General features: G+C 28.5%; 53 protein-coding genes, 2 tRNA genes and 1 pseudogene (1 of these 56 running past the window's edge). 39 read left to right on the top strand and 17 right to left on the bottom strand.

All coding sequences use genetic code 11. The features are described 5' to 3' along the window. Positions 1-147: the 5' portion of an ABC transporter permease gene (locus EPJ72_RS04345; RefSeq protein ID WP_147731001.1), read on the bottom strand. It extends 894 nt beyond the left edge of the window; 147 of the gene's 1,041 nt are visible here — the first part of the coding sequence; it begins with the start codon at positions 145-147; its stop codon lies off the left edge, out of view. Positions 148-424: 277 nt separating this feature from the next. Between EPJ72_RS04345 and EPJ72_RS04340 the strand changes: the two genes are divergently transcribed. The 11 genes from EPJ72_RS04340 (at position 425) to EPJ72_RS04290 (ending at position 11,307) form a co-directional block, all read left to right on the top strand. Next, a complete protein-coding gene (locus EPJ72_RS04340) occupies positions 425-1,465 on the top strand; it encodes a hypothetical protein (protein ID WP_242004909.1) in 1,041 nt (346 codons plus the stop codon). 70 nt (positions 1,466-1,535) lie between these two features. After that, positions 1,536-2,891, top strand: a complete 1,356-nt coding sequence (dnaA, locus tag EPJ72_RS04335) for a chromosomal replication initiator protein DnaA (RefSeq protein ID WP_147731000.1) — start codon at positions 1,536-1,538, stop codon at positions 2,889-2,891. 517 nt (positions 2,892-3,408) lie between these two features. Next, positions 3,409-4,035, top strand: a complete 627-nt coding sequence (locus EPJ72_RS04330; protein WP_147730999.1) for a nucleotide exchange factor GrpE — start codon at positions 3,409-3,411, stop codon at positions 4,033-4,035. A 41-nt stretch (positions 4,036-4,076) separates the two neighbouring features. Beyond that, entirely contained in the window at positions 4,077-4,286 is a 210-nt protein-coding gene (locus tag EPJ72_RS04325; protein WP_013243548.1) for a hypothetical protein, read from the top strand. A gap of 63 nt (positions 4,287-4,349) precedes the next feature. Then, on the top strand, positions 4,350-6,278 hold the full coding sequence (dnaK, locus tag EPJ72_RS04320) for a molecular chaperone DnaK (protein ID WP_147730998.1): 1,929 nt from the start codon (positions 4,350-4,352) through the stop codon (positions 6,276-6,278). Positions 6,279-6,370: 92 nt separating this feature from the next. Then, a complete protein-coding gene (locus tag EPJ72_RS04315; protein WP_147730997.1) occupies positions 6,371-7,519 on the top strand; it encodes an ankyrin repeat domain-containing protein in 1,149 nt (382 codons plus the stop codon). 51 nt (positions 7,520-7,570) lie between these two features. Beyond that, positions 7,571-8,467, top strand: coding sequence for an Rpn family recombination-promoting nuclease/putative transposase (locus EPJ72_RS04310; RefSeq protein WP_147730996.1), 897 nt, complete (start codon positions 7,571-7,573; stop codon positions 8,465-8,467). 27 nt (positions 8,468-8,494) lie between these two features. Further along, positions 8,495-8,845 (top strand): tRNA-binding protein, encoded by a 351-nt coding sequence (locus EPJ72_RS04305; protein ID WP_147730995.1) that lies wholly within the window; start codon positions 8,495-8,497, stop codon positions 8,843-8,845. A gap of 95 nt (positions 8,846-8,940) precedes the next feature. Beyond that, complete coding sequence (locus EPJ72_RS04300) at positions 8,941-9,795, top strand: AAA family ATPase (RefSeq protein WP_147730994.1); 855 nt, start codon at positions 8,941-8,943, stop codon at positions 9,793-9,795. Beyond that, positions 9,788-10,477 carry a thiamine phosphate synthase gene (gene thiE / locus EPJ72_RS04295; RefSeq protein ID WP_147730993.1) on the top strand — a complete coding sequence of 230 codons (690 nt, stop codon included), beginning with the start codon at positions 9,788-9,790 and terminating at the stop codon, positions 10,475-10,477. Before EPJ72_RS04300 ends, thiE begins: the two co-directional genes overlap by 8 nt. Next, on the top strand, positions 10,444-11,307 hold the full coding sequence (locus EPJ72_RS04290) for a thermonuclease family protein (RefSeq protein ID WP_147730992.1): 864 nt from the start codon (positions 10,444-10,446) through the stop codon (positions 11,305-11,307). Before thiE ends, EPJ72_RS04290 begins: the two co-directional genes overlap by 34 nt. Positions 11,308-11,622: 315 nt before the next feature. Here the strand turns inward: EPJ72_RS04290 and EPJ72_RS04285 are convergent, their stop codons facing one another. Next, positions 11,623-13,782: a PTS transporter subunit IIABC gene (locus EPJ72_RS04285; RefSeq protein WP_147730991.1), complete on the bottom strand. Its 2,160-nt coding sequence runs from the start codon at positions 13,780-13,782 to the stop codon at positions 11,623-11,625. Between the two features lie 225 nt (positions 13,783-14,007). Between EPJ72_RS04285 and EPJ72_RS04280 the strand changes: the two genes are divergently transcribed. Both EPJ72_RS04280 and EPJ72_RS04275 read left to right on the top strand, forming a co-directional pair. After that, a complete protein-coding gene (locus tag EPJ72_RS04280) occupies positions 14,008-14,709 on the top strand; it encodes a tetratricopeptide repeat protein (protein WP_147730990.1) in 702 nt (233 codons plus the stop codon). 28 nt (positions 14,710-14,737) lie between these two features. Continuing rightward, complete coding sequence (locus EPJ72_RS04275) at positions 14,738-16,435, top strand: DNA repair helicase XPB (RefSeq protein WP_147730989.1); 1,698 nt, start codon at positions 14,738-14,740, stop codon at positions 16,433-16,435. Positions 16,436-16,766: 331 nt separating this feature from the next. Here the strand turns inward: EPJ72_RS04275 and EPJ72_RS04270 are convergent, their stop codons facing one another. From EPJ72_RS04270 to EPJ72_RS04260, 3 genes are all read right to left on the bottom strand, one after another. Next, on the bottom strand, positions 16,767-18,026 hold the full coding sequence (locus EPJ72_RS04270; RefSeq protein WP_242004908.1) for a hypothetical protein: 1,260 nt from the start codon (positions 18,024-18,026) through the stop codon (positions 16,767-16,769). Continuing rightward, positions 18,019-18,858, bottom strand: a complete 840-nt coding sequence (locus EPJ72_RS04265) for a glycosyltransferase (protein WP_147730988.1) — start codon at positions 18,856-18,858, stop codon at positions 18,019-18,021. The genes EPJ72_RS04270 and EPJ72_RS04265 overlap by 8 nt, the downstream gene beginning before the upstream one ends. A 419-nt stretch (positions 18,859-19,277) precedes the next feature. Further along, positions 19,278-19,835 (bottom strand): carboxymuconolactone decarboxylase family protein, encoded by a 558-nt coding sequence (locus tag EPJ72_RS04260; protein ID WP_147730987.1) that lies wholly within the window; start codon positions 19,833-19,835, stop codon positions 19,278-19,280. Between the two features lie 211 nt (positions 19,836-20,046). Between EPJ72_RS04260 and EPJ72_RS04255 the strand changes: the two genes are divergently transcribed. The 10 genes from EPJ72_RS04255 to EPJ72_RS04210 all read left to right on the top strand — a co-directional run bounded on the left by EPJ72_RS04255 (position 20,047) and on the right by EPJ72_RS04210 (position 30,737). Then, positions 20,047-21,792, top strand: a complete 1,746-nt coding sequence (locus tag EPJ72_RS04255; RefSeq protein WP_147730986.1) for a SpoIVB peptidase S55 domain-containing protein — start codon at positions 20,047-20,049, stop codon at positions 21,790-21,792. Next, the gene (locus EPJ72_RS04250) at positions 21,779-23,833 is read left to right on the top strand and encodes a sugar-binding protein (protein ID WP_147730985.1); all 2,055 of its coding nucleotides are present in this window, start codon (positions 21,779-21,781) and stop codon (positions 23,831-23,833) included. Before EPJ72_RS04255 ends, EPJ72_RS04250 begins: the two co-directional genes overlap by 14 nt. A 16-nt stretch (positions 23,834-23,849) precedes the next feature. Beyond that, complete coding sequence (locus EPJ72_RS04245; protein WP_101503786.1) at positions 23,850-24,131, top strand: hypothetical protein; 282 nt, start codon at positions 23,850-23,852, stop codon at positions 24,129-24,131. A 3-nt stretch (positions 24,132-24,134) separates the two neighbouring features. Beyond that, positions 24,135-24,452, top strand: coding sequence for a hypothetical protein (locus EPJ72_RS04240; protein WP_147730984.1), 318 nt, complete (start codon positions 24,135-24,137; stop codon positions 24,450-24,452). 114 nt (positions 24,453-24,566) lie between these two features. Continuing rightward, complete coding sequence (locus tag EPJ72_RS04235; protein WP_147730983.1) at positions 24,567-24,977, top strand: hypothetical protein; 411 nt, start codon at positions 24,567-24,569, stop codon at positions 24,975-24,977. Positions 24,978-25,061: 84 nt separating this feature from the next. Beyond that, entirely contained in the window at positions 25,062-25,475 is a 414-nt protein-coding gene (locus tag EPJ72_RS04230) for a hypothetical protein (RefSeq protein WP_147730982.1), read from the top strand. An 84-nt stretch (positions 25,476-25,559) separates the two neighbouring features. Continuing rightward, positions 25,560-25,970, top strand: a complete 411-nt coding sequence (locus tag EPJ72_RS04225) for a hypothetical protein (RefSeq protein ID WP_147730981.1) — start codon at positions 25,560-25,562, stop codon at positions 25,968-25,970. A 154-nt stretch (positions 25,971-26,124) separates the two neighbouring features. Next, a complete protein-coding gene (locus tag EPJ72_RS04220) occupies positions 26,125-27,495 on the top strand; it encodes an alpha-amylase family glycosyl hydrolase (RefSeq protein ID WP_147730980.1) in 1,371 nt (456 codons plus the stop codon). A gap of 6 nt (positions 27,496-27,501) precedes the next feature. After that, a complete protein-coding gene (locus EPJ72_RS04215) occupies positions 27,502-29,898 on the top strand; it encodes a GAF domain-containing sensor histidine kinase (protein ID WP_147730979.1) in 2,397 nt (798 codons plus the stop codon). A gap of 35 nt (positions 29,899-29,933) precedes the next feature. Then, complete coding sequence (locus EPJ72_RS04210; protein WP_147730978.1) at positions 29,934-30,737, top strand: hypothetical protein; 804 nt, start codon at positions 29,934-29,936, stop codon at positions 30,735-30,737. A 19-nt stretch (positions 30,738-30,756) separates the two neighbouring features. Here EPJ72_RS04210 and mtaB read toward each other — a convergent pair whose 3' ends face one another. Next, on the bottom strand, positions 30,757-32,004 hold the full coding sequence (gene mtaB / locus EPJ72_RS04205) for a tRNA (N(6)-L-threonylcarbamoyladenosine(37)-C(2))-methylthiotransferase MtaB (RefSeq protein WP_147730977.1): 1,248 nt from the start codon (positions 32,002-32,004) through the stop codon (positions 30,757-30,759). Between the two features lie 181 nt (positions 32,005-32,185). Here mtaB and ftsZ point away from each other — a divergent pair, with 181 nt between their 5' ends. The 4 genes from ftsZ to EPJ72_RS04185 are packed head-to-tail and all read left to right on the top strand — an operon-like array spanning position 32,186 to position 37,339. Continuing rightward, complete coding sequence (gene ftsZ / locus EPJ72_RS04200) at positions 32,186-33,985, top strand: cell division protein FtsZ (RefSeq protein ID WP_147730976.1); 1,800 nt, start codon at positions 32,186-32,188, stop codon at positions 33,983-33,985. Positions 33,986-33,996: 11 nt separating this feature from the next. Beyond that, positions 33,997-35,892, top strand: coding sequence for a tetratricopeptide repeat protein (locus EPJ72_RS04195; protein ID WP_147730975.1), 1,896 nt, complete (start codon positions 33,997-33,999; stop codon positions 35,890-35,892). A gap of 9 nt (positions 35,893-35,901) precedes the next feature. Beyond that, the gene (gene coaE, locus EPJ72_RS04190) at positions 35,902-36,519 is read left to right on the top strand and encodes a dephospho-CoA kinase (protein ID WP_147730974.1); all 618 of its coding nucleotides are present in this window, start codon (positions 35,902-35,904) and stop codon (positions 36,517-36,519) included. Further along, complete coding sequence (locus EPJ72_RS04185; RefSeq protein ID WP_147730973.1) at positions 36,470-37,339, top strand: SPOR domain-containing protein; 870 nt, start codon at positions 36,470-36,472, stop codon at positions 37,337-37,339. The genes coaE and EPJ72_RS04185 overlap by 50 nt, the downstream gene beginning before the upstream one ends. An 83-nt stretch (positions 37,340-37,422) precedes the next feature. On the opposite strand, the gene EPJ72_RS04180 is transcribed toward EPJ72_RS04185, so the two are convergent. Then, on the bottom strand, positions 37,423-38,310 hold the full coding sequence (locus EPJ72_RS04180; RefSeq protein WP_147730972.1) for an SPL family radical SAM protein: 888 nt from the start codon (positions 38,308-38,310) through the stop codon (positions 37,423-37,425). 146 nt (positions 38,311-38,456) lie between these two features. Between EPJ72_RS04180 and EPJ72_RS04175 the strand changes: the two genes are divergently transcribed. From EPJ72_RS04175 to rsmA, 8 genes are all read left to right on the top strand, one after another. Then, positions 38,457-40,610 carry an alpha-hydroxy-acid oxidizing protein gene (locus tag EPJ72_RS04175; protein ID WP_147730971.1) on the top strand — a complete coding sequence of 718 codons (2,154 nt, stop codon included), beginning with the start codon at positions 38,457-38,459 and terminating at the stop codon, positions 40,608-40,610. Positions 40,611-40,620: 10 nt separating this feature from the next. Further along, a complete protein-coding gene (locus EPJ72_RS04170; protein WP_147730970.1) occupies positions 40,621-41,646 on the top strand; it encodes a hypothetical protein in 1,026 nt (341 codons plus the stop codon). Between the two features lie 2 nt (positions 41,647-41,648). Beyond that, positions 41,649-43,010, top strand: a complete 1,362-nt coding sequence (locus tag EPJ72_RS04165) for a tetratricopeptide repeat protein (RefSeq protein WP_147730969.1) — start codon at positions 41,649-41,651, stop codon at positions 43,008-43,010. Between the two features lie 107 nt (positions 43,011-43,117). Next, positions 43,118-44,293 (top strand): DUF3298 domain-containing protein, encoded by a 1,176-nt coding sequence (locus EPJ72_RS04160; RefSeq protein ID WP_147730968.1) that lies wholly within the window; start codon positions 43,118-43,120, stop codon positions 44,291-44,293. Positions 44,294-44,397: 104 nt separating this feature from the next. After that, positions 44,398-44,706 (top strand): hypothetical protein, encoded by a 309-nt coding sequence (locus EPJ72_RS04155; RefSeq protein ID WP_147730967.1) that lies wholly within the window; start codon positions 44,398-44,400, stop codon positions 44,704-44,706. 12 nt (positions 44,707-44,718) lie between these two features. Beyond that, positions 44,719-45,150, top strand: a complete 432-nt coding sequence (locus EPJ72_RS04150; RefSeq protein WP_147730966.1) for a tetratricopeptide repeat protein — start codon at positions 44,719-44,721, stop codon at positions 45,148-45,150. Beyond that, positions 45,150-46,871 (top strand): tetratricopeptide repeat protein, encoded by a 1,722-nt coding sequence (locus EPJ72_RS04145; protein WP_147730965.1) that lies wholly within the window; start codon positions 45,150-45,152, stop codon positions 46,869-46,871. Before EPJ72_RS04150 ends, EPJ72_RS04145 begins: the two co-directional genes overlap by 1 nt. Further along, positions 46,861-47,712, top strand: coding sequence for a 16S rRNA (adenine(1518)-N(6)/adenine(1519)-N(6))-dimethyltransferase RsmA (gene rsmA, locus EPJ72_RS04140; RefSeq protein ID WP_147730964.1), 852 nt, complete (start codon positions 46,861-46,863; stop codon positions 47,710-47,712). The genes EPJ72_RS04145 and rsmA overlap by 11 nt, the downstream gene beginning before the upstream one ends. On the opposite strand, the gene EPJ72_RS04135 is transcribed toward rsmA, so the two are convergent. Further along, complete coding sequence (locus tag EPJ72_RS04135) at positions 47,709-48,233, bottom strand: hypothetical protein (RefSeq protein WP_147730963.1); 525 nt, start codon at positions 48,231-48,233, stop codon at positions 47,709-47,711. The two genes, rsmA and EPJ72_RS04135, sit on opposite strands and share 4 nt — an antisense overlap. Positions 48,234-48,354: 121 nt before the next feature. Between EPJ72_RS04135 and pyk the strand changes: the two genes are divergently transcribed. From pyk to fabF, 4 genes are all read left to right on the top strand, one after another. Further along, a complete protein-coding gene (gene pyk, locus EPJ72_RS04130; RefSeq protein WP_147730962.1) occupies positions 48,355-49,788 on the top strand; it encodes a pyruvate kinase in 1,434 nt (477 codons plus the stop codon). A 151-nt stretch (positions 49,789-49,939) separates the two neighbouring features. Next, positions 49,940-50,689, top strand: coding sequence for a 3-oxoacyl-[acyl-carrier-protein] reductase (fabG, locus tag EPJ72_RS04125; RefSeq protein ID WP_147730961.1), 750 nt, complete (start codon positions 49,940-49,942; stop codon positions 50,687-50,689). A 72-nt stretch (positions 50,690-50,761) separates the two neighbouring features. Next, positions 50,762-50,998, top strand: coding sequence for an acyl carrier protein (gene acpP / locus EPJ72_RS04120; protein ID WP_013243488.1), 237 nt, complete (start codon positions 50,762-50,764; stop codon positions 50,996-50,998). 71 nt (positions 50,999-51,069) lie between these two features. After that, positions 51,070-52,323, top strand: a complete 1,254-nt coding sequence (gene fabF, locus EPJ72_RS04115) for a beta-ketoacyl-ACP synthase II (RefSeq protein ID WP_147730960.1) — start codon at positions 51,070-51,072, stop codon at positions 52,321-52,323. A gap of 696 nt (positions 52,324-53,019) precedes the next feature. On the opposite strand, the gene EPJ72_RS04110 is transcribed toward fabF, so the two are convergent. The 9 genes and pseudogenes from EPJ72_RS04110 to EPJ72_RS04070 all read right to left on the bottom strand — a co-directional run. Then, a complete protein-coding gene (locus EPJ72_RS04110) occupies positions 53,020-53,505 on the bottom strand; it encodes a peptidylprolyl isomerase (RefSeq protein WP_147730959.1) in 486 nt (161 codons plus the stop codon). Between the two features lie 17 nt (positions 53,506-53,522). Further along, the gene (locus tag EPJ72_RS04105) at positions 53,523-54,089 is read right to left on the bottom strand and encodes a peptidylprolyl isomerase (RefSeq protein ID WP_147730958.1); all 567 of its coding nucleotides are present in this window, start codon (positions 54,087-54,089) and stop codon (positions 53,523-53,525) included. Between the two features lie 24 nt (positions 54,090-54,113). Further along, the gene (locus tag EPJ72_RS04100) at positions 54,114-55,253 is read right to left on the bottom strand and encodes a LysM peptidoglycan-binding domain-containing protein (RefSeq protein ID WP_147730957.1); all 1,140 of its coding nucleotides are present in this window, start codon (positions 55,251-55,253) and stop codon (positions 54,114-54,116) included. A 20-nt stretch (positions 55,254-55,273) separates the two neighbouring features. Then, on the bottom strand, positions 55,274-55,867 hold the full coding sequence (locus tag EPJ72_RS04095; RefSeq protein ID WP_147730956.1) for a hypothetical protein: 594 nt from the start codon (positions 55,865-55,867) through the stop codon (positions 55,274-55,276). A 158-nt stretch (positions 55,868-56,025) separates the two neighbouring features. Beyond that, the gene (gene rpsU, locus EPJ72_RS04090) at positions 56,026-56,235 is read right to left on the bottom strand and encodes a 30S ribosomal protein S21 (RefSeq protein WP_013243482.1); all 210 of its coding nucleotides are present in this window, start codon (positions 56,233-56,235) and stop codon (positions 56,026-56,028) included. A 30-nt stretch (positions 56,236-56,265) separates the two neighbouring features. After that, positions 56,266-56,339: transfer RNA gene (locus EPJ72_RS04085), tRNA-Met, on the bottom strand. A 36-nt stretch (positions 56,340-56,375) separates the two neighbouring features. Further along, a tRNA-Met gene (locus EPJ72_RS04080) sits at positions 56,376-56,448 on the bottom strand. A gap of 176 nt (positions 56,449-56,624) precedes the next feature. After that, positions 56,625-57,146, bottom strand: a complete 522-nt coding sequence (locus tag EPJ72_RS13715) for an integrase core domain-containing protein (RefSeq protein WP_439897258.1) — start codon at positions 57,144-57,146, stop codon at positions 56,625-56,627. Between the two features lie 370 nt (positions 57,147-57,516). Continuing rightward, positions 57,517-57,671 (bottom strand): annotated as a pseudogene (locus tag EPJ72_RS04070) (IS1595 family transposase); the annotation flags it as partial.

Genomic DNA, 57,671 nt, shown 5'->3' with positions numbered 1-57,671 from the left:
TCGTACTTCGGCATTAATATTTTCTTCTATCTGTGCTTTAAGAGTTTTTTCGCTCACAGTATTAAATATAGCAGAAGACATAAACATAAGTATGACAAACATGATTATGCCTTTTAGTATTCGTTTGATTACAAAATAAGTAAACATAATATTATCCTTGCTTATGATTATACTAAAAAGAGTTAAAATTGTAAAGTATTATAGCTTAAATTATTTTTTATAGTTTTTTATTTGTGATTTTTTTATAAAGTTATAAATATTTTGTAATATCTTCTATAATATTGTCTGTATAAATTATAATATAACCTTTATTTTACCGAAAATATTAATATACTATATAGTATTATACTTGAGTATTGGCTTATTAATGATATAATACTCTTTAAGGTATAAAATAAATACTACTATATATAAGCGGAGTATTATGTCAGAGAATAATTTAATGCCAGACAATAATTTAGTGTTGGATGAAACAGAAGTTCTTGCCGTAAGATTTATAGCAGAATATCCAGATTTAGAACAATATATATATTTTGTATTTTTTATAGATAAACTAACAATTAATCTTATTACCAAAACAGTATTAGTTTCAGATAATTATGAATTATTTAAAGTATTAAATAGCTATGATAATTATTTAGAGCTTTATAAATATATAGAAGTTTATAATAATCTAAATTATAAAGTAAATATAGCTTTAGATAAATTAAACAGCGATTTAGATTCTATTTTTTCTAATAGAACAAATGTTGTTCATACAACTATGGCTGCTATTAATAATGATATTATTTCTATAATAGATATATTTTCAGATACTTTAAATGTTTCTATGGATTATAATATAGGCATATATGATGTAATCTGTAAGGGGCTTGATATTGATGAAGTTAATACATTTATACAAGAGTTTAAAAAAGAATTTGAAGTAAATAACATAGATATGACTCAATACTCTTTAGATTCAAATAATAATGAAGATGATAATAGCGAAGATGGTATTACTTCAAAATATAAAATAGTAAACGGAGATTTTGTTGTAGCCCCTATTATGGGTAAATCTATAGCAGATATAAAGTTAGGTGATAAGATTATAGTAAAAGTAGATTATAGTTCTTTTTATCCAAGCATGACATATTTAGATGTGAATTCCAAAAAAAATAATAATAAATATTTGGTTGTAGGCGAGGTTATAGAAAAAACAGTTGATGAAACTTCCACTAAAATATCACTTGCTTTAAGTGATGAGCATTGTGCTATTATAGAAGAAACACAACCTATTAGAGTTAAAGTATTTAATCCTCAAAAAGATAATTATATAACACCAAACTCCTATCATGATAATACTAAAGAAGAACAGATATATAAGGTGCTATCACATTTTAATTTTGTTAAATTTTTATTATATGGATTAGGTTTTATTTCTTTATTTGTTTTGATTTATATTTTATTTGTTATAATACTATAATTTATTTGATTAAAGTTTATAATGATTTGATACCGATAAAAGAGCAATTAAATTTTTTAAAGATAGATAGATGGAAAAGATAAAAGAATATTTTAATGAGTTTCTAGAGATAATATCAGAAAATGGAGAGTATGCTGGGGTTGCTTTACTTAAGGGCAGTGTTTTTAGGGTTGATGATGAATATAATGTAAGTATTATTTGTTCTGGTGATTTTGCTGCTAATCATATAAAGAAAGATTTTTTAGAGCGTATAGAAATCTATTTAAAAGATAAGTGTTCGCATGATATCAATGTTCAAGTATTAGTTGATGTAAATATTGTCAATGATAATGAAGAAGAGAGTATTAGTGATAATGCTTCAGAAATAACTGTAGCAGAAGATAATACAAAAAATAAATATAAGTCTAATTTAAATGAATATTTCAAGTTTGATAATTTTATAGAGGGGAGTAATAATAAATTTGTTTTTGCTGCTGCGAAGTTAGTTGCTGAAAAACCCGGCAGAGAATACAATCCTCTTTATATATATGGAAGTGTAGGTATAGGTAAGACTCATTTGCTTCAGGCTATAGGCAATTATTATTTAGAGAATAATCCAGATGCAAAAGTAAATTATATAGACGGAAGCGGTTTTAGAGATGAATATATATACGGCCTTCAAACTAAAAAGTCTGACAACTTCAAAAAGAAATATAAATCTTTAGACATGTTTTTACTTGATGATTTGCAATTATTAGAAAGTGCTCAAGAAACTTCTAAAGAATTGTTTGAAATATTTCAGGCTTTAGATAATGGCTGTAAGCAGATGGTTTTTGTAAGTGATAAACCTCCTAAGGAACTTAGAAACATTGAGGCAAGATTAAAAAATAGATTTGAAAAGAGTTTGATATTATCCATTGAACCTCCACAGTATGAAACTAGGCTTGCCATAATAGAGAGAAAGTTGATTGATTTAAATACGACTATTGATGAAGAAGTAATAAAATATATGGCAGAAAATATTACAACCGATGTTCGTAAGATTGAAGGGGCTATTAGGGCTTATTTATCTGTAAGAGATTTAATGAAAATAACTCCTACTGTTGAAGAGTGCGATAAATTAAATATTTTTAAAGATTATTTTACTAATAAACCAAAATTAAAAAATGCTACTATCAAAGAAATAAAAAAAATAGTTGCAGATTATTACGGCATAGAGATGAGTGCATTTACAAGCAGTGAGAGGACAAAGTTTATAGCTAAAGTTCGACATGTTGCTGTGTACTTGGCGTGTGAATATTCTAAAAAATCTGTTACAGAAATAGGTTTGGAGTTTAATAGAGATCATGCTTCTATAATACATGCAAGAGAAAAAATAAAAGAAGAACTTAAATCAGATTCTCATGTAGCAAGAGAGATTAATGATATAATATCTTCTTTGTCTTAATTTATTAGAATTTATCTAAATTTAAGCAAATTTATATGAAATTACTATAAAAAATAAATGTATGATATTTTGATATTTTTTCTTGACATTTATATAAATTCTTATATAATATTAAATGTATTGTTAAATAATACAATTTTTCATAAACCTCCTTATCACCCTGCAGATCCTTTCTCGGGGTGATACTTTTTTAAACACACTTTTATAATTGACTGTATAATTATTAAACATGTGTTATTTGTATAAATGTGTTATTATTGAACATAATATTTATTTTATAATGATCTTTATTTTTTTATAATCATAAAACCATTGCTTCTATGTAATTGTGATAATTTATATTATATTTTTATAAATAAAACCAATAATACAGAGCTATATTAATATTTTATGTAATTATTTTTGATGTTTTTTTAATAAATATAATAATAAAAAGATAATATATTTGGCACGATTATTGCATATATTATAGTGTAACTTCTGTAAATAATTAAAAGGAAATTAAAAAGGAGATTAAATGCAAGAAGAAGAAATGAAAGAAGGCAATGAAGCTGCTAGTAAGGGTAGTGAAGATATTGCGGAAAACAATTCTAATGCAGAAGCTAGTAATGAAGAACAAAAAGAGTCTTGTGAATGTTGTGAAAATAATGATGAAGATGAAATTAGCATTTTAAAAAAGAGAATAGAAGAGTTAGAGAATGAAGTTTCTGATATGAAAGATAAATATATGCGTGCTATGGCAGAATCAGAAAATATTAGAAAGAGAACTGCCAAAGAAAAAATTGACGGTATAAAGAGGGCTAATAAAGGTTTATTATTATCTCTTATCAATTTTATGGATAATTTTGAGAGGGCATTAAAATCTTTTGATAATGATGAAACTATAAAGGGAAGCGAATATTACAAAGGCGTAGAATTAATACATAAACAGTTTATAGATTTTTTAACTGATAATGGCGTGAGTGAAATAGAAGCATTAGGAGAGGAGTTTGACCCTAACTTGCATGAGGCATTAACTATGTTAGAAGTTCCTGATATTGATAAAGAGCAGGTTGTAGAAGTTTATGCTAAGGGTTACAAATTAAATGATGAACTTTTGAGAACAGCTAAGGTTGTGGTTGGAAAACCAAAAAAAACTGAATAATAGATTTTTATTTACTTTATATTTATAAGGAGATTTTTTTTATGGCACATATTCAACTTTTTAGAGCTTATTTTGAACCTAAAGATTCAAAGAAAGAGAGCATAAATCATATTAATAAGGTTTTGCAAGATTTAACAGATGAGATTAACAGACATATAGAAAACAGAGAAGTTATAAATGTTGATCTTAATACATCACATTTAGGCAATGGGCATACTGAATATATTGTAAGCGTTCTAACGAAGAATTAGACTTACAGACTTTAAAAGTACAAAAACATATAATTTAATTAATATTTTAAGGAGAAATTTATAATGAGCAAAATTATTGGAATAGATTTAGGAACTACAAATTCATGTGTATCAGTAATGGAAGGCGGAAAACCTGTAGTAATAACAAACAGCGAAGGAAACAGAACAACACCTTCTATAGTAGCATTTACAAATAAAGGGGAAGTATTAGTAGGTCAGCCTGCTAAAAACCAAATGGTAACTAACCCAGAAAATACAATATTCTCTATAAAAAGATTTATGGGTAACACTTATTCTGAGGTATCAGAAGAGCGTTCAAGAATGCCTTATACAGTTATAGAGGAAGACGGAAAAGTAAAAATTAAAACACTTGAAGGAAACTTTACTCCTCAAGAGATAAGTGCTAGAACACTTCAAAAGATGAAACAAACAGCTGAAGAGTATTTAGGAGAAACTGTAACAGATGCAATCATTACAGTACCTGCATACTTTAATGATAGTCAAAGACAGGCAACAAAAGATGCTGGAAGAATTGCCGGACTTAATGTATTAAGAATAATAAACGAGCCTACAGCTGCTGCTTTAGCTTATGGTATGGAGAAAAAGAAAGATGAGAAAATAGCAGTTTATGACTTGGGCGGCGGTACATTTGATATATCTATACTTGAATTAGCTGACGGAGTATTTGAAGTAAAAAGTACAAACGGTGATACACACTTAGGCGGTGATGACTTTGACCAAGCTATAATTAACTGGCTAATAGAAGAGTTTAAGAAAGATACAGGCGTTGATTTAAATAGCGACAAAATGGCTTTACAGAGATTAAAAGAAGCTGCTGAAAAAGCTAAAAAAGAACTTTCAAGCTCACTTCAAACAGATATCAATTTGCCGTACTTGACAGCAGATGCATCAGGTCCTAAACATTTGAATGTATCTTTATCAAGAGCAAAATTTGAAGATTTAGTAAGAGACTTAGTAGAAAAAACTCGTATCCCATGTGAAAAAGCATTGAAAGATGCAGGACTTTCTACTAGCGATATAGATGAAGTTATACTTGTTGGAGGTTCTACAAGAATACCTTTAGTACAGGAAACAGTTAAAAACATATTTGGAAAAGAGCCAAACAAAAGCGTAAACCCAGACGAAGCAGTAGCAATGGGTGCTGCAGTACAGGGCGGTATTATTAAAGGTGATGTTAAAGATGTACTTCTTCTTGACGTTACTCCGCTTTCACTTGGTATTGAAACAGAAGGTTCAGTAATGACTGTTTTAATCAACAGAAACACTACTATACCTACAAACAAAAAACAAGTGTTCTCAACAGCAGCAGACAATCAATCATCTGTAACTATTAGAGTATTACAAGGTGAGAGAAAAATGGCTAATGACAACAGAGAGCTTGGAAGATTTGATTTAGTAGGCATACCGCCTGCACCAAGAGGCGTACCTCAAATTGAAGTTTCATTCGACATAGACGCTAACGGTATAGTACATGTTACAGCTAAAGATTTGGGTACTGGCAAAGAGCAGAAAATAACAATAGCTTCTTCAAGCGGACTTAGCGAGGAAGAAATAAACAAAATGGTTCAGGATGCTGAAAAACATGCTGAAGAAGATAAAAAGAAAAAAGAGGAAGTTGAGGCTAAAAACAATGCTGACCATATGATTTATCAAACAGAAAAATTGTTAAAAGAAAACGGCGATAAATTACAGCCTTCAGATAAATCAGAGATTGAGTCAAAAATGAGTGCTTTAAAATCAGCAGTAGAATCTAACAATACAGACAGTATAAAAAGAGCTACAGACGATTTACAAGCAGCATGGAGCAAAGCTTCAGAGGCTCTTTACAAACAAGCAGGAGCACAGCAAGGACAAGCTGATGCAGGACAACAGCAAGCACAGCAAAACACTAACCAAGATTCAGGCAGAAAAGATGACGGCGTAGTTGATGCTGACTATGAGGTTGTTGATGATAATAAAGATAAAAAGTAAAAGTTGAATATATAAAGTCTAGTAGACGGTTGGAGGTTAATTTTTAATAGTTGATTTTCAGCCGCCTATATTTTTTATTTGAGGGTAATATTATGACTTATAGAGAATTACAAAATATATATACATCAAAAAACATTTCTATAAAAAAATTAGACTTCTCTAAAATAAATGATTTTTATAAAATAAAAGAAGTAAAAAAAATTGCTATAGAATATATAAAAGATTTGTTTAATATAAAAGATAATAATTTTTCTATTGATTTTAAATCTTCTAAATCGTTATATAGATATAAAAAAAATAATTCTCAAAATATGAATAATATTTATTTTAAAGTAGATTGTACTTTAGATAAATTAAATGTGAAATTACAATTTGTTTGTACTGATTCTGTATGCAGTTTATATGGTAAGAATATAATAAGATTAACAAAAAATATTCTTGATAAAGAAGTGACATATGATAATACTATAACTATTTTATTATTAGATTTAATAAAAAAAGAAGATTTTAAAGCAGTAAAATTATTAATAGATATGGGTGCTGATGTAAATGCAAAAGATGAAAATGATAGAACAGCTTTAATATATGCTTCAAGAAATAGTAGTTCAGAAATATTAGAATATTTAATAGAAAAAGGAGCAGATATAAATGCTAAAGATATATTTGATAAAACAGCTTTAATGTATGCCGCATCTTTTAATACTTTAGAATTAATAAAATATTTAATAGAAAAAGGAGCAGATATAAATGCTAAAGATGATGAGAATAAAACAGCCTTGATAGATGCCGCATCTTTTAATAATTTAGAAGTAATAAAATATTTAATAGAAAAAGGAGCGGATATAAATGCTAAAGATAATGAGAATAAAACAGCTTTGATGAATGCTGCATCTTTTAATGATTTAGAAGTAGTAGAATATTTTATAGAAAAAGGATTGGATATAAACGCTAAAGATAATGAGAATAAAACAGTTTTAATGCATGCCGCATTTTTTGCTGATTTAGAAATAATAGAATATTTGGTATATAAAGGAGCAGATATAAATGCTAAAGATATATTTGATAAAACAGCTTTAATGTATGCCGCATCTTTTAATAATTTAGAAGTAGTAGAATATTTTATAGAAAAAGGATTGGATATAAATGCTAAAGATAATAAGAATAAAACAGCTTTATCTTATGCTTTAGAAAAAGGAAATACATATATGGTAAAATTATTAAAATTTCATGGTGCTGAATAATTAAGTACATCACTCTTTGACAATTTTCTGCAACATTAGTATAGTATATATATGAACAAGATTAATCTATTAAATGACTTTTTTATTAGGTATCTTTTAGCTTCTAAAGGTGATGAGGATATACTTGAAAATATAGTGAATGCTGTACTTACTAATATTGGTTTTGAGACTGTTCATAATTTAGAGATAATTAATCCTTATAATCTTAAAGATAATCAATATTTAAAAGAATCTATTTTAGATGTTAAAGCTAAAACTAATGATAATAAGAAAATCATAATAGAGTTTCAGCTCTTTGGAAATATAGATTTTTTAAAAAGGATTTATTATTACATATCAAAAAATATAGCTTTAGAATTAAAAACTAATGAGGCTTACAGAGATATAAGTCAAATAATTAGTATAAATTTTTTAGATTTTAATTTAAACTTTAATGATAGCGGAAAAGAACATAGATGTTTTAAGCTTATAGATACTGATAATCATAATATAAGTTTAGATATGATTCAAATACATTTAATAGAAATAAAAAGATTTAAGAAAATATTAAAAACTTCAACTATTGAGGATATAAAGAAAAATAAATTACTTTCTTGGATAGAGTTTTTTACATCAAATGATTTAAATAAAATTATAGATAAGCTAAAGGAGGAAAACATTATTATGAGTAAAGTTATAGAAAAATATAAAATATTTACTTCTGATGAAGAGAGTATGCAAGTTTATAATGCTCGTGAGGCTTTTCTATATGGACAGGAAGTGATGCTAAAGAGAGAAAGAGAAGAAGGTATAAAAGAAGGAATGGAGATTGGTATAGAGAAAGGCATAGAAAAAGGCATAGAAAAAGAAAAATATGCATTAGCTAAAAATATGAAAAATGAAAATATAGATATTAATTTAATAAGCAAAATAACAGGTTTAAGCAAAGAAGAAATTGATAATTTATAATTCAATTATTTGTAAATGGATTTATTTATGGAAAATAATATTAAAAACGAAACCACTTTTGATAATTTTCTTTCGCTCGATATTAGAGTAGGTACAATCATAGAGGCAGAGGATTTTCCAAAGGCTAAAAGACCAGCATACAAATTAAAAATTGATTTTGGAGAATTGGGCATAAAGGTATCATCTGCTCAAATTACAAAACTCTACAAAAAAGAAGATTTAATCGGAAGAAAAATCATTGCTATTGTAAATTTCCCAAAAAAACAAATTGCTAACTTTTTTTCTGAATGTCTTGTTCTTGGTGCTGTAAAAGAAAATAATGAAGTTGTTTTGCTTAGCATTAATGAAGAAGCAGAAAACGGCACTTCTATAGGATAATTTTTTAAGATACTAATTATAATTTGACTTTTTATATAATTGATTTATCATTATAGCCAAATACATTTATTAAATATTTTTTATTAGAGGAAAATATGGAAAAGATAAAAATAGAGAATGTAGAGCTTACATTATCTCACCCAGATAATTTAAATATAAAATGGACAGGACAAAATGATTTAGTAAGGCAGATAATGGCTTCTTGGCATATAATATCTGAAGATGATATACCATTAAACCCTAGAATTGTGGGAAAACCTGGTGCTGGAAAAACTACCCTTTCTTATTATGTAGCTAAAGAGCTTCTTAAAAGAGATGTTTATATATTTCAATGTACAGTGGATACTAGACCAGAGGATTTAATAATAATACCTGTAATATCAGAAAATAACACTATAAGCTATCATGCTTCAAGTTTGGTTACTGCTATGATTAAAGGCGGCGTTGCTATACTTGACGAAGGAAATAGAATGAGCGAGAAAACTTGGGCTTCACTTGCTCCGCTTCTTGATGACAGAAGATATGTTGAAAGTGTTATTGCCGGCATAAAAATAAAAGCTCACCCAGATTTTAGAGTTATAGTTACAATGAATGATGATGCGAGCACTTTTGAGCTTCCTGAATATATACATTCTCGTTTGCAGCCTACAATAGAGCTTCCTTTTCCAGATGTTAAAGAAGAGTATGATATATTAAAAATGAATCTTCCTTTTGCTGATGATGAAATATTAAAAATTACTGTTGGTTTTTTACAGAAGTCGCATATACATAATGCTTCTTTTTCTGTGAGAGATGGTATTAGTATGGCAAGATATGCTATGAAGCTTTATAACAGCAATATTGCTCATAGTAAAGATGCGGCTTTTTTAATAGCGTTAAAATCTGTGCTTGGAAGTGAAGGTATTAGAATATTATCGCTTAATATTGATGAGAATAACAAAGATGAATAATTTTAAAAATTTAAAAAACAAAAAAGATAAAAGAGATTATTTAAAAGAGAATTATTTTAATAAGTCTATATACTGCGTTACTGCTGAAGATTTTTCTAAGGGCAGAAACAATATTGAAGTAGTTGGTTCTATGCTTGAGGCGGGAATAAAGATTATTCAGTATAGAGAAAAAGAGAATCCTAAAAAGTATATGCGTGAGAAGTATGAAGAGTGCGTTAAGATAAGAGAGATGACAAAAAAGAGTAATGCATTATTTTTAGTAGATGATTATGCTGATTTAGCTTTGGCGGCGGATGCTGATGGGGTGCATATTGGTCAAAATGACATGCCAATAGAAGTGGTTAGAAAGATTGTTGGCGATGATATGATTATAGGGCTTTCTACAAAAAATATTAATGAAGCTAATGAGGCTTTAAATAGCAGTGCTGATTATATTGGTATTGGTCCTATATTTGATACTAATACTAAGATTGATGCTAATAATGCTGTTGGTATTGAGTATTTGGATTATATTATTAAAAATGTTGATATGCCTTTTGTTTGTATTGGTGGTATTAAACTTAATAATATGGATTTGCTTATAGAGCATAATGCAAAATGTTTATGTATGCTTACTGAGATTGTTGCTTCTGATGATATTAAAAATAAATGCGAAACTTTAATAAAAAAAATGCATTCTTAATAATAATTATTTCATTTATTTTTTTATTTGCTATAAGTAATTTTTTATTTAATGATAAAGAAACGTTATTTATAGATGATGCTTCTATTGAGGCATTCATTAAAAACTCTAACACTCAAATAATATATGATTATATAAAATTTAGAGAAGATGTTTTCGTTGTTGGATATAATAATAAAGATTATATAAAAAATATTTTTCCAAGTGCTAAGTTTATAAGCGAGTTTCGTTTTAGAATATATTCAAGATTAAGAAAAAATATATTATGTTTTTTTAGCGATGATAGTCTAATAGAATATGCTTACAAAAATAAGATATATTATTATAAAGTTGTATTAGATATCAATAGTATAAATAAAAATGAATATATTACATTGAGAGATTCTAATAATTCAAAAATATTTTTATCTATAACAAATACAAATTATTATAAATATGATATTGATAAAGATTTAATAAAAGTTTTGGATGGCGACACCATAACATATAATAATAATATTTACAGGTTTATAGGAATTGATGCACCAGAATTAGAACAAGTTTACGGAAAAGAGGCTAAAGACTATGTTTCTAATTTAATAAAAAACAGCGAAAAAGTGTCTATGCTTGTTTCTTCTTATGATATATTTGATAGAATATTATGTCATGTTTTAATTGATGATGTGCCTTTGGCTTATTATATGATAGAAGAAAAGCTAGCGAAAGAAACTATATTAAAATATGGGGATAATGGTTTTAGTGAGATTGCTAGCAACATAGTTTATTTATCGAAGTTTCAGGGAAGGCGAAAGTTTATAGACCCATCTAGATACAGAAGAGAAAACCGCTAATTTTGTTTAGCATTTTAATTATACTTAAAAAATTATAATTTGTTAGTTTATTTCATATATGCTTTACGAAAGGCTGCATTTTGGGTGAAAATTTAATTTTATGCTATATTTAATACATATTTCAAGAATATAAAACTAAAATATTTGCATTTTCGTGAAGCGTACCCGAAGGGCGAAAACTTTGACGAAGTCCACACCGTGTAAGGCGGGAAAAAGTTGAACAAAAAACTTGTATAACAAAATATATTTGTTTCAGTATAATAAAAAAAGGAGCTTAAAAAATTAAGCCCCTTTATAATTATTTTTTATTAATTATTATTTTTTAACATCAATGAGTTTGTCTAAAGTATTTACATTAGCAGATGATGTTGGCTCTATATTCTCATAATCATCAGAGTTAGTGATAATTATAGGAGTAACTGTAGAGTAACCTATAGTTTTTATTCCCTCAATGTTAAACTCTAATAATAAATCACCTTTCTTAATTTTTTGACCATCTTCAATATATGAAGTAAAATGCTCACCATTGAGTTTAACAGTGTCCATACCTATATGAATTAACAACTCAACACCTTTATCAGAAGTAAGCCCAATAGCATGTTTTGTAGGGAAAGCAGTTTCTATTATTCCATCAAAAGGAGCATATACTTTACCTTCTTGAGGGTCAATAGCAATACCTTTACCCATAGCACCAGAAGAAAATGCTTCGTCTTTAACATCTTCAAGGTTAACAATACTTCCTTTAATAGGAGCATAAACAGTGTCTACTAGTTCATTACTGCTAGCAGCTGCGGATTCTTTCTTTTGAGGTTCATTTGAAGTAGTGTTTTCGCTAGAAGCAGACATATTATCTTCATTGTCGCTTATAGGGTCATTTAAATACTCTTCAAGTCTTGATTTTATTACAGTAACTTTTGGTCCGTATATAACCTGTATACCATTACCTTTTTTGATTATACCAGCAGCACCGCTTGCTTTTAATGTAGCATCAACAACTTTTGAAGGGTCAAATACTGTTACACGAAGTCTTGTAGCACAGCAATCAACGTCGCTAATGTTTTTCTTACCGCCAAGTCCTGCAGTTATTAAAGGTGCCTCTTCATATTGGAATAAAGGATTTGTATCAACCTTCTCTCCGCTTGCAGCAGCCTTAGCAGCAACAACATCTGCTCTTCTATAAAGTTTAGGCTCTTCACTGTCTGGCTCTCTTCCCGGTGTTTTCCAATCAAATTTTCTTATTAATGTAGAGAATAAGAAATAATAAACAAAGAAATAAACAGCACCAACTACTACAATCCAAACCCAATTAGTTTTAGCATTTCCTTGTATTACACCAAATAAAAGCAAGTCAATTAAACCGCCTGAGAATGTCATACCAACTGTAACATGAAGTATATGCATAAGCATAAAAGATATACCAGCAAGTACACAGTGTATAGCATAAAATATTGGAGCTACAAAAAGGAATGTAAACTCTATAGGTTCAGTAATACCTGTAATCATAGCTGTTAGAGCAGCAGAGAAAAGCAAAGCACCTACAACTTGTTTTTTCTCTAGTCTAGAAGTTTTATACATTGCCAAAGCAGCACCCGGTAAACCAAATATCATGAATGGGAATTTACCTGTCATAAAACGAGTAGCTTCAACACTGAATGCAGTTGTAGTAGGAGATCCTAATTGAGCAAAGAATATGTTTTGTGCCCCTTCTACTAAATTTCCGTCTATCATCATAGTGCTGCCAAGTGAAGTTTGCCATAAAGGCGTATAGAATACATGGTGAAGTCCAAAAGGTATTAATGCTCGCTCTATGATACCATAGAATAAAGTACCTATATAACCAGAACCAGCTATTAAATCTCCGAGTTTATTCATTACAACCTGTATAGGAGGCCATACAAAATACATTAATATACCTACTACCAAAAAAGTAATAGCAGATATTATAGGCACAAATCTTGTACCGCCGAAGAATGATAATACTTGAGGAAGCTCTATAGTATAGAATTTATTATGCAAAGCAGCTACTCCAAGTCCTACTATTATACCGCCGAACACACCCATCTGAAGTGATAATATACCAACAACATTAGTAGTAGAACCAGCTAATAATTTATCAGCTCCTCCCATAACTGTTATCATCTTACCAATAGAAGCATGCATTACAAAAAATGCTATAGCTCCAGATAAAGCAGCTACTTCCTTTTCCTTCTTTGCCATACCAATAGCCACACTCATAGCAAATATTATAGGCAAGTTTCCAAATATAATATTACCAGCCTCGCTTAATACTGATAATATATTATAAGCAATAGTGCCAGGCCCTAAAATTCCCATAAGATTATAGGTTTCAAGCATAGTTGTGTTTGTAAGAGAGCTGCCTATACCCAAAAAGAGCCCTGCTACAGGAAGAACAGCTATAGGAAGCATGAATGACCTTCCAACCCTTTGCAATACTCCAAAAAGTTTATCCTTCATATGTAAAAACTCCAATTTTTTTGATATAATATAATATTATCAATATTTTTTTATATGTCAAATGCTATTTTGTTTTAACGATACTATCATCACAAAAAAGTTAAATAATAGGTAAAATATAGACTAATAACTATAATAATAAATATTCAAAATAAATGCTTGATTTTTTCGCTTTTACTATTATAATTAAATACTAAAAATAATTAAATTAATTAAGAGGATATTATGTCTGAAAATACTACCACTACTAATAAACTTCAAAAAAATGCGGAATTAATATTTACTTATGTATATAATAATAGAATAATATTTATATCTGGTTTTGTGTTGATAATAGCAATTATAGCTGGTATTTTAATTTATAATATGAATATAGAAAATGCTGATAAAGAAACAGCAGCAAATTTTGAAGAAGCTTTGGCATTATACGGCATGTATCAAACAGCAAATATCCCTCAGGAACAATTAAATAACCCTGCTTTAATAGTAGATATTACTACAAGAGTTCAAAAGGCTTATAACGATGCTAAAGGTAAAACTCTAAAACTTAGAGCAGCTTTTACTTTGGGCGGACTTTATTTTGATGTAGCTAATTATAACGAAGCTAAAAAATATTATCAGGAAGTAGCAAACTCTAGAGGTTTTTATTTACAAGCAGCAGCTTCATATAATTTGGCTAATGTATTAATAGAACAAACTAATTATACAGAAGCAGCTGCTGTTTTAGAAAACTTTACTAAAGCATATCCTAAAAATTATTTAACTCCTCAAGCAACTTTGACATTATCTGATGTATATAGAAAACAAAATGATAAAACTAAAGCTATTAATGTACTAAAAACTTGGGTAAATAACAATACTAATAATACAGAATATTTTAATATATTTAATGAAACTATTACTCTTATAGAAAACAATATATATTAATTTTTTATTAATTTTTAAGGAAAAAACATTGAATAATAATGCTCCCATCATAGTTCAGGGCGATGGCACTATTTTACTAGATGTAAGTACAGAGCATTTTGAAGAGATAAGAAATTTTTTGCTTGTATTTGCAGAGCTTGTAAAGAGTCCTGAATATATTCATACATATAGAATTACATTAGTATCATTATGGAATGCTGCTAGTTTGAATTATACAGATCAGTCTATAATAGATTTTTTAAAGAAATATTCTTCTTATGATATACCAAAAAACATTGTAAAACAAATAGAAAGCAGTATATCAAAATATGGAAGAATAAAGATTATTAAAGAAGACGATGATAAATATTATCTTATAAGCGATGATGAAAGCATTATAGAAGAAGTGCTGCATTATAAGGCAATGGTAAAATATATTAAAAGAGAAGTTAATGACAATAAAATAGAGATAGACCCAATTTATAGAGGTCATATAAAATTAGCTCTTATAAATATAGGGTACCCTGTAGAAGATTTAGCGGGTTATAAAACAGGTGAAGAGTATCATTTTAATTTAAGGAACAAGCTTTTATCTAATGGCGAAGATTTTTCTTTGAGAGAGTATCAATTAAATGCAATAGAAGCTTTTTATGCAAATGGACGCCCTGAGGGCGGGGCTGGTGTTATAGCTTTGCCTTGCGGTACTGGTAAGACTGTTGTCGGAATAGCTGCTATGAGTAAGATGCAAACCAAAACTCTTATAATAGTTACAGGGGTTACTGCTTGCAGACAGTGGAGAGATGAGATATTAGATAAAACTGATATACCAAAAGAAGATATAGGCGAATATAATGGACTTAACAAAGAAATAAAACCTATAACAATAGCTACATACAAAATACTTACATATAGAAAAGACAAAGAATCTCCTTTTGTGCATTTTGAATTATTTTTTAAGCATAATTGGGGGCTTATAATATATGATGAGGTTCATTTGCTTCCTGCTCCTATAATAAAGCTTACTAGTGAGATTCAGAGTATGAGAAGGCTTGGACTTACTGCTACATTGGTTCGTGAAGATGGACTTGAAAAAGATGTATTTTGTCTTATTGGACCTAAGAAGTTTGACATGCCTTGGAGAGAGCTTGAAGAGAAAAAGTTTATTGCTGAGGCTTATTGTTATGATTTGAGAATACCTTTGGATAATACTCAAAGGGCTGATTATGTTGTGTCAAGCGATAAGGTGAAGTTTAGAATTGCCAGCGAAAATATACTTAAATACGAAATAGTAAAGAAGATTATTAAAAAACTTGAAGGAAAAAACATACTTATTATAGGTCAGTATTTGAATCAGCTTAATGAGATGAAAAAACAAACAGGATATACTATTATTACAGGTAAAACTCCTCAGGCTGAAAGAGATGAGATTTATAAAAAGTTTAAATCCGGCGAGATAAAAATACTTATAGTAAGTAAAGTAGCTAATTTGGCGGTTGATTTGCCCGATGCTAATGTATTGATACAGATATCTGGTACTTTCGGTTCGAGGCAGGAAGAAGCTCAAAGATTAGGCCGTGTTCTTCGTCCGAAAAAGGGTGAAAATAAAAGCTATTTCTTTTCGGTTATTACAAGCGACACAAAAGAAGAAGATTTCTCTCATAAAAGACAATTATTTCTTACAGAGCAGGGGTATCATTATGAGCTTTTGGATATGGCTTCTTTTGAAGAGCTTACTTTTTCAAAATAAATTTTATATAAAAAAATCTTAATTAAAGATAAAAAAACACTCTATAGAGAACCTATAGAGTGAAAGTAATGGGTTTGTATATATATCTTAAGAGTGCAACAAATGACTTTTGTGCTATCTATATAAACATATTATAATAAAAATAGTAAAATATTATAAAAAAATACTGTAAAAAAATGTTATAAACGTTTGTAAAAAAATGGGGCCTGTGAGAAAATCACAAGCCCTTCATAATAGTGTTAGGAGTCTGATAATAATGAATAATTACTTATCTTTTAGTCATACTTATATAACCTAATAATTTATTTTAGGTAAAAAGTATAATATATTTTTAATAATTATATATAACTATTGCTATTATATTTAATATTGCATATAAGCAAAAATAATTAATATATTTAGGTTTTACATATGTAATATTTTCTATAAAATAAATAAAAGGAATAAAACCTAAAGTAAAAGATGAATAGAAGTAATGAGGTCTTCCTGCACCAATACTTGCTAACATATAAAATACTACAGATATTATTATATATAATATATAGAAAAATAATAAGTCTTTTAATGTATTAGTTTTTTTATCATCGTTTGTAATCATTTTTTTGGTGAAAAAATGTTTATAAGTATAAATCAATATAAATAGTGCTATTAAAATAGATAATATATAAAATATAAATGTGAAAATATATAATGGATTATTTCCAAAATATGAATTTATAATATCTTTTATTCCATTTACATATTTATGTCCTGCTTCATTTGTAGTGAATAAGAATATGGAATATATTTGTGGAGGCTGTATTATATAATGAGCATCAAGTTCAGATTTTCTAGATAGTATTTTTGATAAGCTTTCAAAGTTGTTTTGAAATTGATATATCAAATATGGTAAATATGTTAAAAAAGATATAAATACGCCAATAGATAATGGAAATATATTTTTTTTAGTATCTTTTTTCCATCTAATAATTAAAAAGACTATTAGAGATGGTATTATAGAAAAGAAATTAGAAAAGTGGCATTGTGCTGATAATGCTAATATAGGAAATAATAAAACAGCATATATAAATTTTTTATCATTATATAAATATTCATAAAGTACAGGTATAAAAATAAAAGATAGTATTAAGGGATTATGCGGATTATATATATTATTTCCTGCTTGTAAAAAATACACATTAACTGACATTAATGCTAGTGTTATAAAAAAAGTTGTAATATTAAATCTTTTATAAATCCAAATAAAGAATATAATACTTATGAGTATTGAAGTAATCAGATTAACAAGTCTTGCTCCTTCATAAGTGCCTCCGCCTATAAAATATTTTATTATATAAGAGATATAAAAATATCCGCCAGGTACTCTTGCCTCATCTTCACTATCATAGCTATCAGGACTATTAAGAAAAACTCCCTCTATTGGAAATCTTTTTTCTGCAATATGCTTTTTTAACTGATAAAATTGATATTCTCCGTCTAAACCTCTAGGATATCCTACTATAGATTTATTATATATATGTACTCTCAATGCTGCTGCAATTATTATTACTATTATTGAAAAGACTATAAATTTTTTTTTGTTACTAATCATTTTTATCCCTATAAACATTTTCTTTTTTTGATATATTAAATTTTGATAATATATAAACTATTCCAATTAGAAATCTCAAAAAATACATAGATATCGTATAAATAGGGTGAAATAGTAATTTTTTCCATTTGCCTTTTTCTATGTAAACGCCTACATAACGATAAAATAGTCCAAACTGTTTTTTAGTTGTTTCATCATATCCCCATTTATCAAAGTAATTATTAAAGTTTGAGGCGTAGTAGCTTTTTTTCACTATATATTGTTTGAGAGTATGATTTTCATGATGATATAGAGGAGATTTTATTATATCAACATTTCCTATTTGTTTTATGCGTCTGTCAATATCCCAATCTTCGGTGCCGTTTAAGTTTGAATCGAAACCTCCTATTTTTATGAATGCTTCTTTTCTAAAAAAACGAACAGCATCTATTACAGTGGCATCATAAAAAGAGCGTTCAAAGCTTCTCACTCTATTAAAAAAACTATTTCCAAATATTTTCTCTGGTATATATAAAGCCTGAATATTTTTATTGCTATTAAAAACTTCCAAGCATTCTGTGATAACATTTTCTGATAAAGTCATATCAACATCTAAAAAACCTATTATTTCACCAGATGACATTTCAGCTCCATAGTTTCTTTGAGCAGAGCGTTCCGGACCTTTAATAAAAGTTTTTGCCCCTAATTCTTTTGCTATTTCTACGGTTTTGTCGGTTGAATTATTGTCTACTAATATTATTTCTGTGTATTTATAATTAGAGTTTTTTACAGCATTTATGCAATCAGCAATAAAGTTTTCAGAGTTTCTTGTTGTGATGATTATGCTTACCATTTGTATTTCCAAAAGTATTTTTTTAAGTTTTTAAAAAAGTTATATATATAACTATATTTTGTTGTAAAGTTGTTTTCTTCAACTTTTTCCCGCCTTCGCACCACAGGCACTTCCTTCGGTCGCGGTGCGGACTTCGTCAAAGTTTTTGCCCTCCGGGCACGCTTCGCGAAAGTGCAAGTTTTTTAGCTTTGTATATTAGCAATATGTAAAATGTATTATAAAACCTAAATTTAAGCTAAAAATACAGTCTTTTTGCTTCTTTGGGTCATACCCACAGGCACTTCCTTCGGTCGCCAAAAGAAGTGGGGTGTTACCCTACGAGTACGCTTCGCAGGGGGCAAGCCCCACAAATAAAAAACTGAAAAATATTCTAAACATTATTAACAACTTTGAAACAAGTATAATATCAAAAAATAAAATTAATTGTTCTTAGCTCTCCAAGTTTCTTTTTCAAACTCACCTTTTATAGGTATTAAAGATTCATCTAAATCTATTTCAAGTGTAGAGTTAAAAATATTATAAGCTATCATCCAAGATACAAACCCTACTATAACAACTATTTCTTGGTCATTGAAATATTTTTTTAATTTAGCCATAAACTCATCAGTAATACCATTAGGGTCTTTTACCATTTGCTTTCCTAATTCTGATAATAACTCTTCTTTTTCAGTAAGTTTAAGATTTTTAGGGTCATCGCCTATAGCTTTCAAATCTCTTATAAAAAATAATGAACATAATATACAGCCGTTAGTAGTAGAAACCGAATGTGCTAATATCATAGCAGCTCTCTCGCCTACAACTTCAACGAGTCTGTCATAAGAAGTATACCAACCCATCATAGTATCATAAGTAACATAATCATTAAGAAGTGCTTTTTTCATGTTTGTAACACTTCCGCTTTTTTTGATATGATAATCAAAAGCCTCTTTTACTTTACCTTTTGCTTCTTCATATTCTATGAATTTTACTCTTGCCATAATTTTACTCCTAATATAAAAGCTTTATAAAAAATTATTGATTTTATATTAAAATATAATTTTTTAATGCTATAATCATAAACAACATTTATAATAAGTCAAGCAGTTTTATTATGTTTAAAAGTGTTTGTATAAAATAAAAAACTATTATATAATTTTTTATTATTATGTAAAATATAGGTTATTATTATTTATAAAATTCAAATTAGATATGGACATTATGAAAAAAATAGCAATTATAATTTTTATATTATCATTTAATTTATTATTCTCACAAGAAGAAGATAAGCTTCCTCCAATGCCTCCGAATAATCCAGAGGTAATACCTATGAGTGAAATAAAAGAGGGTATGGAAGGAGTAGGCTACACTGTAATACATGGTACAAATGTGGAGCCATTTAAAGTAAAAGTAATATCTGTATTAAGAAAGATGTGGAATGGAAGCGATGCTATACTTATACAATTAGAGGGGCTTAATTTAGAACATTCTGGAACGGTTGCAGGAATGAGCGGTTCGCCTATATATTTTGACGGTAAAATAGCTGGTGCTTTGGCTTTTGGCTGGAATTATTCTAAAGACCCTATTGCAGGTGTTACTCCTATAGAAGAGATGTATAAATTATATAATGACACTAATGTGAGACCTACAGGATTAAAGGGCGGAAATGCTTTACAGACTCCTTTAATGTTTTCTGGCTTTAATTCTGATTCTTTTAATGAATATTCTTCAAAGTTTAAAGAGATGGGTTTTTACCCTATGCAGGCTGGAGGAACTGTATCCGACACTAATCAAAGCAGTAAGTTTTTGTTTGGGGATTCTGTTGCTATAGTTTTAGTTGATGGGGATTTATCTATAGCGGGGGTTGGTACTGTTTCGCATACTGATGATGAGAAGTTTTTGCTTTTTGGGCACTCTATGTGGGGCAAGGGGCATTTGAGGGCTCCTGTTTCAAGAGCTTATATTAATCATATAGTGGCTTCTGTTGCTTCTTCTTTTAAGATTGGTGCTGCTTATTCTAATTATTTGGGTTATACTGTTTATGACGGTACTTTTGGGGTATCTGGTGTATATGGCGAAGTGCCTGAAGATACTATGATACCTGTTAGTCTTAAAGTTGAAGACCAAAACTTTTTAAACAGAGATTTTAATTTAAGAGTATTAAATGACCCTACATATTTCTCAGACCTTCTTTCTATGGCTATATATGAGGCTATTAGTTCTACTGCTGGAAGTGAAGAGGAAGGGGTGTTTAGCATAAGCTATGAGATTGAAACTGATTATTTTGATGAGCCTTATAAAATAGAAGAGAGAATACTCTCTTATTCTTCAAAAGATGCTTTTAGAGAGGCTATTAATCAGCTTGTAGCTCCTGTAGATTTCTTTATATACAATAATTTTAATAGAGTAGCAATAAAATCTATAAAACTATCTGTAAAAAGAAGCAATTTAGAATATGGTTTTATTAATGATATTACATTATTAGAGCCTAGAGCTGTTGCAGGGGAGACTATACATTTAAGAGTTGGTGTTACTCCTTACGGCAAAGAAAAAACTTATGTGGATATACCTGTAAAATTGCCTGTTAATCTTAATACAGATGTTTATTCTATATATGCTGCCAATGAATATATATATGCTTATGCACAAAAATTGTTTATGCCGAATAAATATAAAATTAGAAGTTTAGATGATGTAATGAAATATTATAGCAAGTCTTATGATGATAAGGCATTAAAGGTTTGGCTGTATTCATCATCGAGGGGAGTTCAGATAGGGGAGTATTCTTACCCAACGCTTCCTATGTCTAAATATGGTGTAATGGCAAAAGACGCTACATCAGACAAGGCTGCTGTTATTACAGATATAAATGGAAATTATGATATGCCATATTCTATACTTGGTTTAATGAAAATAGATATAATAATTGAAGGGGCTAAAAAATATGAAAATCGCTAAGATAATTTTTATACTGCAAACTATACTAATATTATCATCTTCCAATGTTTTTGCTGTTGTAACAAGAAATTATGCCAGCACAAAAAAGGGTTTTTATGATAATGGACTTTATAATGGAATAATGCTTACAGAGCAGGGTTCTTTGAGTTTAGCTCCTCTAATAGAGAAAGAAAGTTCTATAGACGGCAAATATATATGGAAAATCTATCCTGCTAAAGACGGAAGTATGTATGCTGCTATAAGCGGAAATGGTGCTGAGTTATATAAAAAAAGTGCTAATGAAACTAATTTCAGCCTTTTTGTAAAATCTGACAATGACAATGCTTTTACTGCTGTAATTAGTGATGATGCGGGTAATGTTTATGCGGCAGTTGGACCTTATGCTAAAATTATGAAATATGACAGTAGCGGTAAAGAGATTTGGTCTAAAGATGTTGATGATACTTATATATGGGACATGAAGTTTGATGCTAACGGCAACTTATATTTAGCTGCAGGCGGAAACAATGCAAGAGTATTAAAAGTATCTGCTGCTGACGGAAAGATTACTGAAATATTAAAAACAGAAGAACAGCATGCTATGTCATTATATTATGATAAAAAACAAAATAAATTATATGTAGGCACTGCCGGAAGGGGACTTGTATTATATATTGATTTATCTACAAATGTTGAAAACCCTTCATATAATGTGCTTTATGATACAGCACAAAACGAAGTATATGCCATCACTATGGATAATATAGGCAATTTATATTTTGGTACAGCTACAAGAGAGCCTTCATATTTAATACTTCCTTCTATAATAGACAGCGGCAAAACAGCAGAAGACAGCGATAAAGAGTTTAGAAACTCTCTATATAAAGCAGATACAAACGGCACAGTTCAAAGACTTTTCTTCTTAAATCAAACATTGGTATTTGCTTTAAGCAGCGACAGCAACAATAATATATATTTTGTTACAGGCGATTCTGCTGATGTTTATAGAATAAATGGAAATGACGGTTTATTATCATATATAGGCGGCTTAAGAAACAAGATATTATCAACTTTTGCTGCTACAGATAATGGACTCTATTTTGCAATATCAAAGACTGGTGAAATATACAAAATGGATAATCAATACCCAACAGAAGGCACTTTTACAAGCGATACTTTAGATTTGAGAGTGCTTAGCAAATTTGGAAGTTTAAATGCTGTAACTACTGCTCCAGAGGGTTCTAGCATTACTATAGAAATTAGAAGCGGAAATGTTGCTAGAGTTGATGAAACTTGGAGTGAGTTTAAGCCTGTTGCAAACAATAATGGCAAAATAGAAGCTCCTGACGGAAGATTTTTACAATATAAAGTTACAATGAAAACTACAAATCCAGAGATAAGCCCTTTATTAAGCTTTATGGATTTTACTTATGTAGAAAATAATTTAGCTCCTGATGTTATTAATGGAGGTTTAGCTACATATTACAGACAGCAAAATGATTCTGCTGAAAATAAAACTCCACAATTAGAAGAAAATGAGGCTATGGTATATTGGAAGGGAACTGACCCTAATGGAGATAAACTATCATATACTTTAGAATATAGATTAAAAGGTGAGCAAAATTATAAGCTCATTGCTGATAATATAGAAAATCAATATTATAAGTTTAAGTCTTATTTGCTTCCTTCTGGAGTTTATGACTTTAGAATAACTGCAAGCGATAAGTATGATAATCCTATTGGAGATATTAAAACAAAATCTCTTGAGGTATTTAATATAAAATATGATAATGAAGCCCCCGAGCTGCTTGATTTTAATTCTGTTTCTGAAAGAAATATAAGAAAAATTACATTTAAATTATCTGACAAATTATCATTCTTAAAAACAGTAAGATATTCTACTATTAGTAATGAGTGGTTATATATAGTTCCGGATGATGGAGTGTTGGATTCTATGAATGAAAGTTTTACTATTACTATAGAAGATGAAAATATATCATCTATTACTATAGAGGCTATGGACGTTGAGGGTAATATTAAGTATTATTCTTTTATAATATAATAGGAGTGTGTGTATAATGGCAGTTAATTGTGTATGGTGCGGCAAGAAAATAGATGATGTTGCAGGGCAGGCTACAATGGACACTTGTGATGAGTGCGAGGAGTTTTTTGAAGAGCATATTGATGATATAGCAAAGTCATTAAATGAGCTTCTTAAAAAAAATGAATCTTCCTCCTCTAAACCTGATGAAAAAAAGGCTTGGATTAGCTATTCGCTCATCACTGCTATACATATGCTAAGCTCAAAGCCTTGTATTGAGTTTAAGGATTCTAAATATAAAGATATTTTATCAGAATAATTTATGAACACAAAATTATTATTATTATTATTTTTATCTGTTTTTTTTATTTTATCTATGTCTAAAAATAAGCAGACTCTCTATTGTGAAAGATGCGGTTTAACTTTTAAAAATTTAAATGAACTATTATCACAAAGATGTGAAAAAGCTTTGGAAGGACCTTATTTAAATAGGCATAAGCTTTATGAAGGCACAGAAAAAGAGATGTATACTTGTAAATATTGCGGATATCAGTATAAAACGATAAGGCTTTTAACCTCATTAAAATGCACAAAACACCCAGACGGAGAATACAAGGGCGACCATGCTCCTGAATTGTGAAATAAACATTTCTTAAATATAATTTTTTTATATTTAAGTTTTGATTTTTAGTATTATATGTTATAATATAATCATAAGTTTGTAAATATTGAAAATTATAAGGAGAATTCAATTATGAGTAAAAAATTATTAACTATATTTTCACTATTATTAATCTTTTTTGCAATGTCTTGTAACAACAAATCTACAGACTCTACCCCTACAGGTCCTACAGGCACTACCCCTACAGAGACCCCAATACCGCCTTTAAAAAATTCTCAATATGTTGGTAAATGGGATAGAGAAAAATCAAATGCTCCTGTAATTGAAATAAAACAAGATGGCAGTATTGATTTGTTTGACAATAACCAAAAACTATTTGGATCTTCAAGCGGAACTGATGTTATAAAAGAAAAAGATACTGTATTTAAAGCTACTTTTTCAAAAGAAGGTCAAAAAGCTGAAATTGTTCTTACTTTTACTGATTCTAAAACTGGTTCTATGCTATTAAATAATGAGAATAATATTCCAATTGTGAAAAAATAATAATTGATTAGTTTATTAAAAAAAGTGTCTGATATTATATTTCAGGCACTTTTTTATATTTAAAATTATAAGGAGAATTCAATTATGAGTAAAAAATTATTAACTATCTTTTCACTATTATTAATCTTTTTTTGTGCAATGTCTTGTAACAACAAATCTACAGACTCTACAGGGCCCGACTATACAGACCCTATAGACCCAGCAAGCATACCTTTGAAAGATTCTCAATATGTAGGCAAATGGTATGAAGAAACTTCAAATGATATTGTATGTGAAATAAAACAAGATGGCAGTATTGATTTGTTCGACCAAACACAAGTACTTGTATCTGCAAGCGGAACTGATGTTACTATAAAAGAAGGAGATGCTGTATTTAAAGCTGTTTTTTCAGCAAATGGTCAAACAGCTGAAATTGTTTTTACTTTTACTAGTGCCGCAACTGGTTCTATGACATTCCAAGAAAAACCGCCTTATACTATTTCAGTTGTAAAAAAATAATAGTTAATTAGTTTATTAAAAAAAGTGTATGATATTATATTTCAGGCACTTTTTTATATTTAAAATTATAAGGAGAATTCAATTATGAGTAAAAAATTATTAACTATCTTTTCACTATTATTAATCTTTTTTGTAATGTCTTGTAACAACAAATCTACAGACACTACCCCTACAGGTCCTACAGGCACTACCACTACAGACCCAGTAGCACCTTTAAAAGATTCTCAATATGTTGGTGAATGGCATCAAAAAATTTCAAATGTTCGTGTAATTGAAATAAAACAAGATGGCAGTATTGATTTGTTTGACAAAACAGGAGCACCTGTATCTGCAAGCGGAACTAATGTTATAAAAGAAGGAGATGCTGTATTTAAAACTACTTTTTCAAAAGAAGGTCAACCAATTAAAATTGTTCTTACTTTTACTGATTCTAAAACTGGTTCTATGCTATTAGATATAGATAGTGATAATCCTATTCCAATTGTGAAAAAATAATAGTTAATTAGCTTATTAAAAAAAGTGTCTGATATTATATTTCAGGCACTTTTTTATATTTAAAATATAATTTCAAATAAATATTAAAATATATACTCCTAAACAAATAATTATTATTAGTTGTATTTTTGTATTAATTTTATATAATATATACATGAAGACTTGTATTTACAATCTATTTCCTCCTCTTTTGGGGCACATCTCCAACTGGTATAAGCATATTGATAGAATTAAAAACATGGGCTTTGAATGGATTTATATAAACCCTATTACTTATCCTGGCTTTAGCGGTAGTTTGTACGCTGCGAAAGATTATTACAAATATAATGAAAACTTCTTTTCAAGTGCTGAGGCTAATATTGCTGAAAAAGAATTAAAAGATTTTTTGAAATATTGTAAAAAAAATAATATTAAGGTTATGATAGATTTAGTTATCAATCATTCTTCGAAGGATAGTGTATTAGTTGATGAGCATTTAGATTGGTATTTATTAGATGATGAAGGCAAATTAAAATCTCCGGGTGCTTGGGATAATGGTGTGTGGATTGAATGGGGCGATTTGGCTAGCTTCAACAATGAAAAGCCTGAAGATGGTGATAATCCTATTTGGAACTATTGGAAAGAGTTAATACTTCATAATTTGAGTTTAGGTTTTGACGGATTTAGATGCGATGCTGCATACAAGGTTAGTAAAGACTTATGGATATATCTTATTGATATTGCTAAGACTAATAAAAAAGACACAGTATTTTTTGCTGAGAGTTTGGGCTGTTCTACAGAAGACACATTATCTTTGATTGAGGCTGGATTTGATTATGTGGCAAGCAGTGCAAAGTGGTGGGATTATGAGTCTGAATGGTTTATAGAGCAGTATGATTTGGCAAGAGAGAAGTCTAAACAAATAGCTTTCCCTAGTAATCATGATACTTTAAGACTTATTAATGAATATAATGGTAATATATGGGAAGTGATGCAGAGATTTTTGTTTACTGCCATGGTTTGCGATATGTGGATGATAACTTTAGGCGATGAATACGGTTTTTATAATAGATGCGATGTGGTTAAAGGAAATGAGTTAGAAAAAATTAGCTATGATTTAAGTGAGTTTATAAAAAATATTAGTGATTATATAAAAAGTAATGATATACTTGCTAATTGCGGTAAAATAGTTTCTATTGATTTGCAGGAGAAAAAGCTAATTGAAGAGCTTAAGAAAAAATTAGAAAACTCACAAGATGAAAACAATCAAAATAATAATGAGAATATAGAAGAGGCTAAAGAAGAGAAAAAAAATCCTCTAAAGCGTTTTTATAAATATAGTTTAGATGAAAAAGATGTTGTTTTAATAGTAATTAACACAAGTGAAGATAAAGAAACTTTAGAAATAGATAAATACAATATAATAGAAGATATATCATTTAATAATAGAGTAAATAATTTTGAAAGCGGCGTAGTGGAGTTTTTACCGTATCAGCTAAAGATATTTAAGGTGGTAAAGACTATTAGTTATAATTTAGAAGGTTAATTTTTTATGTCAGAAAATAAATCTATAGAAACTTTTTTTAGGGACTTATCTATGGGGCTCCTCTATATGGAGAACACATATGAGATAGATAGGGTTGTAGATTTTTTTTTAGAACAAGTTTGTACTTTTTATGGATTTGATTGCGGAGAAGTTTATTTTCCAAAAGGAGACTATTTAATACTTAGAGGAGTATATGGTATTGATAGATATTATGTTTGTAAGGTTGATTTTCCTATAGTAAAAAACAGAATAGAAGAACTTTTATATAAGCAAAAAAGATATGTTGGCAATAATATAAATATAAGTGAGTATGAGGTTTTTAATAATTATTCTTCACTTATGGTTTTGCCTATTTATTTGCATAATAACCCTATAGGTTTGATTGCTTTTAGAAATAAAGAGGATAAAAGAGAGTATTATAAAACTATATTAGAAGATTTACTTAATATAATAGGTCATTTTGCAGTATATGCCAATAATGTTTTACAGAATGTTACATATAAAGAGAAAGATAAACAATTAAAATTACTTAGAGAGCTTTATATAAAATTAAGCGATATAGACAAATTTGATTCTAATCTAAAAGGCATTTCAGAAGATATAGCAAATATATTCAGTTCCCGTAAGGCATTTATGATGTTTAGCTATGATAATACTAGATTTGAAACTATATCTAAATATGGTTTTGATGATAATTTTGATTGTACAGTTTTTGAGAAGGAAAATCATATATCTAATTGTATAAAAGACGGAAAAAGTTTTATTAATAATATAGCAAAGACAGAATGTGCTGAAAGGTTTGCAGGTATTATTAACAGGTCTGTACTATTTGATAAGGTTATGATTAGAGAGGGTTTTGATGTTTATATTGTAGTAATAGATAGAATTCCTGATGCAGTTAATCCATTGGGCGATTTTGACAATGAAGATGCAGGTTTATTAGAGCCGCTTTTGTTAAACATTTCAAGTAGGGTGTCAGAATATTTTAATATAGTGGAATTAAGTAAGGCTAATGAAAAAAATATGCGTCATATGTCTCGTTTAAACACTTTATATGATATGAGTAATATTTTGGTAGAACGTTCAAAGACAGATGATATATTGTTTTTATTATTAACTATTACAACAATAGGAGATGTTTTTGCTTTTAATAGGGCATTTGCTTTTCTTTATGATGAGGGGTTTAATGTATTTAGGGGTCGTATGTGTATAGCTCCTAAAGACGGCGAAGAGGCTGCTTATATATGGAATGATATGAAAAATATAGATAAGTATGCTTTGAGAGAAAAAATAATGCTTTCTTTTAATATGAATAGTATTAAGGCTTCTTGGGATTTGAACCAGCAATTTATTAATACAGTTATACCTAATAATGAAAATTGTGAGTTATTTTTTGAGGTTTTTAATACGCATGACACTATTAATATTACTAATATAGATGAAGATTACAGAGTTGAACAATTAAGGCAATATACGGATTTATTTGGCAATTATCCTTTTGCTATTATACCAATAATGAATGCTACTAGATGTATAGGTATGATATTAGTTGATAATCCTTTTAATAATAAACCTATACCTAATGACGATTTAGATTATTTAAAGATGTTTGGAAGGCAGGCTGCTGTTGCTTTGGGGTATTCATCACTTTATAGTGAACTAGAAAAGAATAATAATGCATTAAAAACTGCACAAAAGACTTTACTTGATATGAAGAGTTTAGCTATTATAGGAGAGATGAGTTCTTCTATGGCACATAATTTGAGAAATTTTATTGTACCTATTGCGGGGTTTGCTAATAGACTTGTTAAAGTTAGCAGTGATGAGAATGTTAAGAAGTATGCTCAGATTATAGCTGATGAGGTTGAAAATTTAGAAAATTATATTAGAAAGAACTTATCATTTGCTAAAAGTATTAATCTAGAAACAGAAAAAATCAAAATAGAAGATATCATTAAATATATTACTATCATATCTAAAGAGTACATAAAAAAAAGCAATAAAGATATTAAATTTTATGCTTTTAATTTTAGTAAAAAAGATATTGTATATTGGGATTATGATAGAATGAATGAGGTTATATTTAATTTGGTTGTTAATGCAATAGATGCTATATCAGATGAAAAATATGCTATTATAAGTGTTTTATTCAGCAATAATTTATATAATGATTCAATGATGGATATAATAGTAGAAAACACTAATTCTTATATTACAGAAGAGATAATGGAAAATATTTTCAAGCTGTTTTTCACTACAAAAAGTCATGGGGTTGGTATTGGCTTAGCTATATCGAAGAGAATAGTAGAGGCACATGGAGGAAGTATGAATGTAAAAAGTATTAATACTCCATTTGAAACTACAGCTTTTACTATTACAGTTCCTAATGTTTTAAATAATTGATAAATATATTCCGATAATAGTATCGGAGTAATTTTATGGCAAAAATAAGTGAAGTAGCTAAGGCTGAATGTCTCAGAAGACAAAATAAATATAAAGATTTGCTTTCTGTTGTAGAATCTAAATTAAGCAAGTTAGAAAAAGAAATATCTACTATAGATGATGAATTATTGGCAGCATATAAAAAGATAGATTTAGCAGTTTTATATATTAATGCTTCTTCATTAATAGCAACTTCTTGTTATGTGGCAATAGATTCTATAGATGTAAGGTCAGAAAATCAGCTTAATGACGGAAGAAGATATATTAACAAGGCCATTATTTTACTTGAAGAGGCTTTGGGAAATCATTCTGATGATTCGCTTTCATTGAATGAGGATATACATGAATATTTAAAAGATAAACTTAATGATGAATGGAGATATAAGTTTATATGTTCATTTGGTTATGTTATAGACTTTTTTAAGTATTGTTATGGTGAAAACTCAAAATGGCTTCAAAATTTTTATGAGATAGAATGGCGTTTTGCTTTAATATCAAAAAATATAATAGATTTCAAAAATTATATAAAAGAGTTAAGCCCTGATGTGGAAGGATATATTTATAGGGTGAAACTTATGAGATTATCCAAATCTTTACTATCAGCAGCAGCAGAACAGCATAGAACAAAATATGAATTAAAAGAAAGAAGATTAGACGATATGAAAATAGCTCTAAATTTAATAGCTGCTTTAAGAAGAATAAATATATATCTTAATGAAACAGAAGAAGCAGAATCACAGAAAAAGATTTATGACCTTTGGAAAAAGAAAATGGACGATGACATCAAAAAAATGTCTTGATAAGTTTTTTTATATTATTTTACTCTGCTATTATAATATCATCTTCATATTTTAAAGATTTTACTGTTATTAGCTCTTTTTTATTTAAGAGTTTATCACTCTTGAACTTTACTTTTAAATATTCGCCGCTTGTGCCTATGTAATAGTTGTTTTCTAAAACCTCTTCAACTATAACATCTAATTTTTTACCCAAAGCATTATTATAATAATTATCTTTCATTTTGTTGTTTAATTCATTTAAAAGTTTTGCTCTTTTTAATTTTTTTCTATATCCTATTTTATTCGGCATTTTTGATGAAGGGGTATTTTCTCTGTCTGAATATCTAAACACATGCATTTTTATAAACTTTGACTTTTCGCATAAATTGTATGTATCATTAAAATCATCATTTTCTTCTTCTGGAAAACCCACCATTACATCTGTGCTTATTGCCATATTGGGATTAACTTTATATAGTTTTTCTATAGAAGTTAAATATTCTTCTCTTGTATATCTTCTGTTCATTAGTTTTAATATTTTACTACTTCCAGATTGCAGAGGTATATGTGCATGAGGACATAATACATCTTTATTTTTAAAAAGGTTTATAAGCTCATCATCAAAATAAATCGGTTCAACAGATGAAAGTCTTATTCTAATGCCGTATTTAGAAGAATGCTCTAATATATTTTTTAGTATATCAGCAAATTTTATTTTCTGGTTAAAGTTATAAGAGCCTAAATTAAGCCCTGTTAATACTATTTCTTTATAATTATAATCATTAGCAATTTTTATAGCCTCATATATCTTATTTGGTTCAAGGCTTTTATGTTTGCCCCTAACTCTCGAAACTATACAATAACTGCAAAACACTTCGCATCCATCTTGTATTTTTAAATATGCTCTGCTTTGCTCCTGCGGGAAAAATATAGGAGATTTTATTTCTTTGTTTGTATCTTTTTGTATAGTATTAAATATAATTTGTGCCGCTTCTTCTTTATGGTCATTATTAATTGTGATAATATTTTTATTTTCTGTGCTAAAGCCTTTTTTTGAAACATAGCATCCTATTAAAAATATTTTTTTTTGATTTATGTCTTCCAATTTTTCTAAGTATGACACTAATTTTTTATCGCTGTCATTTGTTACTGTGCATGTATTAATTGCTATAGCATCTGCTTCTTTTAGGGTTGTGATATTTGCTCCCATGTTTTTTAATTCGTATGCTATTTTTTCGCTTTCGTATTGATTAAGTCTGCAGCCGAATGTATGTATATGTATATTCATTTATTTCTCTCTTTATTAATATTAAAACTATATTTTTTTTGTTTATAAATAAAAACAAATGATATAATAACATATTTTTTTATTTTTACTACTTGCAGAAAATTTTAATTATGTTAATATAATTATGTTTAGTAAAATGCCGATAATATCTTTATATTAAATTATATTCAGTGGAGTATATATGGATAGCAAGTATCGAATAGAATTAGATGAAAATTCCAAAGGGAGCATATCAATGAATTCTTACAATAACCTCTCATCATTAGACACAGTAATAAAAGTTATAGGTGTCGGTAACGGCGGATGTAACGCCATAAACAGAATGATAGCTGAAGGCTTAGAAAACGTTGATTTTATAGCTATGAATACTGATGCTCAGGCACTATCTCGTTCTAATGCTCCTACTAGAATAGTTTTAGGCGATAGAGTTACACAAGGTTTGGGTGCTGGTACAGACCCAGAGAAGGGTGCTGAGGCTGCTAGAGAAGATGTTGCTAAAATAGAAGAGATTGTAAGCGGTGCTAATTTGGTATTTATTGCAAGCAGTTTTGGAGGCGGTACTGGTACTGGTGCTAGTCCTGTTGTGGCAGAGGCGGCTAAAAAGGCTGGTGCTTTAACTATTGGTGTTGTTACTAAGCCTTTTGAGTATGAAGGCAGACTTAAAATGGAACGTGCTGAGGCTGGTATAGAAAAAATGCTTACAGTAGTAGATTCGCTTATCATTATACCTAATGAAAACCTTTATGATATGGTTGATATGGATAATTATAAATATGAAGAGGCTTTGGCGGTTGTTGATGATATACTTCGTCAGGGTGTTCAGGGTATTTCTGATATAATTACTCAGGTTGGATTTATAAATGTGGACTTTGCCGATGTAAAAACTATGATTTCTCTTTCTAATGGAAGGGCTCATTTGGGTATTGGTGTTGGTAAGGGTGATGACAGACTTCACAAGGCTATTACTAGTGCATTTGAAAATCCGCTTTTAGATGTGGCTAGTATTAAAAATGCTAGAGGAATACTTGCCAATATAGTTTGTCCTAAAGATTTTGGTATGAAAGAGTATAGAGAGGCTAGCAAGATTATCAATAACTATGCTAATGAAAATGCTAATATAAAAATTGGTGTTTGTACTAAAGAAGAGATTAAAGATGAGATTATTGTTACAATAGTTGCTACTGGTTTTGATAATAACTCAAATAATACTGAAGAAAAAAAAATAGAAGATAAAGAATTTAATACTATAAAAGATGATAAAGTAAATGATGTTTCTAATAATAATGGAGTAAAAAATAATATAGAAAATAATTCTAATGATGTTAAAGAAACACAAAAAAATGATTTGGTTATAGATGTTGCAGTTAATGCTGATAATTCTAATACAGAAAATTCAAATGATATAGAAAACAAAAAAAATGAAACTTTCATAGAAAATCACATGAAGAGCATAAATAATATAGAAGATATAGAAAATGCAGAGAATATAGAGAACAAAACAATAGAAGAAAAAATAGAAAATAATGATGATATTTCAAATAATAAATATGTTATTAATTTTAAAAATAAAATAGAAGAGATGAAAAAACCTGTAATAACTAAAAGCACTTTCAGCAGATTAAATCTTGAAAATGAATTAAAATCAAATAATTTTGATATTAATTTATCTAATGATAATGCATTGAGTGATGATGATGTTGCTAAGGAGTATGAAGAAGAATTAGAAAACAGCAAAATAAATCCTAATCAAGAAAGTTTTATTAAAAAAGAATACATAGCAGAACTTAATAGTGCTTTAGAAGAAGAAGTTAATACAGAGAAAAGAAGTATAGCTCCTTTTGAGATTATGCCTGAAGAAGAGATGCAAAAGCATAATAATTTAGGAGCTAAATTACCGTTTACTGATGAGAGCGTGGATACTGATTATGAAAAACCAGCATTTCTTAGAAGACAATTGCAGGTGAGAAATATTAATAGATAAGGGTTATAGCTTTGAATATATATAAAATTTTTTGTTTATTTGTTTTAACAGTATGCAGTGTTTTGGCACAGAGTTATGATGATGCTTTGAATCTCTATAATAATAGAAATTATGAAGCATCAATCTCTGTGCTAAACTCACTAAATATTAAACCAAGTAACATCAATGAATATCTATTACTTATAGACAATTATATTAAACTTCAAAATTACACTATGGCTCAAACTCTTATAGATGATGCCTATAGATATCATTCTAAAAATTATAGAGTTTTGGAAAGAAAACTAACTATAGAGCTTCTAAACAATAAAAATAATGAAGCAAGAGCTACAATTAATCAAATTAAAGCATTAGATAGTAAAAATTATTTTGCAAGCTATGCTGAAGGATTATTAAGTGAGAGAGTAGGCTATTATAAAACAGCTATGAGCTTGTATGAAAGGGCTATGATAATAGACAGAACTAGAAGTGAAGCTCCTATAGCACTTGCATATTTAAAGCTTGCTAATGGTGATAGAAAATCTGCTTTAGATTTATTTAACCTCAATATAAAAAATAATCCTAAAATGGCTGAATCTTATTATAATTTAGCTAATTATTATTATATAACAGGAAATTATAATGCTTCTTTAAATGAAATTAAAAATGCTTATTATTATTACACAAATTACAATGATGCTAAAATATTAGAGGCAAATGTTTATATGGCTTTAGATAGATATAATGATGCTATAGCTATATTGGAATATTTGCCGGAATCAAGTTTTAGAGATGATACTAAAAATTATTATATAGGCAATGTTTATGAGAAGGCTAATAATTTTCCTAGTGCTAAAAATGCTTATATAAATTATTTAAGACTAAAACCAGAAGATGAGCTTGGAAGATTAGCTTATGAGAGAGTTTTATTAAATACTAATCCTCAAGCTGATTATGAAAGAGACAGAGCTGCTTTATATTATGCTAATAAGGCTTCTTACTATACAAGGCTTGCTGATAAAATTCGCTCTCAAGCATATTTAAAGCATATGTTAAAATTAAACCCTGCTAATACTTATGCAAGACTCATGCTTTCTGATGTTTATAAGAGAATGGGTTTAGAAGAGAAGGCTTTAGAAGAATTAGAGATTGCTAAAAATGTTAATCCTACTAATAAATCTATTGTTTATAAATATGATAGTTATAAAAGACAATTAGATAAAAATATAATTTCTAGAACTTGGGGAATAGATAATCAATATAATGTAGAAAGACCAGGTTTTACAGTTGCTATAGCTGATACTATTGATATACAAAAAGACAGCCCAATGTTTTTGAATACCGCATTATATCAAACATTATCCTATGTGCTTCCTCAATATGCTAGATTTAATGTTGTAGATATTTATAATACTTATTATTCTGAGAGAGATTTATATCAAGAATTAAAAAGAAAAAATGCTGATTATTATTTAAGAGGCTCTACATTTAGCGGATATGATAATATTACTTTAATGCTTGATTTGGTAGATGTTAATACAGAGAGAGTAGTAACTAACTTTACAATCACTACTAGAGGCAGAGATAAGATGATGACTGCTGCTGTTATGGCTGGAAATGTTATTAATAATACAGTGCCTTTTTATTCTAAAATAATTAAAATACATAATGATAATATATATATTAATGCAGGCAAACTTCAAGGTTTAAGCAATAATATGAATATGATGATATATAATACAACTAAAGCACAGTTAAATATGACTAATGAAGAAAGTATTGGTATTGCTAAAGTAATAACGGTTGATGAGAATGTATCTTTAATTAAACTTATAGATAGTAGAGCTTTAAGCAAAATTAATATAAATCAAATAACAGTTCCTTATGTTACTAATACAATAAATACAAATGTTGCTGCTGTTAATTAATAATTATTTATGAGAAACATTATAGGGGTATATGGTCTTATCTGTTCTGGTAAGAGTTCTTTTTCTAAGCTGCTTGCAAAAGAATTAGATGCTTTTTATATAGATGCTGATAAACTTGGTCATGAGGCTTTAGAAAATAAAAAAGACATTATTGTAAAAGAGTTTTCTGAGAGTATATTAGATTCAAATAATAATATAGACAGAAAAAAACTTGGAAGTATTGTATTTTCTAATAAAAAAAGACTTAAAAAACTTCAGGATATTACTTATTCTTATATAGAAAAAAAAACAGAAGATTTAGTAAACTCTACTGATAAAGATGTTGTTATAGAAGCTGCTTTAATTATGAGAAGCAATATTTATAAACTTTGTAATAGTTTAGTTTTTGTTAATGCTAAAACTTCTAATATATTAAAAAGAATGCAAAAAACTAGAAATATATCAGAACATCATGCAAGAAAAATATTAAAAATGCAAAGAGATGTAAAAAATAAGAAATTTGATGCCGATATTATTGTTAACAATATGAGAGATTATAATCATTTAGTAATTATATCTCAAAAATTAGGAAGGCATTATGGAAATGAATCAAAAAGAAAACATCGAAGAAAGAGATTATTCTACTAAGCTCAACAGTCATCAAAAAAATAAAAGAACATTGTATATAGTTAATTTTACACCTATAAGACTATTGGTATTTTCTGTAAGTGCAGCTAGTTTAATATTGTTTATATTTGTTATAGGTTTTCATTTGGGCTCTTCTAAGGTTAGTTATGCTTCTAATAATAGTGCAGAGGTTTCAAGCGATATACTTATGAGAGAAAATACTCAGGTTATTAATAATTTAGATACTACTGATGCTTTGGCTATGGCTAATGGTTTAAATACTCAAGAAAACGCTATGCAAGAATCTAGTATTGTTGATTCAAATATAGAAAATATTGAGCCTTTAAATAATAATGCTTCAAGCGTAAGCAGCAGCAGTATTATTAGAGAAGGTGTATCTTCAGAAGATAGATATAATGAATACACTAAAAATCTAGCTTCAGAACTTGATGCTATTAACGCAAACATTAAAGGAGAACAAACTCCAAATTCAACATATACCCCTCCCGAGCAAATGATAGCTAGTGTAAAACCTATAGAGAAAAAAGAAGTAACTACAACTGTACCATATACTAGAAGCTCTTCTCAAGACTCTATTTATTTTATACAAGTAGCAGTTGGTTTTGATAAAGATAATACATATTCTGTAAGAGATACATTAAAAGCAAAATACCCAAAAACTTTTATAAAAGAAGAAGTAGGCTCTGATGGAAAAACTATGTATAAAATTAAAATAGGAAGATATGAAAATAGGGAAGATGCTCAGAAAGTTTTGGCTGAGATTAAAAAGATTCCTGTTTATAAAGATAGTTATATTTATTCCGATAAGAAAGTAAGTTAATATTTTAAAGATATCCTAAAAGTTATTGTTAGTCCCCTTTTGAAGTTAATGCTTTGAGAGGGGATTAATTTTTTAAAAATTTTTTAAAATAAAAGCATTTCTTCTTCTTGTATATTAATTTTTTCTTTATGCAATTCTTCTCTTGTTTTGTATGATATATTATATTTTTCTTCTAATGCTTTTATTTTTTTATACATCTTTTCTTTATAATCATCTTTAAGAATGCCGCTGCTTCCATAAATATATAAATATTTTTTATAATAATTTGGAAAGTTTTCTCTAACGAAGTTTAAAAATATCTTTCTGCATTCTCCACAGAGTTTTAATGTGTCAGCGGCACAGTAATCTATATCGCATTCTTTTGCTGTTTTAAAAATATTTTCTAATTCATCTTCTGTGATAAAAGGCATTACAGGCATTGTATGAATTGCAACCGTTGCTTTTGTTTTTTTGAACTCTTTTAATATTTCTAATCTTCTTAATGGGCTTATTACATTAGGCTCTATTAATGATGAGAGTTTTTCATTTAATGTTGTTATAGTGGTAGCTATTCTAACTGACACTATATTTGAAAGCTCATCTATTAAATCAAAATCTCTTAATATTAAATCGCTTTTTGTTGATATACACATTGGAGTTTTATATCTTATAAGGAGTTTCAATATATCTCTCATAAGTTTATAGTCTTTTTCACATTCTTGATAATTGTCTGTAACGCTTCCTAAGTTAATAATATCTCTTTTCCAATTTCTTGATGATAATTCTTTTTCTAATACTTCTGCAATATTCTTCTTTACGAATATCTCTCCAAAAAAATCTCTTGAATTAATATATTTATGAGAATACACAGCAAAGCAGTAGTAGCACTTATGAATGCAGCCTCTATAAATATTTAAATCATAACAGAATCCGTATTTATTATTTATTTTATTTAATGCTGATTTACATTTAATTTCTCTATATTTAATCATAAACACCCTTATATTTATACAGTATATTAATATATATTATATATTTTTGCAAGTGAGTTTTAATAAAATTCTTTAGTAAGTTTAATATATTTCGATATAGTTAATGGATTATTTTAAATTAGATAAAGAAAGGCAATTTTTTAATTATGAAAGGTAAGAGAATTATCATAATAGGAGCTGGACTATTACAAGTACCAGCGATACAAATAGCCAAAGATATGGGATTATATACAATAGTATTAGATTATAATAAAGATGCTCCGGGAATGAAGATAGCAGATTATCCTATAATAGCATCTACAAGAGATGTTGATGGAAGTGTGAGGGTTGCCAGGGCTTTAAGCAAAGAGATTGAAATAGATGGGGTTATTACGGTTGGAACAGATGCTTCGAGTACTGTTGCTGCTGTTGCTAATGCTTTAGGGTTACCGGGTAATAGGTTTGAAGATGCTTATGCTGCTTCAAACAAGATAAGAATGCGTGAGAGATTTAAGAAAAATAATGTGCCTCAGCCTAATTTTTTTCCTGTGTGGAATTATGATGAGGCGGTTGAGGCTTATAAAAATTTGACTAAGCCTGTTGTAATAAAGCCTGCTGACAATATGGGGGCTCGCGGTGTAATGAAGGTGTCTGATGAAAAAGATGTACTTAACGCTTTTAATAGGGCTAAGAGTGCTTCTCCTTCGGGTGAGGTGATAATAGAAGAGTTTATGGAGGGTCCTGAACTTTCTATAGACATGCTTATTTATAATGATGAGATATATGTTACAGGGGTTGCTGACAGAATAATAGAGTATCCTCCGTTTTTTATAGAAACTGGTCATATACTTCCTTCTGCTTTAGAGCAGGAAAAGATAGATGATGCTATTAATGTAATGAAGGCGGGTATAAAGGCTTTGAATTTAAAAATTGGTGCTGCTAAGGGAGATATAAAAGTAACAAAAAACGGTGCTATGGTAGGGGAGATTGCTGCAAGACTTTCTGGCGGATTTATGAGTGCTTATACTTATCCTTTTGCCACTGGTGTAAACTTAATTAAAAATGCAATAGAGATAGCTTTAGGTAATCCGCCAAGTGATTTAAAGCCTAAATGGGATAGGGTTTCTGTTGAAAAAGCATTTTTACCGGGTACGGGAATTATTGAATCTATAGAAGGTTTGGAGAATGCTAAAAATATAGATGGTGTAAAAGAGATATTTATTAAAACAAAAGTTGGAGATATATTAGTTTCTCCTACGAGCAATCTTGATAAGGCTGGTAATGTTATAGCTGTGGCAGATACTAGAGATAAGGCTATAGAAATTGCTAACAAGGCTATAGATGCTGTTCATTTTAAGCTAACCGATGAAAAATCTCTTACAATAGAAGAAATTAAAAAAGTATCTAAAGAAAAATTATCTTCAAAACATAATGTTGATTATTTGTTTGATGAAAACAAAGATACAGGTTTGGAAAATTATTCTTTTTCTCCAAGTATAATACATAATGATGATAAAGATATTAGCTTGCAAACTAGTATATTTAATATGCATCTATCTCAGCCTATTATAATAGAAACAATTCATAATCTTCCAGAAGCTTTAGATGGTATAATGGATATAAAAGAATATTATAACATCACTATGGATATAGCTTCAAATTCTGAGATACTTGCTATACTTAATGATTTTAATAATGATGAAATATTTAATTTAGCTATTCAATCTATAAAAGAACATAAGAGAGGAATTATTATGATTAGCGGTAATAATTCTCAAGATGTTATAATGAAAAAACTTAAAGAAGCTCAAAAAAGCGGAGCTTGTGCTGTTGGAATAGATTTGTCTTATTATTATAATGGTAATGAAAATAATATTCATCTAAAAACTCATAAAGAAATAAATTATATTCAAAAACATTTAGATATTCCTCTAATAATAAAAGGAATCTCTAATGAAAAGGATATAATTAAAAATAATTTAAACAATGTATATTTTTCTAATAATAATAAGTATTCATTAAAAGGTATGAAAAAAGTTTCCGATACTGTTAGTAGCATAGCTTTAAACTTGCAAAAGAGTAAAATGCAAATTAATATACTTGCAGAATCACCTAAATATGGCGGAGAGTTGTTTAAGTATTATGCTTTAGGTGCTAATGCTGTTTGCGTAACGGAAGAGAGTTTTATTTCTATTGTAAGTAAAGGCAGGAAAGGTCTTGAATATATGATTTATTCTACTAAAGAAGAATTAGAAAGAATGATGAAAATATTCGGATTCAATAAATTAAAATATGATAATACCGTATGGTGCAAAAATTAGGTAGTTATTTATGGAAGTAAAAGAAATTAGCTTATCAAAATCATACCTCTATGGTTTTTTTGCTGCTATGATAAGCACTCTAATATACAGTGCTATAGCAATACCTATTTATATATTACTTATATCTTCAAACCCTAATAACTTTTTAGTTTATTTACTTTATACTTTAGATATTTGGGTTTGGATATGGATATCTATATCTATATTATATGCTTTTATAGTGGTGTTTATATTTTCTGCAAAAGAGCATGAGGCTAATTTAAGAAAAAGTATAGGAAATATTTTGTTTTTTGTTGTAACCTCTATAGTAATGCTACTTTCTTTAAGCTATATACCAGAAGTACAAAAAATATTATACAGACAAGAATATACTTTTTATAGCACAATACTATCTTTATGCTTATTTTTTATGGCTATATTTTTATCTTATAACATAAGAAATATTATATTCTTTATGTACAATTTAATATTATTTAATTTGGGATATGAAACTAATAATTCTTCTAATAATTTATCTGGTGAAACAGAAAAAACTAATACTTTAGAATATGAAATATTTAATGATACATTAAAAACAGTAATATCATTTTCGCAGAGACATAATTATGCTATAGGTATAATGGCATTTAATATTTCTAATGCTAATGATATAATAGAGCATTATGATAGATTTGCTTATTATAAAATAAGAAAAGATTTAGTAGCTTTTATTAAGAGAGAAGCGAGAGCAGGCGAGAGTCAATGTTTGATAGATGATGATGTTATATATATAATAGTATATGCTAATGAAGAAGAGGCAGTGAAGATTACAAAGAGATATTTAAAGATGCTTCAAAATTATAATTTTAGCTATAATGGCGATAATGTAGATGTAAAAGTGTCTATGGCAGTTAGCGGATTTGATTTTGCTGATAATAAGGCTAATAAAATATCAATTTTTACAGTTAAAGATAATTTAACTGATAAAATAAAAGAAGCTTTAAGGGAATCTAAAGAAACAGAAAGCCCTGTTATAGTTTATCAAAAAGGAATATAATAGTGGAAGTTTCAATAATACTTATAATGATGCTAATAGTTGTATTGGGAGTTGCAACTAATTTTATTGTAAAGAGCGGTTCTTATCCTGCTAAATTAAAACGCATTACGCAGTATTATGAAGAGGGTAATGCAGAACTTGCAATGAAAGAAATTAATGAACTTGACCCAAAATTTAAAAAAGATCCGCTTATATTATGGTATAGTGCTAATTTATATTATAAACAAAATCAATATATATTGGCTATGGCATCATTACAGTCTATGTTAGATGGGGCATATTTTACTAAAGATGTTACCGAATTAAAAGTACGTGAGTTTTTAGCTAACATTTATGAAGAGACTGGAAACGCTAAAAAGGCTTTAGATGAATATGATTATATAATAAAAATAAAAAATCAAGATTATGATTCTTTGTATAAGGCAGGTCTTATATCTTATCAAAGCGGTGAGTGGATATTGGCTCAAAAATATTTATCATTGGCTGCTACTCGCAATGACAGTAATCCTGAATTATTATATATGCTTGCTTATTCTTATTATAAAATGAGAACCTATAATGCAGCTCAGCAGAATATTGAAAAAGCTATAGCTTTAGATTCTTCTAATTATAATTATCATTTACTTTACGGAAAAATATTATCTGCTTCTAGAGATTTCCAAAATGCTGTAAAAGAATTAGAAATATCTTATGACAGCAGTTTTATAGATAATAAAGACAGCATATCATTAGATTTGGCTAATTCTTATTATGAACTTGGAGATTATGATAAGGCTAATAAATATTATAGAGAAGTACTTACTAAAGATAATGTTGCAAATGAAAAAGTTGTAGATGAAAGATACAGATATGCTGAAACTTTAGTTAAACAAAAACATTTTGAAGAGGCTGTTAAACAGTGGGAGATAATAAAATCTGTAAGAAATATATACTTAGATGTTGATCAAAAATTAAAAACTTACAGTTCTATTATAGCCAATAATGCATTTAGAACAGCATTGGAAATGGATGTTATTGATTATTTAGAAAAACATTTCTATAGAATATTAACTTTAAATGGATATATTGTAACTGACCATACTAAAAAGTCTGATAGTTTGGTTTTCTTTGTAACTATTAAAAAATTTGGTTCTGAAGGTCAGTCATATAAAAGCACTTTTGCTTTGGATACTTCTGGATATCCTATGCGACAAAATACTGTAGATGAGTTTATGGATTATGCTAGGGCATATAAGAGTGCTCACTCATTCTTAATAAGTATAGGTGATTTTGCTCCTAATTTGAAAGTTGATGATACTGTTATGATTATAGAGCCTGAAAGATTCGAAGCTATTATTGAAGGCGTTATATCATTTAGCGACTAATTATTTTTTATAAGACTCTATATTGCAAAAAAAAAATTATAAAAACTCTCACTTGCAAAAAAAATAAAAATATATTATTCTTTTTTTAAAAAATACTTGGAGTTTTTATGATTAAGAAGGTATTATTATTAGTTTTATTTTTATTTGTTGCTTGCAATAATAAAGATAATTTGGATAAAAATCAAGAAGATACTGAAAATATAGAAAATAATTATATAGATACTAATCAAAACATTTTACCTGAAATAACAACAACAACTGTTAAGAGTGATGGTGATTATAATGAATGGTTTTCACCTTATACTTTTATGAAAAATAATAATGGCTCTATGGCTCAATTAGCTTTGAATGATATGGTGTTGCCAGAATATAATATTGCTCAATTTAGATTTACTTATATAGATGAAAATTTAATAAAGACTTATTTTTATTCTAATGCCGCTATTGATAATGATGGAGCTGATATGTATGCTCAGTCTGATACAGGTGATACAATAAGAGGCAATTATTATAATAAAAACTTTACCATTACAACAAAAATAGGTGAGGTAGAGGTTAGTGCTTCAGATTTTATTTCTGCTGTATCATACAATTATTTATGTACGAACTCATCTCAAAATGATTCTCTCGGCAATGGTTCTACTTTCTTTTATAAAGATTCTATATTCGTGCTTATTCCAAACGATACAAATAATTTAGAAGTTTATGATAAAATAACTTTGGATATTAATGATAATATTGACAACATTACAAGAGATGAAACATTATGGCTAAAAAATGAAACACTTCCTTTATTTAAAAAATCTATGAGCGATTTTTATAATGACTGGTATACAAATTTATATTACAATTATGAGTATATAGCAGGTAAAGATATATTATATTTTAATGATACAACAATATCAATAAATAGCTTTTCTTCCATCTATATGGGCGGAGCTCATGGCGTTTATAATAATACATCTTTAGTTTATTCTCTTAAAGATGGAGAGAAAATTTCAATTACAAATTTAATAAAAGACTTTAATGATAAACAGCTTCGTATTAGTATAAAATCTAAACTTCTTTCTATAAGCGATAGGTCAGAAGAAGATTATTTAGTTCCTCTTGATGAAATAACTTTAGAAGATACTAGTTTTTATGTATATAAAGACGGTATTCATTTTGTATGGCCTATTTACACTATTACAGCTTATGTGCAAGGCGAAACAGAAATAGTTTATTCTTTTGATGAGATAAGACCTTTTGTAAAAGAAGAGTATTTATATATATTAGAAGAATGATGGTTTTGTATGTAGTATATGTGAGGCATATAAACTTGACTTTTAATAGTAAATTTGCTATACTGTATTTATAAAACAATATAATTAATTTATGGTAAGTATTTATGAGTGAAGAACAAAATGAACAATCTGCAGAATGCGGAGGTATTTATTGTGCTAATTGCAGATATTGTGTTTTATTTAGAAAAGCTAGCGGAATAGACGGCTCACAATATTTGCTAAGAGTAAAATGTACTCAGGAACAATGGCGTAAAAAACTTGGTGAAGAAAAAATGTACAAGTATTTTACAGTTGCAAGAAGAACTGTAGAGAAGTGTGATGATTATAAGGATATGGGAGATTTAAGAAATTTCCTAAAAATCCTACGCAAAAGTTTGCCAGTACGCGATGAAGTCTATTCTATAAAAAAATAGCGGATTTTGTTGGTGAAAAAAACTTATTATTTATTGCTTATTTTTGCTTTATTTACAATCTCTTGTGCTACAACTATACAGGTGGATGCTGAAGAAAGATATCCTAAAATCATAGCAGAAAAAGCTTATACTGAATTTAATAATAAAAGATATAAAACTGCTATAGCATATTATCAGTATATCATAGATAATTTTGATAGAAATAATTTTGCTAAAGATGTTTCTTGGGCTTATTATGAAATTGGTTTCTGTTATTATTATCAAAATAAGTATGAAGAGGCTATAGATTACTTTAATATTGTTATCAATGATTTTGCCGTTTTGCCGCCTAAAATATTAGCTCAAAAAGTTATGCAGGATATTTATGCTAAAAAACCTAAATTAAGACCTATTGAAACAGTAGAAGAAGTAATAGAAGATGTTGAGCAAGTAGTGGAAGAATAATGAAAAGAATTGGCATAATTCTAAGATTGATACTAAGCTTCTCTATTATTAGTATTATTTCAATATTTTTTATATTTCTACTCTATAATATATATACTAGAGGTGCGGGTAAAGTATATGATTTGCCAGTATATATTCTTGTTTCGCTTCTTATATATAAAAACTTCATTCCTTTTATAATTGCTTTAAGTGTATATTCTGCATTTTTTAAAGGTTATTATTTACCAGGATTATCAATATCTAGAATTATTGCTATACCTATCGCTTTAATAGTTGTATTAACTACATTTTTTGCTTTTTATGATTATTTTATAATTGACAGATTGGTGTATGCATTAAAAGAATACAATACAAATAAAGATTATAGACATTTTAATCAATACAAATTATCACTTAAAGAAAATGAATATCAAATGGCAAAATATGAATTTGATAATGGAAATTTGAATGAGGCAGAAAAATTAGCTAGAAATGCTTTAATATATGATAGAAATGATGGTAATGTTTTATTATTGTTAAAAGATATTGAAAATAAAAAGAATGAATTAGAAGAGCTTGCAAATACAGATAGGGTTACTTATGTAAATAATTTACTTTCTCAAGGTTCTAGGGCTTTTAGTCTTTCTAATTACACTCTTGCTAATAGGTATTATACTGATGTGCTTAAAATTGATAGACATAACCCAATAGCTATTTATTATCTTAATAAAATTGGCATTATGCAAAATGACAAACCTGTTTATATAGGTCAAAACTTTTATGAATCTTTAGCATATGGTAAACTTGCAGATACTATAGAATTATATAGAAAAGGAAGTTTTTGGAAGGCGTATAGCAGTATATCAAATTTGTTTGTTAATTATCCTGATATTAATGAAATTAGTACTTATTATTCTTTAATAGTTGATAGTATTGACAGATATGATTTTTTTATAGATAGAGCACAAGAGATGAGAAAATTCTTTATTGAGGATTATTATTCTATAACAAATACAACTATGTTAGAAAATAATGGTATTACTTTGATGCTTAATAATAATACTATGCTTTGTGCACTTTATAGTATTTTCTTTAGAGAGTCATTGTATTTATATGATGTATCTATTATTAATTTGGATAATGAATTAAAAGCTACAAATAAAGTAATATATAAATATGGTAAAATAACAGGTTCATTTAATAATCCAGATATGAAGAATATTATTTTAAAATCAAAGTTTAATGATTTAAATAATACTTATGATAATAATGATATAAATGAAAATGTTATTCCTATTAATATGTCTGATAGTGCTATAAAAAACATTAAATATTATACCTATATAGTATTAACTTACACAGGATTAAAAGATATTATGAGTTTAAAAAATGAGCTTCCTTTATTTGGTTATTCTAATGATCTTGTTGTTAATGTTTTATTTAAAAAGATTTTATCACCAATTTATTATTTACTATTATTTATAATAATAGCATATTTCTCATTTAGATATAATATTTATATTAAAAAAGATATTTCTTTTGGTATTATCCATAATTTAATAGGTATTATTGGTACTATATTGTTTGTATTTCTTTATATTATAGCTATTGATTATATATCATCACATATATTAATGGTTTTAGGTATTAATGTGAGTATTATAGCAATGTTAGCTTTTGCTACTATCATGATATTATTGTTTTTATTACAGATGTCAAGAATAAATAAATATGTTAAATAATGTATATTCAAAATCAGAAATTAGTGAATATTTAAAGAGTAAGTCTATATTTCCAAATAAAAACAGAGGTCAGAATTTTTTATGCGACAGAAATATTGCTTATAATATAGCAAACACTGTGCCAAAAGATATTTTGAGGGGAAATTATGCTATAGAGATAGGAGGGGGCTTAGGTTCTTTAAGTAAGGTACTTGTTGATGTATATAAAAATAATCTAACAATAGTTGAATATGACAATGCTTTGTATAATCATTTGAAAGAGAGTTATAGAGATATAAATATTATTCATAGTGATATATTAAAAGTTAATATTAACGACATAGATAAAAATAAAAACTTTGATGTATACGGAAATATACCATACAATATAGCAAGTCCTATAATAGAGTGGCTTTTTTGTGATTGCTATAATAGATGGAATTATGCTGTTTTTATGGTTCAAAGTGATTTTGCTAATAGATTAATTGCTAAAGAAGGCAGTGAGGATTATTCTGCTTTAACATTGTTTGCAAGTTTTATGTCTGATATTAAATTAGAGTACAATGTATCAAAAGAAGTGTTTTATCCGATTCCTAAAGTAACATCATCTATTATAAGCATTAAGCCTAAAGAAGTTGATTTAAGTATGCTTAATATTTTTAAATCTGTCTCAAAAACTTTATTTCACAACAGAAGAAAAACTATAAAAAATAATTTTCTAAAATCTCCATACATTGATATTGATAAAGATAAAATAGATGAAATATTAGAAAAAGCAAATATTGATAAAGAGATTAGAGGGGAATATTTAAGTATAGAAAAAGTAAAAGAGCTTTCTTTAATAATAAAAGATTATATTTAATTATTAGGTTTTTCTTTTATCGAGTCTATTATACCATTTATAGTTTTGTCATCTTTTTTACTATTAGCATTATATATAGCAGTTATTTGAATTATGTTGTTGCCGTTTAGCATTATAAAGCTTCTTTGATATGTTTTGTTTGGTCCATAATAATAGCTAATTAACATATCGTAGGCGTCAGTTTGTTCTTTGTAATATCCTTCTTTTTCTACTTTTACTTCTTTTAATACTTTATTATTTATAACACCATTTATTATGCCTTCTTTTGAGGCTAAAATATCTATGGGATAATTAGATTTTGTATATGAAACATTATATATAGAAGTTTTTGTTTCTATGCCGTATGAATCTACTATTTTTAAATTTGGATTATATTCTATCATATTGTTGATATAATTTTGCTCAAAGTTTTCTGGTATATCTACTGTTACATCATCAAATATAACTGTGATATTTTCTATTTTTTTACAAGAGTGTAGAATTATAGTGATAAGTAAAATATATAATAATTTTTTATTCATAATGATTTATTATACATTAATAGTGTTTTTAAAGCAAAAAAATATTATTTTTTAATATAAAAAGTTGTAAAAATATTTCTATGTTTTATAATATTTTCTATATAAGAGGTGGTAAAATATTATGAGAAAAACAAAAATAATTGCAACTTTAGGTCCTAGATGGTCTAATGAAGAAATGGTAAAAAAGATAATAGAGAATGGTGCAAATGTATGCAGGCTTAATTTTTCATTTGGAAGCTATGATGAACATTTAGAGAGAATAAAAATAATAAGAAAGGTTTCTGATGAGTTAGGTAAACCTGTAGCAATATTAGCAGATTTACAGGGTCCTAAGATAAGAATAGGTAAGCTAAAAGAGAATATTACTGTAAAAGAGGGAGATATTGTAAAATTAAGCGGATATAAAGAAACTAATGATGAAAGCATAATACCTACTACGCATGAGAATATTGCTCATGATGTAAAGAGCGGTTCTTTGCTTTTGATAGCTGACGGCACTATACAGCTTATAGTAGAATCTAGTGATGAAGCTTCAAAGCTTGTGGTATGTAAGGTTATAACTGGAGGCACTATATTAAGCAGTAAAGGTATTAATTTACCAGGTGCTCATGTAACAACAGAAGTTTTAACAGAGAAAGATGTTAATGATGCTTTATTTGCTGCTAAAAATGGTGCTAATTATTTGGGTATGAGTTTTGTAAGAAGAGCAGAGGACGTTATAAGGCTTAGAAAGATATTAGATGATAATAATTTCCAGCATGTTGGAATAGTGTCAAAAATAGAGAATACAGAGTCTTTAGAGAATTTAGAGAGTATAATAAAAGAGTCTGACGGAGTAATGGTGGCAAGAGGAGACTTAGGTGTAGAAATACCATTTGGAGAGGTTCCTGTTTGGCAGAAGAAGATACTAAAAATGGCAAACGATATGGGTAAAATTACAATAATAGCTACCCAAATGCTTGAGAGTATGACAAAAAGCCCTGTTCCTTCAAGGGCAGAGGCTAGCGATGTTGCTAATGCTGTATTAGACGGTACTGATGTTGTAATGATGTCTGCTGAAACTGCTTCGGGTGATTATCCTATAGAGTCTGTTAAGGCTATGGTTTCTATAGTAGAGGCTGCTGAGAAATCTGTTAATAAAACTTCTCATGACAATATGACTTATTTAGATAGCGGAGTTAATGATGCTTTGGCTGATAGTGCTTCTTATTTGTCATATAGTTTAGATAATAAGGCGATAATAGCTCTTTCAAGGTCTGGAAGGACAGTTAGAAATCTATCTAAAAAAAGACCAAAAACTCCTATAGTATTTATGTCGGCTGATAATAATATGTGTAATGGTCTTGCTATATGTCATAATGTTTATACTATACATATGCCTGAAGATTTGAACTTTAGTGCTGGTATTAGTCATGGGGGAGAGATTAATATACTTGAAGATACTTTGGTAGAGCATAAATTAGCAGAACATGGGGATAGAATTATTGTAGTGAGCGGAAGCAAATGGCAGGGTAGGTGGCAAGAGAATAGCGTTCGTATAGTAGTTATGCACTAAATTTGTATGTAAAAGAATAGTTATTTCTTATCATTTTTCGACCTTTTAAACAAAAAAGTCGGTAATTTTAAAGTTGCAAAATAGGCTTGACAAATTTGGCATATTTTGTTTTAATTAATGTAAGCGTATTTAAATAATTTTAAGGATAATTATGGATTTAAATCTTAAAAATAAAACAGCTTTAGTAACAGGCGGAAGCAGAGGAATAGGAAAAAAAATAGCAGAGGCTTTGGCTAATGAAGGAGTTAATGTTGTTGTTACAGCTACAAATATTAATAAAGCTCAAGAAGTTGCTGATGAATTAAAATCAAAATATAATGTGGAATCACTTGCTTTAGTTCATGATGTAAAATCTAGCGAATCTTGTAAAGAGGTTGTTGCTAAGACAATAGAAAAATTTGGTTCTATTGATATATTAGTTAATAATGCTGGTATTACTAGAGATATGCTAGTTATACAAATGGATGATAGTGCTTGGAATGATGTTATAAATACTAATTTGTCTGGTGCATTCTATACTTCAAGAGAAGCTGCTAAGAGTATGTTAAGAGCAAGAAAGGGTAAGATAATTAATATATCAAGTGTTATAGGTAAGATGGGCAATGCTGGTCAGGTGAATTATGCTGCAGCTAAGGCGGGCATTATAGGCATTACTAAATCTATGGCTAAAGAGTTTGCTCCTCGCGGAATATGTGTTAATGCTATAGCACCGGGTTTCATTCAAACAGATATGACAGGCGTACTTGCTGAAGATGCTGTAAAAAAGATAATGGATATTACACCTTTGAAAAAATTAGGCAGTGCTGAAGATGTTGCTAATATAGTTGTATTTCTTGCTTCAGACTTGAGCAATTATATAACAGGAGAAGTTATAGCCGTTGATGGCGGTATGTCTATGTAATAGTAATAAAGCTGCTTTTGCACTTTATAATAAATTAAAAATAATAATAAATTAATAAAAAGGAGATTTAACATGGCATTAATCGATGAAATTAAAGATGTTGTTGCTAATCAATTAAACATTTCAGACAAAAGCAAAATCACTGATACAGCTTCTTTCGTAGATGATTTGAACGCTGATTCACTTGATTTAGTAGAACTTATTATGGAATTAGAAAAACGTTATGATATTAAAATTCCTCAAGAAGAACAAGAAAAGATTAAAAATGTAGCTGATGCTGCTAAATATATTGAAGAGCATAAGAAATAATTTTCTTAAAGATATTAATTATTCCCGTAATTTTTGCGGGAATTTTTTATTTATAATATATAGGAGTTATTATGAGCGAACGCAGAGTTGTTATTACGGGTCTTGGAATTGTAAGTTGTCTTGGAAATGATGTTAAAACTTTCTGGGACAATCTTCTTAATGGCGTTTCTGGAATTAAACCGCTTAGTAAATATTTTGATCCAGAAAAAGAGCAATTAGTTACAAGAATAGGTGGTGAAGCACCTGCTTTAGAGGGTGATTATTATTCTGATAAGAAAATGCTAAGAAGACTTGACCCATTTATAACTTATGGTGTATATGCTGCTTATCATGCTTTAAAACAGGCTGGTATAGAACCTAAAACAGGTTTTGACCCTTTGAGAGCAGGCTGTATACTTGGAAGCGGTATAGGCGGTATCACTACTCTTTTAAATAATCATAATATAATACTTGCTGACGGACCAAGCAGAGTTTCACCTTTCTTTGTTCCTATGCAAATTATTAATATGACACCCGGTTTAATAGCTATGGAATATGGCATGAATGGTCCTAACTATAGTACCGTTACTGCTTGTGCTTCTTCAAATCATTCTATAGGTTTAGGATACAAGCATATTAAAGATAATGAAGCTGATATTATGATAGTCGGCGGTTCTGAGGCTACTATAAATCCTCTTACTATAGCTGGATTTAATAATGCGAGGGCTTTATCTACTAAAAATGATGAGCCTACTAAGGCTTCCAGACCTTTTGACAAGGGCAGAGACGGCTTTGTTATAGCTGAGGGTGCTGGTATACTTGTACTTGAAGAATATGAGCATGCTAAGAAAAGAAATGCTAATATACTTGCTGAAGTTTCTGGATATGGTTTTACTTGTGATGCTAATCATATTACTGCACCTTTAGAAGATGGTGCTATGGGGGCAAGAGCTATGTCTTTGGCTATAGAGTCTGCTAAAATTTCTCCAGATAAGATTGACTATGTTAATACTCATGGTACTTCTACTCCTGTTGGAGATATTGCTGAGATTAAGGCTGTTAAGAAGGCTCTAGGTGAAGACCATGCTAAAAAGATAAAAGTTAACTCTACTAAATCTATGACAGGTCATGCTTTGGGGGCTGCTGGCGGAATAGAAGCTATTGCTACTGTAATGAGTATAATAGATTCTAAAGTTCACCCTACTATTAATGTTGAAGATAAAGACCCTGAATGCGATTTAGATGTTGTTGCTAATACTGCTCAAGACAAAAAAATAGAATATGCTATAAGCAATTCTTTTGGTTTTGGCGGACATAATGCTTCTATAGTATTTAAAAGAGTATAATAAATAGTTTGTGATTATAATAAAAGTCATATTTAGTTTTTAATGCTAGGTATGACTTTTTTATTTGCATAAATATTTTATAAATCTATTAAATTATTTTTTAATATACAAATATATTATTTTTGTATATTAAAAATATATAAAATAATACCATGTATTTTTGGATATTTTCATAAAATGAAGTCTTTTTGGTTCTTTTGGCAATACCTAAAGGTACTTCCTTCGGTCGCAAAAGAACTGGGGGTGTGGGGGCTAGCCCCCGCAATAATTAAAATAAAAAAAATAAATTTTGAAAAACTTTAAAATTTTTAAGTATATATACTACAATATATTTTTTATATAAGTTTTTGTTTTCTTCAACTTTTTCCCGCCTTCGCTGTGCGGACTTCGTCAAAGTTTTTGCCCTTCGGGCACGCTTTGCGAAAGTGCAAATATATTATTTTTATATATAACGAATACAATAAAATGATGATATATGTTTTTAGATATATTTCATAGAAATGCAGTCTTTTTGGTTCTTTTGGCAATACCTAAAGGTACTTCCTTCGGTCGTAAAAGAACTGGGGGTGTGGGAGCTAGCCCCCGCAATAATTAAAATAAAAAAAATAAATTTTGAAAAACTTTAAAAATTTTCTAATAAAAAAAGCGATAGGGCTTATTATAACTCCATCGCTTTAATATTATAGTCTTTATTAATTATACTTCTTTGATATATACTTTATTCATAGTTGAGTTTACAATAGGGTTGTCATTGTGGTCCCTTTGTAGAGCAACTATCTTATCGGCAACGTCCATTCCATCAACAACATTTCCCCAAACAGTATATTTTCTGTCTAAGAAAGGGCAGTCTGCTACACAAATAAAGAATTGTGAACCAGCACTGTTTGGATCCTGACTTCTTGCCATAGAGCATATTCCTCTTTTGTGTGATACATCATTAAACTCAGCTTCTATGCTAAATCCCGGACCTCCTGTGCCATGTAAATGCCTTTTAGTAGGGTCTTTACTTGTAGGGTCGCCTCCTTGTATCATAAAATTAGGTATTACTCTGTGAAATCTAATGCCATCATAAAAGCCCTCATTTGCTAATTTTTTAATAGCTTCCACATGTTTAGGAGCTTTGTCCGGATAGAATTCTATTTCTATAGTACCGTAATCTGTTTCTATAAATAAATGTTCCATTATTTTTCCTTTATTTATTATTTTACATATACTTTATTCATTTTAGCAGGTGTAAGAGGGTTGTCGTTTGCATCTCTTTTAAGATTAATTATCTTGTCTACAGCATCCATTCCCTTAATAACCTCACCCCAAACAGTATATTGTCCATCTAAAAAAGGGCTATCTGCTACACAAATAAAAAATTGTGAACCAGCACTATTAATATTTTGGCTTCTTGCCATAGAGCATATTCCTCTTTTGTGTGATACATCATTAAACTCAGCAGGTATTACAAAATCAGGGCCTCCTGTACCATGTAAAGCTCTATTAGGTTGTTTGCTTAATGGGTCGCCGCCTTGTATCATAAAACCCGGTATTACTCTATGAAAAAGTGTGCCATTATAAAAACCTTGATTAGCTAATTTTTTAATGGCTTCTACATGTTTAGGAGCTTTTTCAGGGTAGAATGCTATTTCTATAGTGCCGTAATTGGTTTCTATAAACAAATGTTCTTTAGATGTTTGAGGCTTTTGTGCCAATAATACTGCTGTAAATGCTATTACAACTAATAATGATAATAAAATAACTTTTGTCTTTTTCAACATTAAACTTTATTTCCTCTCTTATATTTATTTTATATCTTTTATATTACCATACTGCTTATTAGAGTCATAAGTACCGTCTCTTGTTTCTCCTTTAAGACTAGGTATTAATAATATTTGTCCGCCTATTATAATGTTAGGGTCTTTTATTTTGTCTTTATTTGCTTCGTATATTTTTCTCCACAAATTGCCGTCACCATATATGAAGTCATAAGAAGCTATTCTCCATAATGAATCAGTTCCAACTCTTCTATATTGAACTTTATAGTATTTAGGGAATAATACCCCTGTTGTTTCTACTATAGTAGTTTCTTGATTATAATCAGTACCATTATACATAGCATTAACCATTTCTATTACTAGTTTTGAATTAAATAATGAATTAGCAAAATCTTCATCATCTAATGCTTGTTTAGCAAATATTAATGTTGTTGATGCTTGATTATAATTAGTCATTTTTGTTTCATTATATCCGTCTTCTTTAGCTTTGTTTAGAGATTCTTCTGCTTTTGCATAAACTAGAGGAGCTTCAAGCATGTCTAATATATTCATTGCTTGACTAGCGTTAGATGAAGCATCATTATAATTATTTTCTTTAGAATATGCTACAGCTTTATCTCTTAAATCTAATATATTATTATCATTGCTGTCTGCATTAGTGATAGCACCTTCATTAATGAGATAATCTCTTCTTAAACCTACCACCACCAAATCATAACCTAATTTAGATTTTAAAGAAGAATCAGTATATTTTGTTATAGAGTTGCTGTAATCTGTATCATTAGCAGCAGCATCAAATATAGTGTTTCCAGCTTCATAGTCCATTACAGAGCCTTCATAAAGGTTAATAGAATATTCATTAGTATCTCCTCCAACACCTCTAAGTAAAGCTAAGTTTCTTTCAGCATATCTTTGAGCATTCAAAACTAATCCATATACTCCAAACTTAGCTATAACCTTGTCTGAATATTCTTTACTTTGTTTAGAAAACTCAATACTTTGATTATAATCACCGGCATTATGAGCCTCTATGGCTAATTCTCTATATCTTTGTGCTAATTGATAATCTTCACTGTCTTTTATATTTTCATTAGTTATGCTGCTATTAGTGTCTTGTCCATATATTAAATAACAAGCTGCGAAAAGAATTAATAATACTTTTTTCATAATAAAAACTCCATATAATATTAATTGTTAGTAGATTGCTCTAAAACATCTATTTGTTTAATTTTATCATCAGCCTCTTGAATTCCTTTAAGGCTGTTATCAAATTGTTCTTTTGTATTAAAGAAAGCTTTACTATGATAATCTCTTGTTTTAAGGAAAGAATCAACAGCAAGTTCATAATTATTAGTGCTTAAAGCAGATAAAGCATTAATATAGTTTAATTCAGCAAGTTCATAATTTTCTTTATCAACTATATATGCTTTAATATCTTTAGAATATACTCTATTTCTTGAAGTTTCAGTTTTTAATTCTTCAGCATATACAGGCAAACCTTCATTTAAAACAACTAAATAAGCATTTGAAGCAGTAGTGAGCAATTCTTTTACAGTGTCCGGCTCTTTATTTTCATCTATAAGTATAGTTGCTTCTGCTTCTGCAAAGCTTGCTTCAGCTATATCGAATTGTTCTTTAGAATAGTTTTGAAGCTCATATTTAATTGTTTTATCTCTTAAAGTTGAAGCATCTTTATACTCTTTAAGCGGCATAGATGCTCCGCAAGATACTATAACAGATAAAATAGAAGTAAGTATTGTTATGTGTTTGATTGCTTTCATAATATTATACTCCGAAAAACTACAATATTTTATTGTTCTAATATAATATTACAGAAGATAAAAGTCAATAGTTTATTCTAAATAATATAATTTTGCAATAAAAAAAGCACTGATAATAAAAAACTATCAATGCTTTAATATTTATTAGATTAGATAAGTTATAGTAAACCTAATCTGCGTTCTTTTTTGATTTTTCTTTTCATTCTTTTAAGAGCTTTTTCTCTTTGAAGTTTTTTCTCAAGAGAAGGTTTTTTGTAGAATTGTTTTTCTTTTAATTCTTGCAAGATGCCTTCGTTTTCGCAAGCTCTTCTAAATCTTTTAATAACGCTTTCAACTGGTTCACCTTCATTAGCGAAAATACGTACCAATTAACTCACCTGCCTTTTGATTAAAGTTATTAGCGGCGAAGGGACTTGAACCCCTGACACTGCGGATATGAGCCGCATGCTCTAACCACCTGAGCCACGCCGCCAAATAAAAAAGTTTATAAGCCTTTATTATTGGCTATTAGCGGGGGCAGGACTTGAACCTACGGCCTTTGGGTTATGAGCCCAACGAGCTACCAACTGCTCCACCCCGCGATGTACAATTATTGTTATGCATAGTATACTATTTGTGTAAAAAAGTCAAGTGTTTTTTTATAGTGAAATTATTTCATCTTTCTTCTATTTATTTGGTAAAATATTAATTATTATAATTATTATAATTATTATAATAATTATAATAAGCTATATAAAAAATTACTTATGTAATAATGTCATGGAGCCATAGATATTGTACTTTTACTTGCTATAATATTTTTGATTCTTTCTTTGATTGTAATATAACCTAACGAAGAAATCAATCTTTGATTGTTATAAAAATGTGTATATTCTTTTAATTTTTCTCTCAATAATTCTACAGTTATATTTTTATTTAATCGTGAATAAAATTCTCTTTCGTCTATACCGTGTACTCTTTCTACTACGCCATTGTATCTTGGTGTTGCTACAGGAATATATCTCCTCTCTAATTTATTTTTTAAGCAGTATTCATCAAAAATATTTATTTTAGGAGTATTAATACAGCGGTATGTATATTCCATACCATTATCGGTCTGTATAGCTTGTATCTTAAAAGGTGAAGTTTTTAAGACATACTTTAAGAAAGATAAAGCACTATAAGGTGTTTTATCCTCATAGATTTGCCTCCAACTATAACGAGTAGCTAAATCTACAGCAGTGAACTGATAGACTGTTTTTCTGCCTAATTTGATATATTTAGTATCTATTTGAACTATTTTGCCTTCTTTTTGTATTTTAGAGACAAATTTACGCTTATCATATCGCTTCTTTTTCTTTTTTGTTTTATATCTCCAAAGATTATTTCTTTTTAGTACATTCTCTATAGCTGTAACACCTATCTTAATGCCTTCACGATTTAAATATGCTTTAATATAATGTTTTCCCCTATACTCTTCAGTATAGAGTTTAATAATTAAATTAATAGCTTCTTGATTATTAAAGATATTTGGAGAAGTTTTCGGTCTAGTACTAAAATTAGCAACTGTTCCAGTATTTTTATATTTCTTAATCCAAGTATAAAAAGTAGATTTGGGTATTTCTTCTATCTTTAGAAATCTTTTAATATTTTGGGGCTGTCCTAGATAACTAAAAAAGCTCCTTTCTTGCTAAATTGTATATAATTTCCAACTGTTTGTCAACTTTTGGATTATTAAATCTAAATTGACACTCTTTAATAAATAAGTGAAAATGTTCTTTTGGTATTCCATTAAATTTACGAAGATGTCTCTTTGCTTGATTCC

It is taken from the genome of Brachyspira pilosicoli (assembly GCF_008016535.1).
GTDB classification, from domain to species: domain Bacteria; phylum Spirochaetota; class Brachyspiria; order Brachyspirales; family Brachyspiraceae; genus Brachyspira; species Brachyspira pilosicoli_A.
Note: the sequence above shows the minus strand (reverse complement) of the source record. Positions and strands in the feature narration are given on the sequence as shown.

Excerpts from the sequence above, each read along its gene's own strand:
- EPJ72_RS04155 (WP_147730967.1), top strand. The coding sequence starts at position 44,398 with ATGAGTGAAGAACAAAATGAACAATCTGCAGAATGCGGAGGTATTTAT.
- EPJ72_RS04215 (WP_147730979.1), top strand. The coding sequence starts at position 27,502 with ATGTCAGAAAATAAATCTATAGAAACTTTTTTTAGGGACTTATCTATG.
- fabF (WP_147730960.1), top strand. The coding sequence starts at position 51,070 with ATGAGCGAACGCAGAGTTGTTATTACGGGTCTTGGAATTGTAAGTTGT.
- EPJ72_RS04110 (WP_147730959.1), bottom strand. The coding sequence starts at position 53,505 with ATGGAACATTTATTTATAGAAACAGATTACGGTACTATAGAAATAGAA.
- EPJ72_RS04175 (WP_147730971.1), top strand. The coding sequence starts at position 38,457 with ATGAAAGGTAAGAGAATTATCATAATAGGAGCTGGACTATTACAAGTA.
- EPJ72_RS04340 (WP_242004909.1), top strand. The coding sequence starts at position 425 with ATGTCAGAGAATAATTTAATGCCAGACAATAATTTAGTGTTGGATGAA.
- EPJ72_RS04180 (WP_147730972.1), bottom strand. The coding sequence starts at position 38,310 with ATGATTAAATATAGAGAAATTAAATGTAAATCAGCATTAAATAAAATA.
- EPJ72_RS04325 (WP_013243548.1), top strand. The coding sequence starts at position 4,077 with ATGGCACATATTCAACTTTTTAGAGCTTATTTTGAACCTAAAGATTCA.
- pyk (WP_147730962.1), top strand. The coding sequence starts at position 48,355 with ATGAGAAAAACAAAAATAATTGCAACTTTAGGTCCTAGATGGTCTAAT.
- EPJ72_RS04225 (WP_147730981.1), top strand. The coding sequence starts at position 25,560 with ATGAGTAAAAAATTATTAACTATCTTTTCACTATTATTAATCTTTTTT.
- EPJ72_RS04250 (WP_147730985.1), top strand. The coding sequence starts at position 21,779 with ATGAAAATCGCTAAGATAATTTTTATACTGCAAACTATACTAATATTA.
- EPJ72_RS04240 (WP_147730984.1), top strand. The coding sequence starts at position 24,135 with ATGAACACAAAATTATTATTATTATTATTTTTATCTGTTTTTTTTATT.
- EPJ72_RS04255 (WP_147730986.1), top strand. The coding sequence starts at position 20,047 with ATGGACATTATGAAAAAAATAGCAATTATAATTTTTATATTATCATTT.
- thiE (WP_147730993.1), top strand. The coding sequence starts at position 9,788 with ATGAATAATTTTAAAAATTTAAAAAACAAAAAAGATAAAAGAGATTAT.
- EPJ72_RS04245 (WP_101503786.1), top strand. The coding sequence starts at position 23,850 with ATGGCAGTTAATTGTGTATGGTGCGGCAAGAAAATAGATGATGTTGCA.
- EPJ72_RS04170 (WP_147730970.1), top strand. The coding sequence starts at position 40,621 with ATGGAAGTAAAAGAAATTAGCTTATCAAAATCATACCTCTATGGTTTT.
- mtaB (WP_147730977.1), bottom strand. The coding sequence starts at position 32,004 with ATGAATATACATATACATACATTCGGCTGCAGACTTAATCAATACGAA.
- dnaK (WP_147730998.1), top strand. The coding sequence starts at position 4,350 with ATGAGCAAAATTATTGGAATAGATTTAGGAACTACAAATTCATGTGTA.
- EPJ72_RS04260 (WP_147730987.1), bottom strand. The coding sequence starts at position 19,835 with ATGGCAAGAGTAAAATTCATAGAATATGAAGAAGCAAAAGGTAAAGTA.
- EPJ72_RS04285 (WP_147730991.1), bottom strand. The coding sequence starts at position 13,782 with ATGAAGGATAAACTTTTTGGAGTATTGCAAAGGGTTGGAAGGTCATTC.
- EPJ72_RS04300 (WP_147730994.1), top strand. The coding sequence starts at position 8,941 with ATGGAAAAGATAAAAATAGAGAATGTAGAGCTTACATTATCTCACCCA.
- EPJ72_RS04290 (WP_147730992.1), top strand. The coding sequence starts at position 10,444 with ATGCGAAACTTTAATAAAAAAAATGCATTCTTAATAATAATTATTTCA.
- EPJ72_RS04100 (WP_147730957.1), bottom strand. The coding sequence starts at position 55,253 with ATGAAAAAAGTATTATTAATTCTTTTCGCAGCTTGTTATTTAATATAT.
- EPJ72_RS04210 (WP_147730978.1), top strand. The coding sequence starts at position 29,934 with ATGGCAAAAATAAGTGAAGTAGCTAAGGCTGAATGTCTCAGAAGACAA.
- EPJ72_RS04235 (WP_147730983.1), top strand. The coding sequence starts at position 24,567 with ATGAGTAAAAAATTATTAACTATATTTTCACTATTATTAATCTTTTTT.
- EPJ72_RS04265 (WP_147730988.1), bottom strand. The coding sequence starts at position 18,858 with ATGGTAAGCATAATCATCACAACAAGAAACTCTGAAAACTTTATTGCT.
- EPJ72_RS04270 (WP_242004908.1), bottom strand. The coding sequence starts at position 18,026 with ATGATTAGTAACAAAAAAAAATTTATAGTCTTTTCAATAATAGTAATA.
- EPJ72_RS04280 (WP_147730990.1), top strand. The coding sequence starts at position 14,008 with ATGTCTGAAAATACTACCACTACTAATAAACTTCAAAAAAATGCGGAA.
- coaE (WP_147730974.1), top strand. The coding sequence starts at position 35,902 with ATGAGAAACATTATAGGGGTATATGGTCTTATCTGTTCTGGTAAGAGT.
- acpP (WP_013243488.1), top strand. The coding sequence starts at position 50,762 with ATGGCATTAATCGATGAAATTAAAGATGTTGTTGCTAATCAATTAAAC.
- ftsZ (WP_147730976.1), top strand. The coding sequence starts at position 32,186 with ATGGATAGCAAGTATCGAATAGAATTAGATGAAAATTCCAAAGGGAGC.
- EPJ72_RS04105 (WP_147730958.1), bottom strand. The coding sequence starts at position 54,089 with ATGTTGAAAAAGACAAAAGTTATTTTATTATCATTATTAGTTGTAATA.
- EPJ72_RS04230 (WP_147730982.1), top strand. The coding sequence starts at position 25,062 with ATGAGTAAAAAATTATTAACTATCTTTTCACTATTATTAATCTTTTTT.
- EPJ72_RS04220 (WP_147730980.1), top strand. The coding sequence starts at position 26,125 with ATGAAGACTTGTATTTACAATCTATTTCCTCCTCTTTTGGGGCACATC.
- EPJ72_RS04095 (WP_147730956.1), bottom strand. The coding sequence starts at position 55,867 with ATGAAAGCAATCAAACACATAACAATACTTACTTCTATTTTATCTGTT.
- fabG (WP_147730961.1), top strand. The coding sequence starts at position 49,940 with ATGGATTTAAATCTTAAAAATAAAACAGCTTTAGTAACAGGCGGAAGC.
- rsmA (WP_147730964.1), top strand. The coding sequence starts at position 46,861 with ATGTTAAATAATGTATATTCAAAATCAGAAATTAGTGAATATTTAAAG.
- EPJ72_RS04305 (WP_147730995.1), top strand. The coding sequence starts at position 8,495 with ATGGAAAATAATATTAAAAACGAAACCACTTTTGATAATTTTCTTTCG.
- EPJ72_RS04310 (WP_147730996.1), top strand. The coding sequence starts at position 7,571 with ATGAACAAGATTAATCTATTAAATGACTTTTTTATTAGGTATCTTTTA.
- EPJ72_RS04315 (WP_147730997.1), top strand. The coding sequence starts at position 6,371 with ATGACTTATAGAGAATTACAAAATATATATACATCAAAAAACATTTCT.
- dnaA (WP_147731000.1), top strand. The coding sequence starts at position 1,536 with ATGGAAAAGATAAAAGAATATTTTAATGAGTTTCTAGAGATAATATCA.
- EPJ72_RS04135 (WP_147730963.1), bottom strand. The coding sequence starts at position 48,233 with ATGAATAAAAAATTATTATATATTTTACTTATCACTATAATTCTACAC.
- EPJ72_RS04330 (WP_147730999.1), top strand. The coding sequence starts at position 3,409 with ATGCAAGAAGAAGAAATGAAAGAAGGCAATGAAGCTGCTAGTAAGGGT.
- EPJ72_RS04145 (WP_147730965.1), top strand. The coding sequence starts at position 45,150 with ATGAAAAGAATTGGCATAATTCTAAGATTGATACTAAGCTTCTCTATT.
- EPJ72_RS04185 (WP_147730973.1), top strand. The coding sequence starts at position 36,470 with ATGGAAATGAATCAAAAAGAAAACATCGAAGAAAGAGATTATTCTACT.
- EPJ72_RS04160 (WP_147730968.1), top strand. The coding sequence starts at position 43,118 with ATGATTAAGAAGGTATTATTATTAGTTTTATTTTTATTTGTTGCTTGC.